Raw genomic sequence first — 57,671 nt, 5'->3', positions numbered from 1 at the left:
GTAGAAAACGGCCTTCTTCTAAATGCCATTCAGCTTCTTCATGTTTTTCCCGAAATCCAGGCAGAGGAGCAATCAATTGCTTTGGTAATCGTCCCATTTCATAAGCTACCATGTATAACATTTCTTCCGCCTCTTCTGAATATTCACCTTCGGGATCATGTCGTAAATATTCGATAAGGTAGTCTTCTGCCTGTTCAAATGCTTCCATATTTATAGCGTTATTTGCCATATAGTAATAACATTCTGCCATAGATGGATCTACATCTTGCAGGACTGCTTGTAAAATTTCGTTTGCTTCTTGGTAATTACCCAACTCAGCTAAAACTCCAGCTACATTGCAGTAATTAGCTGGATTGTCAGGTTCTTTTTCCATGACAACGCGAAAATACTTTAAAGCTTTATCATATTGATGACGCTCTAGTGATTTAATAGCTCGATCAAAAAAGGTGCTTGCATCCATCTCCAATGAGATGACCTTATGATCTGATTTATGTTTAGGAATAGATATTTTTTTCATAGTTTCCTCCCAACCAGTCAGCAGCCAAAAAATGCCTGATGGTTTGGTACCCCACCAGTATAACATATTTGGAATTGTTTGCTTACATGAATTGGGAATCTTTCTCCTCTTCTACCTTTTAACCGGAGTCTGAACGAAATAATGTACTTATCGAACCTCCAGTAATAATTATTTTTATCGCTTCACTTAACAACGGTGCCACAGACAACACTTTAAAAAAATCACCTGAGTTCTCAAATGCAATAGAATCTGTTACTACTACTTCCCTAATACCTGGATGAATCAATTTTTGTACAGCGTTATCCGAAAATAAAGGATGTGTTGCACATATATAAGCTGGATTAGCACCTTTTTCTTGCAGACCTTCCACTACGCTTACAATGGTGCCGCCTGTATCAATCAAATCTTCAATAATGATAGGCGTTCGATTCGTTACTTCACCAATGATATGGGTAACTTTTGCTGCATTGTGATTAGGTCTCTTTTTTAACATAATCGCAAATGGTGCATCGAGCAACGTTGCTAATTTCTCTGCCATTTTTGCCCTTCCAGCATCTGGGGAAACGATAACTGGATTTGAAATTTTACTTTGAAGTATATGATCGCAGATTAAGTGCAAAGCAGACAAATGATCTACAGGAATATTAAAAAACCCTTGAATAGCAGGTGCATGTAAATCTAAAGTGACAACCCGGGATACCCCAACTGTCGACAGGAGATCAACAATCATTTTTGCAGTGATTGGTTCTCTAGGAGCATCCTTTTTTTCTTGTCGTCCATAAGCAAAATAAGGAATTACCGCGCTAATACTTCGTGCTGAAGCACGCCTGGCAGCATCTACCATGATCAAAAGTTCCATCAAATTTTCATTAACGGGGTGACCTAGTGTCTGGATTAAAAATACATCTTGATTGCGAACACTCTCTTCAAAATGTACATATATCTCACCACTTTTAAATCTACTAATTCTAACTTTACCTAGTTCTTTATCGAGACGAGATGCAATATCAGTTGCTAACGACAAATTGGAGGTACCTGAAAAAATTTTAACGTTGTTCATCCTTTTGACCCTCCATTAGCCACGGTTTACTTGTTTTTATTATAGCAGTCCTTTTATGACATTGAAAATTAATCGAATAGTAGAATGTTCGACTATTTTTATAAGGAAAAGTTATTCCTCTCATTGCCGAAAATTTTAGCTTAAATGTAGATTATCGTTTTTTTAAAAGCACTTTACAAAACTAATTGAATTAGTTAAAATACTAATAGTATTAGTTTATATATATAAAGGAGCGGATACAGATGAAAGTAACCAAAAAGGACACAACTTATCAACTTAGTTTTTTTCCTGATGTATTTCCAGTAAACTGCTATTTCATAGAAGAAGAACATGAACTTATCCTTATTGATTGTGCTCTACCCAGTAGTAATAAAGCCATTCTAAAAACAGCAAATGAGATTGGGAAACCGATTACTCGCATTGTATTGACACATGCACATGCAGATCATATTGGAGCGTTGGACAAATTAAAACAAGCACTGCCAGAGGCACGTGTATTCATTTCAAAGCGAGATGCAAAATTATTACGAGGAGACAACAGTCCTGAGGCAGGAGAAGAAAATACTCCTATTAAAGGGGCTATACCTAAACCCCGATCCATTAAGACGGTTCCAGATCAGTTACTTGGTGAATCGGACACCATCGGTCCACTCCAAGTGCTGCTAACCCCAGGCCATACTCCGGGTTCTATCAGTTTATTAGATAATCGAAATAAACATCTGATCGTAGGAGATGCCTTACAAACTCGTGGGGGAGTAGCGGTTTCTGGTGACTTACGCCCTTGGTTTCCCTTTCCCGCAATTGCTACTTGGAGCAAACAAACAGCTTTAAACAGTGCTAGGAAAATAAAAAATACTGAACCGAATCTTATAGCTACAGGACATGGGAAAATGTTAGAAAACCCTAATGACTCATTAGTAGTTGCCATACAACGTGCGGAGAACAAATGGAAGGAGCAAACGTAATGCCACGGGTTGGTTTAGATCAATCAAAGATCCTACATGCTGCGATTGAATTAGCAAATGATCATGGATTAGAACAAGTTACGATTGCAGCATTAGCAAAAAAACTCGGAGTTCGCCCGCCATCTCTATACAATCACTTTAGTAGTCTAATCGAGATACGCACGCACATCGCCAGAGAGGGCATGCAGAAACTCGAAGATACTTTAATCCGCTCTGTTGCTGGAAAATCAGGAGAAGAAGCCATATTATCATTTTCCAAACAATACCTTACTTTTGCAAATGCTAATCCCGGTCTTTATGAAGCGACGATACAACCGATAAATGTCCCTGACAGTGTTGTTGCAGAAAAGAGTAAAAATATGATTGATCTTTTGGTTCAGTTACTCTCTACTCTTTCCTTAGAGGAACAAGCAGCACTGCATTTGGTCAGAGGTCTAAGAAGCATCGTTCACGGCTTTGCCTCCCTCCAACGTGCAGGAGGTTTTCAGATGAATTTTAAAGTAGAAGACAGCCTCTTATACACCATCAAAACATTATGTGATGGGATGAAAGACAAAAAAGCAACCTAATTTTAGGAATAGGTTGCTTTTTGTTATGATCTATTTTAAACGTAATCCGCCATCGACTTCTAAAACAGTACCAGTAACAAAAGTATTATCTATCAAGTAGTGAATAGCCTTCGCAATGTCTTCTGGTTGTCCAACACGATTTACAGTAGAGGCTTGGGCGTAACTTTCAAAGGTAGCTGCACGTTGTTCTTCAGGAATCCAATTCCACCATGGTGTTTCGATGACCCCTGGAGAAACAGCATTTACACGCATTGGCGCAAGTTCCAAGGCTAGACTAGGTACCATTGCTTCTAGTGCTGCATTGATTGCAGCAAGTCCAGATGTTCCTATTGCCGGATTTCTTGATGAAATAGCAGAGATAAATGTAATAGAACCTTTCTCACTTATCGAATCCAAACTTAATTGGGCTGCTGCAACTTGCGGCCAAAATTTAGCTGCAAATCCTTCACGTAAATCATCCAGTGCTAGCTCACGAAAGGCACCTGCACCTTTGGCACCAGATACAGCAATAACCAAATGATCGAAACTTCCTTGGTTATTATAGAAAGTTTTTAATTCATTCGTGGAAGTAGCATCTAATTGTACACCAACTGCTCCGGTGCCTAGCTGCTCAAGGGCTTTTTCTAATTTTGCTTGATCACGACCAGTAACCACAACATCTGCACCAGATTCAACAAGTAGTTGTGCTGTAGCTAAACCTACACCCGAGGTACCACCCATAATGATAACTTTTTGACCTTTTAGTTGACTTCCCATGATGCATTCCACCTTTTTTTGTTGAGTTATTTTGATAATTGAATTATAATACATTACGTAACGTTATGTAAATAGATTTTTGAAAATTAATTTTCTAAAGAGGTGACAACATGTCGAAACCAACGAATCCAAAAGGACGGCCTCGCAGTAAAGAAGCTTGGAGTGCAGTCATGACAGCCACAAAACGACTTCTAGAAGAAACGGGATATGCTAGTTTAACGATGGAAAAAATCGCAAAAGAGGCGGGAGTAGGCAAGCCAACTCTGTATCGATGGTGGTCAGGTATTCCTGCAATCGTAATGGAGGTGATGAAGCTACAATCCGAAAAGGAAATTCAAATTCCTGACACGGGGCAACTTTCCACCGACTTAGAAATCTACTTAGGGAAGACTTGTCAAATCTTATCGCAAGGTGCAGGGAAAACCATGCGCAGTTTAATGGCTGAAGCTCAGTTAAATGATGCTTTCTCTCAGCAATTCCGTGAAGAGTTCATAGATACAAGACGAACTGCACTACTACAGATCATAAAACGCGGGAAACAGCGGGGAGAGGTCGAGGAAAATATTGATTTGGAGTACATCGCTGACCAATGTTATGGACCAATCTGGTATCGTTTACTCAATCAGCATGCACCATTGGATGAAAATTTAATTTCATCTATCATTGCTTCGATCGTGAAATAGCCACATAAATGGTGGCTTTTCTTTTTAGAAGAGGAAACGAAAGAAACTCAAGCAAAAATGATTAAGTTTTTTTCAATAAAACGGATAACAACTCTTATTTTATGATACTTTTTTACTATAACAAAATATTTCCACTTCATTTGCTAGGGAGGATCTTTTTTTGAAACGATTAAGTCAATGGCCGCTACTCCTCATGATTATTATTTATGTTTCCGTTTGGCTGTGAGCTGCATGGTCGCCTGTTGAACCGGTTTGGCTGGCTTTTGGAAAATCTACTTCTTATCCTGTTTCTCGTTGTTTTTATCTTCCTGCATCGGTCCTTTTCTTTTTCCTATTTCGCCTATTTCTGTATCCTGCTCTTTTTAACTCTCCACACGATCGGAACTCATTATTCATACCGAACACCCATCGATCCATGGCTGAAGCAATGGTTTGAATTAGATCGAGCTTACTATGATCGGGTTGTACACTTTTCCTTTGGCTTGCTAATGGTTATTCCTTTAAAAGAATGGTATCAGCAAATGATACATGTATCTCCAAAAATGTATGCATTCATATCCATCATCACTATCTTTTCTGCTGGAGCCTTTTACGAATTGATCGAAATGTGGGTAACGATGATAGTAGATCCAGCATCAGGGACAACCTTTATCGGGCTACAAGGTGATCAGTGGGATACCCAACATGATATGGAATTAGCTCTATATGAAAGTATCCTTATGATTCTTATTGCCACTGTTGTAAAGAAAATAAAAGCAAGGTTTACATTGGTGCAAAATAAAAATTCAAACCATGTCAAAAGCTAGCAAAAAGTGCTAGCTTTTTTCTCGATTCATTCTTAAAAATGTATGATTTACAGAACAAACGCTCATACTATCCAACAATTACTGGAGGGATAATGGTATGAGATTTTCTTTAGAAGAAATGAATATTCTATCTGAAAAGCTGGAAAAAGAAAAAGCGCAGATTTATCAAGAAGCAAATCATGATCAATCATCAAATGACATCCATCATTTGGAAATTATCAATTATCTCCAACAGAGATTAGAAGATCAAGGAACCGCACTTTATGAAGAAGAAAAACAATATTTAGCGAGCTTGATCCAAGATGAAATTGGACATATTCACGGTAATGGAGAAGCAATCTACCAATCTATTCTAGAAAAAATACAGTAAAAAAATCGAGGCTGGATGCGGATCACTCCACATCCAGCCGGCAAGCTCACTCAATTGTCTTTCATGCTTTCCAGCCTCAGGATTTTCCCCAGGGAAGCAACAGCATCCTCATAGCCTGCGTCATCAGCCAGCAATCTTTTGGCTGCTTCCAGACGAGAACGAGCTATAGCTTTCTGCGGAGAATTCATCTCTAGGCATCGTTTCGCATGCATCAACAGTCGGGCAGCTTCTTCGTGAGTAAGCACCACCTCCCACACATTATCGATTTCTCGAATTGCGTTGGTCAAAGGTTCCTGTGCCACACCAAGCTCCCTTGTGAGTTTGCTTACATCTACTATATCATCTCCTTTTCTTTAATTGAATTCCCTAACAAAGCTACTAATAGAGCCTTTTGTACATGCAGTCTGTTCTCCGATTGGTCAAATACTACCGATTGAGGGCCATCTAGTACTTCCGCAGTAACTTCTAGTTCCCGATAAGCTGGCAGACAATGCAGAAATATAGCGTCTTCTTTGGCTTGATCCATCATTGCTTGATTTACTTGGTGTTCGGCAAAATCTTTCAGTCGTTTCGCTTTTTCTTCTTCTTGGCCCATACTCGCCCAAACATCCGTATAAACTGCATCAGCCTGTTGCACAGCAAGCAGTGGATCAGTATAAAATGTTATGGATGCACCAGTTTCTGATGCTAGAGCCTCCGTTTCTTTCCAAACTGCTAGGTTTGGCTCATATCCGATAGGAGTTGAAATCGATAAATGTACTCCTGTAGCCGCAGTACCATGCATCAGAGAATGCAAAACATTGTTGCCATCCCCAACATAAGCCATCTTTAATCCAGTTAAATAGCCTTTTTCCTCTTGAAGTGTCAAAAGATCAGCTATGGCCTGACAAGGATGGTAGTAATCTGTTAGCCCATTGATAACTGGTACAGTAGTCGTTTTCGCTAATATGTCTACTGTCTCGTGGTCAAATGTTCGAATTAATATCCCATCGATATAACGAGACAGTACTTTTGCTGTATCTTCGATCGTCTCCCCTCTGCCTAACTGAATATCTTGACGATTGAGATTCAATACATGACCACCCAGCTGCACCATTCCTACTTCAAATGAAACTCGTGTCCGAGTAGAAGGTTTATCAAAAATCATGGCGAGGGTTTTGCCTGCTAAAGGCTTATAAGCTATTCCGTTCTTTTGGAGTTTTTTCAATTCGTGAGCAAGGTCTAACAAACTGGTAAGCTCATCTGGGGTAAAATCGGTTAGAGTCAGCAAACTCTTTCCTGTACAGGTCTTTAGCGGAGAAGGAATCGATAGGGCAGTCATATAAATCAACCTCCATTTTGAATGATAGTAAGTTGAGTTTGTTCGTAAATGGCATCTTTGATCAGATGTACAGCTCGATTCAATTGTTCATAAGTGACGATGAGTGGTGGTAACAACCGCAATACGTTTTCTCCTGCTGGCAGAGTGACGATTCCTTGTTTTAACAACTGTTTCATAATTGGTGCTACTGGTTTGGCTAATTGTATTCCGATCATGAGACCAAGTCCTCTGATCTCTATAACAGCCTCGGTATCAGATAATTCTTTCTTTAGTAATTCCAAGAAGTACGCACCTTTTCCCTTTCCATCATGGAGTAAGCTGCTATTTTCAATTTCTGTCAATACTGCCTTCGCCACTGTCATTGCGAGTGGGTTTCCACCAAATGTCGTCCCATGTGTTCCCGGACTAAAAACAGGTTTTAACGCTTCTTTTGCCAGCATCGCTCCAATGGGAAATCCATTACCCAAGCCTTTCGCTAACGTGATAACATCTGGATGGATACCATAATGTTGAAAAGCAAACCATTCGCCTGTGCGCCCGATTCCGGTTTGTATTTCATCTACCATCAGCAAAATGTTGTTTTTCTCACACCAGCTTGCAAGCTCCTGTATAAAGGAATAAGAAGCAGGGTAGACTCCCCCTTCCCCTCTGACCATTTCCAATAAAATTGCCGCAGTTTGTGGATTCGTAGCTTGTTTTACTGCATCGATATTTTCAAAAGGCACCGTGATAAATCCAACAGGAAGGGGATCAAAGCCGATTTTCACCTTCTCCTGACCAGTTGCCGTGAGGGTAGCTAAAGTCCGGCCATGAAAGGAACTTTCAAACGAGATAATTTCTGGTTCCAAAACCTTTTTCTCTTCTTTTGCCCATTTCCGTGCCAATTTGATCGCTGCTTCATTTGCCTCTGCTCCACTATTACAAAAAAATGCTGCCCCAAGTCCACTATGTTTACAGAGCAGAGAAGCTACTTCATCTTGCAAAGAAATTGGAAATAAATTGGAAACGTGCCAGAGTTGATGAATTTGTTGGATAAGTGCAGAAGTAAGGGCTGGATGCTGATGACCTAAGTTGGTAACACCAATCCCTGATCCAAAATCTAGATAGGTTTTGCCAGCTTCATCCCACAACATAGCACCTTCTCCTTTGACAAACGAAACATCATGCTTGATATAGTTAGGAAAGAGTGACATGGCTCGATACCTCCTGACGCAAACATGTACCTTCAAATGGATGAATCATGTCAAATGAAAATGCTTTTGAACCATTTGCGATCCATACTTCTTTTACTTTTTGTAATGCTTTGATTCCAGAACGCGCTTTAGGAATCATCCCACCAGAGATGTCACCTGACTGGATATAGTGCTCAATTAAACTCGGTGTTGCTTCCATCAGTAATTTTCGCTCTGGTCCAGTTCCAATAAATATTCCATCCACATCACTTATTAAAATCAAATGACTGGCATTCAACGCTTGAGCTATTGCGCCTGCTGCCTCATCAGCATTGATATTGTAATGTGTCTCATCTCTAGCCACCCCAAGAGAAGCAATAACAGGAACCCATCCTTGTTGTAAAATAGTGTGCAGGACAGCACTGTTTACTTCCGTCACTTCTCCAACATATCCCATATAGGGATCTAGTTGTTCTGCCTGTATTAACTGCAAATCCACACCGCTTAGACCAAGCGATGATAAACCAGTTGCATGGAGTTTACTTACCATTTGTTTATTTACTGTTCCTGCTAGTACCATCTCCGCAATGGTGAGCATCTCATGATCCGTAACCCGATAACCATTTATAAAGGTCGATTCTTTTCCTGTTTTTTGTGCCCAAGCTGAAACTAAGGGTCCACCGCCATGTACGATTACGATGGAGTACCCTTGTTTTTTTAACCCGGAACAAGTGGCAAAAAAATTAGGATGCAAATCTGTTAATACACTTCCTCCAATTTTGATCACAATAACTTGAGACAAAAGTGCCCCTCCCATCTATGTTCGATAACTTGCATTGATCTTCACGTAGTCATAGGTGAGGTCACAACCCCACGCAACCGATTGGTATGCTCCCTGTTGAAGATTGACGTGAATATCCACTTTATCTTGGTTTAATATTTCCGATGTTTTGGTTTCATCAAAGGGGACAGGCAGCCCTTTGTCCACAACTACAACTGTTCCTAATTTCACCTGAACTTGTTCAGGGCGCAATAAAGGCTCCCCATATCCCGCTGCACACAAAATTCGTCCCCAATTTGCATCAGCACCAAAAACTGCTGATTTAACTAGATTGGAACCAACAATTGCTCTCGAAACTTTGCGTGCCATTTCCATGCTAGAAGCTCCTGTTACTTCTACTTCAATCAAACGAGTTGCTCCTTCACCATCTTTGGCGATTTTCTTTGCTAACTCTTGGCACACATAGACGAAACCATCTTGAAAAGAGCTCCAATCAGCATGTTGTGGATGAAGTGATTTATTTCCAGCAAGACCACTTGCCATCACAAATACGCTATCATTTGTACTGCAATCACCATCCACTGTGATCATGTTGAATGTTTTATCCGTTGTTTCCCTCAAGAGAGATTGGAGATGATCGGACTCAATTGCTGCATCTGTCGTAATAAAACCCAGCATGGTAGCCATATTAGGATGAATCATCCCAGATCCTTTTGCTACACCTGCAATCGTTACTTCCTTCCCATCTACTTGTAACTTGACTTGAACTTGTTTGGTGAAGGTATCCGTCGTTAAAATGGCTTCTGCAAAGTCATATCCCCCTGTTTCATTCGCAGTCGGGATGACTTTTTCAAGACCAGATGTCAATTTGTCCGTCGGTAAAAACTGTCCTATAACACCAGTGGAAGCGACTCCTACATAGTGTGCAGGGATTTCTAAAAGCTGTGCCGCTTTAGCGGTGATAGACCATGCATCTTCCATCCCGCGCTCTCCAGTACAAGCATTCGCGATTCCACTGTTAACCACAATTGCTTGCAGCTTTCCTTCTTTGTTGATATTTTCTTGGGAAATTTTGAGTGGAGCAGCTTGAAAAGCGTTTGTCGTATAAACTGCGGCTGCTGTAGCTGGGACGGTACAAATAAGTACCCCTAAATCCCGTTTTCGTTTTCGTATCCCAACATGTATACCTGCTGATACAAAGCCTTTAGGAGAGGTAATACTAGCTTGATCTTTTACTTGAAAAAGAGAAGCTGGGACTGCTAGACTCATCTGGATATCACTCCTCATGTTTGATTTTCTTTTGGTCTATTGATTATGGATAAAGGGGTGAAAACAAGAGGCCAGCCGTCTCTGGAAATCCAAAGCGAATGTTGGCATTTTGGATTGCTTGCCCAGCGGCTCCCTTCATCAAGTTATCGATCACAGATAATAAAATAATGCGTCCTGTCCGCGCATCTACATGAAAACCGATATCACAATAATTACTCCCTTGCACAAATTTCGTTTCCGGCCATTGTTGTCCGCTGATTCGAACAAAAGGAGCTTGCTCATATGCAGAGTGGTAAAGGTTATACAAGTCTTTATTTGTATATTTATTCATATTAGCAGCATAAATACTGACTAGGATTCCTCTACTCATCGGTACTTGCTGAGGAACAAAACTTACTGCTACGTCTGTTTCCGCAAAAAGACTGGCATATTGTTCAATTTCGGGTACATGTTGATGCCTATCTACTTTGTAGGGACGAACATTTTCATTTATCTCACTAAACAACATTCCTTGATGTACACTTCGTCCAGCTCCAGTTACTCCTGATTTGGCATCGATGATAATGGAGGTGGGATCTATTATTTTCGCTTGAAGAAGTGGCACCAATGCCAGCAAAGTAGCTGTTGGATAACATCCCGGATTTGATATAAGAGGGGAATGTCGCAAGTCATCTTGAAACCACTCGCTGAGCCCATATACTGCTTGATTGAGATAATCACTTGGTGCTGCTGGTTTTTGGTACCAACTCTCATATACCTTCGGATCAGCTAAACGAAAATCACCGGAGAGGTCTATCGCACAGATTCCATGCTCTAATAACTCAGGAATCCACCTGCTGCTAACACCCGGTGGAGTAGCAAAAAAAACGACCTCTATCCCTTCACACATGCTGTCTACACACAATTCTTCGAAAATAAGTGGTGATTCCAGATGCGGATAAGCAGAACTTAACCTTTCTCCTGGCTGCGAAGAAGAAAACACTGCACCTATTTCAAAATAAGGATGCTGCTCCAATAAACGAATCAATTCTACCCCGCCATACCCCGAAGCACCTACAACAGCTACTTTCACCAATCATCACCCCTACAATACCGCTATAATGAATTATTATACATTTTAATTTATATTTATTCAATCGTTTTAATAGAACGCCCTATAAAAAATTATTATTGACTGACATCTAGCCTACTTTTGCTTAACAGAATAAACAAATGAATATAAGCATTTGAGGTCCATACAAAAGAAGCTGTTGACCTCTATCAACAAAAAAACGACCCCTATTACAGAATAAGGATCGTTTCTCTATTACTTGCTCGTTCTGCCAATATATCTGCTAGCTAATTCGTCATAGATTTCATTCATAGGGACTCCTTGATTTTGTAAGAGCACCATCAAATGATAAATCAAATCTGCTGCTTCATATCTCAATTCTTCTTTAGATTCATTTTTTGCTGCAATGATGACTTCTGCTGATTCTTCGCCTATTTTTTTCCCAATCTTATCTACGCCTTTTGTAAATAGATAAGTGGTATAGGAACCTTCAGGTAATTTCTCGTGGCGATTAGCTATTAATGTTTCTAAGTCTAACAATACTTGACTTGGTGAGGTCTGCACTTCTTCAGCTCCTTCAAAACAGCTTGTACTACCAGTATGACACGCAGGACCATTTGGTATAACACTCAATAAAATAGCATCTTGATCACAATCATAAGAGATATCCACTACTTTTTGTGTATGACCAGAAGTAGCTCCTTTATGCCATAGTTCTTGACGTGATCTGCTGTATAACCACGTTTCTCTTAACTCTAGCGTCTTTTGATATGCTTCTCTATTCATATAAGCAAGAGTAAGCACTTGTTTGCTTTCTGCGTGTTGGATAATAACAGGTATAAGTCCATCTGTATCCCATTTTATCTGGTTGATATCCATCGCACTTCTTCTCCTCTTTCCCGTAATAATGATTTCACTTCCATAATGCTCACTTCTTCATAATGAAAGATAGAAGCAGCAAGGGCCGCACATGCTTTCGTTTCTGTAAATACCTTCACGAAGTCTTCTGCATCACCTGCTCCACCTGATGCGATGACTGGTACAGTTACAGCACTTGATACAGCCTCAACCAAATCCAGATCAAATCCATTTTTCTGTCCATCTTGGTCCATACTCGTTAATAAGATTTCCCCTGCACCGAGTTCTACTGCACGTCTAGCCCAATCGAGCACTGTCCATTCTGTTAACTCTCTTCCTCCATGGGTATATACCATCCATGTGCGTTCATTTTCTACGAACCTAGCATCAATCGCAACGACAATGCACTGCGAACCAAAACGGCGAGCACCATCCTGGATGAGCTCTGGTTGTAACACCGCCGCAGTGTTAAGCGAAACTTTGTCTGCTCCTGCTCTAAGTATCTTCGTCATATCCTCTACACTGCGAATACCACCACCCACAGTAAAAGGGATTGTTAATTTACTTGCTGCAAGACGCACCACATCAATCATCGTCTTTCTACCTTCATGAGAAGCAGAAATATCTAGAAATACGAGTTCGTCTGCACCAGTTTGGTCATATAGGGATGCCAGTTCAACAGGATCGCCAGCATCTCGTAAGCCAACAAAGGAGACTCCTTTTACCACTCGACCATCTTTTACATCCAAACAAGGAATAATCCGTTTGGTAATCATCGGTTTACCTCCCCTAGCACGTCAGCGAGTTTCACTGCACCTGTATATAATGCTTTTCCTACAATAACTCCTGTAATACCTTGGACTTCTAATGTTTTTAGTTGCTCGATATCTTTTGCTGTTGCTACTCCACCTGATGCGATGACTTGTCCTCCTGATGATTTGGCTATTTGTATTGCGATATCACTATTCACACCAGAGAGTAATCCATCTTTCGCGATATCCGTAACGATAAAAGTAGCAGCTCCATAATCTGACATCTGTTTGGCTAACTCAACCGCTGTAGTTGTCCCTTGATTCAGCCATCCATGTGTGGCAACATATCCATCCCTAGCATCCAACCCAATAGCAATCTGCTCTCCATATTTAGCTAGTGCTTCTTTTACAAATGTTGGATTATCTATAGCAGCTGAACCAATAATTACACGCTTCACGCCTAAAGAGAGGAGATATTCCAAACGTTCTAAATTACGAACACCACCGCCGACTTGAACCAATACACCAGATTCCTTGGCAATCGACGCGATCACTTCACTGTTGGTCAATTCGCCTGAACGCGCTCCATCTAAATCCACCAAGTGAAGCCATGATGCTCCCTCTAAAACCCATTTTTTAGCCATTTCTAGTGGGGAATCATGAAAAATAGTCTCTTGATTATAGTCTCCTTGAATCAGTCGTACACATTTTCCATCACGAATATCAATTGCTGGATAAATTGTAAATCCCATACTATATTCTCCCCTCTGCAAATTGATGGAGGAGCTGCATACCGAGTTGACCGCTTTTTTCAGGATGAAACTGCATACCAATAACATTTTTACGAGCTACAACAGCAGTGATATCTTCGTTATAGTCTGTAGTCGCAATCACATCTTCCGGATTTGTTGCCTTCACATGATAGGAGTGAACAAAATAGACATGTCCTTCTTCGAGGCTGCGAAACAGTGGATGAGGATGACGAAAAGATAACCAATTCCAACCCATATGTGGAATTGGTAAGTCCATATTCATTTTTTCTACATGACCAGATAATAAATTTAATCCACTATAATATCCATGTTCATCACTGCTAGTAAAGAGTAACTGCATTCCTAAGCAAATACCCAGCAAGGGTTTACCTCGTATGGCTTCTTCCATAATAACATTTGTCAATTTACGCTTACTCAACTCTCCCATTGCATCGCCAAATGCCCCAACTCCTGGAAGAATCAGCTTATCTGCTTGCTGTATGATATCAATATCGTCTGTGATTACATATGCATGATCCAATCGTTGTAAGGCTTGACTGAGGCTAAATAGATTCCCCATGCCATAATCAATAATAGCTATCACCCTAATACCCCCTTAGAGGAAGGAACACCTTTGATACTTGGATCAATCCTCGTAGCCTCATGCAAAGCTCGTCCCAACGCCTTAAAGAGTGATTCTATCATGTGGTGCGTATTGCGCCCATAATGAAGGATAACATGCAAATTCATCTTGCTTTCTAATGCTAGTTTCCAAAAAAATTCATGCACGAGCTCGGTATCAAAGTTCCCAACTCGATTACTTGGGAAATCAGCACGGAATTCAAGATGTGACCTGCCAGAAAGATCAATGATCACTTGTCCTAAAGATTCATCCATCGGAACAAAAGCATTGCCGTATCTTCGAATACCTACCCGGTCCCCTAACGCTAGATCGACTGCCCTGCCGATACAAATTCCTGTATCTTCTACAGTATGATGATCATCGATATGATTATCACCGATCGCACGGATAGCTAAATCAAACTGTCCGTGTTTAGCAAATAAATCCAGCATATGTTCTAGAAAAGGCACACCTGTATGTAAATTAGCTTTCCCTTCTCCATCTAAAGAAAGATTTACATCTATCTGTGTTTCTTTGGTGGATCGATCCACATGACCTCTTCTGTTCATTTTCCATCCTCCATCCGAATGCGAATCGAAGCCGCATGTGCTCCTAAACCTTCTTGTTCCGCTAGAGTTATCACTTGCTTGCTATCTCTTTGCAATGCTTCCTTACTATAAGAAATAAGACTCGTTTTTTTCACAAATGTATCTACACTCAGAGCTGAAGAAAATCGAGCTGTGCCACTAGTTGGCAATACATGGCTAGGCCCAGCTATATAATCTCCTACTGTCTCTGGACTCATCGAACCTAAAAACATTGCACCTGCATGCTGTACATGGCTGAGATATTCCCATGGGTTGGTTAACATCAGTTCTAAGTGCTCTGGCGCAACCTGATTAGATAAGGCAAATGCTTCTTTAATATCTGAAGTAAGCACTATCGCGCCATGCTTCTTTAAAGATGCTTCGATAACGGATACTCGTTCCAACTTGGCCGTCTGTTTTGTTACTTCCGCTGCTACTTTTTTTGCAAGCTCCCTTGACGGGGTAAATAACATTGCGGCAGCTTCTGGATCGTGTTCTGCTTGTGCTAACAAATCAGCGGCAACATATGCTGGATTTGCTTGCTCATCAGCGATTATCACCACTTCACTTGGACCTGCAAAACTATCAATATCCACTTGACCATATACCAATTGCTTTGCTGTAGCAACATATTGGTTTCCCGGCCCTACAATTTTATCCACTTTTGGAATTGTCTCTGTTCCATATGCAAGTGCTGCAATTGCCTGTGCTCCGCCTGCTTTGTATATTGTTTCAATCCCTGCAACTTGTGCTGCCGCAAGAGTTGTCGCTGGAATTGCCCCGTTTTTATCAGGAGGTGTGACCATTATGATATCTTCCACACCTGCTACGATAGCAGGAATGGCGTTCATTAATACAGAAGAAGGATATGCTGCCCTTCCCCCAGGTACATAAATCCCTACTCGATCCATCGGCCGAACAAGCTGCCCCAAAATAGAACCATCTTTCTCCATGTTCCACCAAGAAGTATCTCTCTCCTTCTCATGAAACAAACGAATTCGCCCAGCTGCCGTTTGAAGGGCCTCTAAAAAGGCTGCATCCACCTGCTGCATGGCAAGTTGCCTTTCCTCTTCGGTTACGAGCAAAGATTGGAGGTTCGCATCATCGAACTCTTTCGTATAAGCAAATAAGGCTGCATCCTTTTTGATCCGAACTTCGTCGATAATATGTTGAACCCTTGAAAGAATATCTCCTTTCTGCTCCACTAGATTCTCCCTAGGCTGCCATTCACTCACCCGAACAATCTTAATCACCTTTCCCCCTCCGTTCAATATGCTTCTTCAATTGATCATAAAAGCGATTTACACGTTTGTATTTCAACTGATAACTTGCGCGATTGGCGATAAGTCGAGAGGTTACAGAGGTGATAGTTTCAAGTTCAACAAGCCCATTTTCCCGAAGGGTCTGACCTGTCGAGACGATGTCCACAATCCGGTCTGCCAATCCAATCAATGGTGCCAATTCGATAGAACCGTTAAGTTTGACAACTTCGACTTGCTCCCCGATGCTGCGAAAATATTTTTCAGCAATGGACGGATATTTCGTAGCAATCCGACCATTCACTGTCTCTTTATCGGGAAGACCGGCAACAGCTACACGACATGGACTAATCTGTAAATCTAGTAATTCGTAAACATTTCTCGATTCTTCCAATAAAACATCTTTGCCGACAATCCCAAGATCAGCCACACCATACTCCACATAAGTTGCTACATCCATCGGTTTGGCTAAAAAGAAAGCAAGCTGAGCTTCGGGAGCTGTCAAGATCAGCTTGCGTGTTTCTTTTGTCAGATCATCAGGCACAGGAATACCAGCATCTGCAAGTATTGCTAATGCTTCTTCATAAATTCTCCCTTTTGGCATAGCAATCGTTAAAAGCTCCACCTATTCTTCCCTCCATACAATATCTGTCTGTGTATCATCTATCTGAAGTACCACCGTATATCCTAATGACCTCAGTTCTTTGGCTTTATCTATTGCTGCTTTTCGCTTTAGCTTTGGATAGAACAGAGTCGTTTTCTTTGGTTCCAAGCACTCAATGTTACAAGTTTCAATCAAGTTATTCATCCGAAAGGCAAAACCAGTAGCTGGGAGTGACCTGCCAAACTGTTCATAGAGTTGGTCATATCGGCCGCCACTTAAGATAGCAAAGCCAACTCCATCCGCAAATCCTTCTAAATACATGCCTGTATAGTATTCAATATTACCTAGTAAACGTATATCTACAGTCAAATAAGATTCATAGCCATAATCTGCTAAGATATCCCAAATACGAATAAGCTGTTTTGTCGCTTTTACAACACGATTAGAAGGATGAGACAAAAGAGGCTCTAAATACTCTTTGCGATCCAATCCTCTACAGAGCTGCAAAATATCAGCTACAGCTTCTTTATCTTCTAACTGTCGCAATAACGTCTCAAACCCAACATAGTCACGGTTGATCAGAAAATCTGTCAATTGTGTTCTCTGCTCTTCAGATGAACAAATAGATTCTAATAAGCCTGCAAGTAACCCTACATGCCCTGCAACTAAGCGGAAAGAAGAGGTTTGACAAGCCTGCAAAGCCGTTATCGCCAATGCTATTAATTCGGCATCTGCTTTAACTCCTGGTTCCCCTATCAACTCAACACCTGATTGATATAGTTCAGCGCGACGACCAGCCGCATATTCTTGGGTCCGAAATACACTTGCATGATAAAACAAGCGCAAAGGCAGGGATTCATGTTGAAGTAAGGAATTTACCATTCGAGCGATAGGGGCAGTCTGGTCTGGACGTAGGATCAACATCGCTCGTTCTTGGCCAATTAAACGAAACATCTTATCTTCCGAAATTGCACTTGCACGTCCTACTGTTTCCGCATATTCTAACATCGGTGTCATCACTTCTTGATAACCCCAACTGGAAAATACATGAGATAAACGCGACTCTATTTCCCGCTTTTTTCTAGCAAGCTTTGGCGGAACATCTTGAAACCCAATTGGTTTTTCAAATGCTTCTGGACTCATTTCTCACACTCGCTTTAGTATGCTAATGCATTAAAGTATTTGTTAGTTATTGTAACATAATACACCAAGTATGGCTACAACATGCAGAAAAAGATACATCATTATTGTGAAATGATGATCAAGTAATGGATTGAATATAGACTCATCCGCAAAAAATCGAATACTTTTAAAATTAACATTATTTTTTATTTTAGAATAAATTCATAGTGATCACTGTGGACATTTTTTTTATACCCAATTGATTCATAAAGTCTTTTCGCTTGATGATTCGAAACAGCAGTTTCCAAAATCAAACCTTTGGCTCCTGTTTCATTTGCATAATGGATTGCGCTGGCCATTAATTCTCTTGCGATTCCTCTCTTTCTTGCAGAAACAGCTACATATAAGTCGTTTAGAATCCAGAGTTTTTTCATAGAAACAGAGGAAAAAGACGGATACAATTGAACAAATCCTAATGGATAAACCTTACTTCTTTCGTCTTCTAATGCTAAAAAAATAACTGATTGGTGGTTCTCCATTCTTTCTAGAATGAATTTTCTACCACTCGCTAAATCCGATACTTGATTATAAAATACCCGATACTGATCAAATAACTGTGCTACATAATCTAAATCGGATAAATCAGCTCGCTTTATGGTGTATTTATCCATTTTATTATTCCCCTTTCATCTCTTTATAAATAGCGCCATTCCTGCAAATACAATTATTCCTATTAGGATTATAGCAAATATTGCAAGATCATTTTCAAAAGAAATTCTGATACATTTGTCTACGATATTGTTTTGAACTCGTTTACCCATCCACTTTTATATACAATCTTATGATCACGTTTCACATTCATCCAGAAAACATGAAAACATCACATTTTTTCCTTCTCTGGTATTCCGTCCATTAATGGAACATATTAGTATATTCTATATTCAATAAAAATATAGTTAATGGAGGAGTATAATGGAACGTAATATATTTAATCCTCACCCTTGGTATAAAAAAATGTCTGAGAAAAATCCAGTGATCTACGACCAAAATTTCATGCAATTTTTTGGTTCAAAAGGTGGCTGGCATGTCTTTCGTTATGATGATGTACAAACCGTCTTGAGCGATCATGAAACTTTCTCTTCTGAATTTATGCCGCAAGTAGAAGAAAATCCATTAACTAGAGGAATCCAATGCAGTGATCCTCCTTTCCATCACCAACTCCGCATGTTAGTAGCAAAGGTTTTTACCCCACAAGCCGTTGATGAAATGAAACTATGGATTGAACAAATTACGAACGAATTAATCGATAAGATCATTGACCATGAGGAAATGGATGTAATAAGTGATTTAGCAATTCCTCTTCCTATTCAAGTGATAGCAAAAATGATGGGGGTTCCTTATGAGGATCAACCAAAATTTAAAGAATGGTCACTCATGTTATTAAAACAACCTACTGATGAAGAAGGAGGATCGGCGTTCCTCCAATGTCAAAAGGAAATGAGTGAATATTTCTCAAGTTTAATCGAACAACGCAAACAACACCCCAAAGATGACTTAGTAACGAATCTGCTCAAAGCAGAGGTTGACGGTCAAAAACTCTCCACTAAGGACCTACTAGCTTTTTTGATCACTTTGCTGGTCGCAGGCAATGAAACGACCACTAACTTTATCAATAATGCTGTCTTGACCTTTACAGAATTCCCTGAAGTCCAAAAACATCTAAGCTCTCACCCAGAAGATATCCCAAAAGCTTTAGAAGAAGTGTTGAGATACCGGTCACCTGTACAATATGTAAACAGGGTTGCTGCGAAAGATGTCGTTCTAAGAGGGCAGCAGATCAAAAAAGGCGACGACATCAACGTCTGGATCGCAGCAGCAAACCGTGATGAATCCATATTTCCAAACCCAGATCAATTTAACCTTAACCGAACCAATTTGAAACACATCGCTTTTGGACATGGCATTCATTTTTGTCTAGGTGCTCCATTAGCACGACTGGAAACAAATATTGCACTAAAAATGATGTTTGAACGAATGGATCAACTCAAACTAAAGGATAAGAAAGAACCAGTCATGAACCCGAGTGTTATTGTTTACTCGATAAAAGAATTACCTGTGACTTTCCAAAAAAGGAATTAAAAAAAGGAAAATCCCGAGTTCTCGATATTGTTAGGTCGACAACACGGGATTATCCTGTTATTTAGGCTTATTTTTATTCATATCATTGCGTCGCCCCTGTACAAGTAATCAATCCTAAGAAGGATGATCCTGTACAAGGGCGTTTCACACAGGAGGATGCCTTAGGAGGACATCCGACAAGGTCAAGGTTCAATCCAAAGGAAACTAGTTCTTGGAAAATCGGAACCAGCGGTAGCGAGTTCCTTCCTTCCGAATGATCCAGAAATCGGAAACACTCTCCACCCATACGATCTGACCGTCCGTCAAGTCATTAAGGTTGACAGTGTATCCAACCCATTCACCATCTTTCAGCACTTTGGGCTTGATGCATCCTCCGAAAGAGTAACCCCACTCGAAGAACAGCATTCCTTCTGAAGTAATACCCCGAATCTGAATATTTCTCGGATGGTTCCGCGACTGGTTGAACGTGTTTGAAAGGTCTGAAGCCGAGCACAAGCCATTGGCTGTAGGCTCGTTGAAAAGCTTCCTGACCGATTCGCTCGTCTGAAAACCGCCAAGCTTGTCCATTTCACGGAGGAGGTCTTCCATTGTGAACAGATCACTCATCACAAGTCCTTTACTTTCAGCATCATCCTGCATGTAAAAAAGTATATCAAAAAGCAGGTTGACGATAAAAAACAATTTTTAGCACTTCATTTTGCCTAAAGCATCTAGGAAAATCAATACGAGCTGGCTGTATAAATTCATGTAAATAACCTAATTGTCTGGTTTTCATCTTATTTAGCCCCTCATTAATAATCGAATTGATTTTTAGCTATTTTTTTCTGTCTGTCAAAACGTATCTGAAAGAATAAAAAAACCAACTCTCTCGACATTATTTTATAACTATCAAGGAGAAGTTTATGTCCAATACAAATCTCCCTAAACAGAAACTAGCGACTGTATTTCGTAATCGAGTAGTATGGGTGATTCTTGCTGCAACATTATGCAGCCAAACAGGCATCTGGATTCGCTTTTACGCTGTCATGATGTTCATCATGGCAAAAACAAACAACAACCCTTTTGCCATTTCGATGTTGACAGCAGCAGAAGCTGCTTGCCGCCGACGTCGTGATATTCCATTTTCCGCTCTGGTGGTTTAGTATGCCAGCCATCCTCAAGGGCTGGGTGGACCGGGTGTTTGCTTATGGGTTGGCTTATGGTTACAGAGATGAAGGTAATCGCTATCGTTACGGCGATGGCGGTTTGAAAGGAAAGCGGGCAATACTGTCAGTGACCGTTGGGGGCCGAAGATAGACTATTCGCCGCGAGGCATCAACGGGCAACTAGAACAACTGCTGTTCCCTATCACTCACGGCACACTCTTCTTCTCTGGCATGGATGTGCTGTCCACTCATGCGATCTACGGAACCGATCGCATCACAACAGCCGAAGTGGAAGCAGCGAAGATAGCTTGGCGTTCACGTCTTGAGCATCTCTTCGAAGAAGAACCCATCCCCTTCCGGCGTCAAAATGATGGGGATTATCCAGACCGCCACGTACTCGGAAACTATGTCGCTGTGGGACAGACCGGATTATCAGCTCACATTGCAGAATAGCGCAACGCGTCTCCGAAAAAGAAGGATCAGTGGTTAAATGTTTTCTTTTCTACTAGAAATGCCACTCCCATCGAGTGGCTCTTTCTATTAACCATGCAGACAAAAGGACGTTATATGAAGAGTTTTCTTTCCACCGTTTGAGTAATATAGGGTATAGTTGCCTTTACCTAACACTTTTTTGGACAAAACCAAGGTTTTCGTTTTCTTTTCTTTAGTGTATTTCTCACCTTTTCCACCTCCGACCATAAATCCTTTGTAATTTTCTAGAACAGGATTATAATCGCCTGCGGCATCTCCATAGAGAGTTATATCAAGTTTTGGTTGAAAGGAATTAGGAGCATGAAAGACGTAATTTTTTGACAATTTCCATGATTTAATGTTTGCACTCCCTTTGACCAAACATTTTGGTTGTGCGTTCGTTTCTTGAGGAATAGTTATACCCCCAAGCAGTAAAGCACTTGTTACCACTAAAACACCAAGGAATTTTGAGAAAGTATCCATTTTGCATCTTTCCTTTTTTCTGGGATTATTCTTATTATTACAAAAAGATGTATCCTAATTGTTTCCCATTTTGCACAAATAAAAAAGGAAGCTTCAACACAATAATTTAAACCACGCGTCTACATGCACATGGCTTTTTCGATACTCATTCCATCTTTCATTCTACTAACCTAGAAATTTAGAAAGGAGCAAAATTAGTTTTGTTCCAATGGGAGACGAACAGTAAGCTAAGAATCTACTCAACTATTTCTAGCATTTGGAAATTCCCATGCTCAATGAAGTATTCATGCTAACTCCCTGATCTCACTATCAAACTTGAAGCTTATCTAGCTCAGGATATGGGTATCTTTCGCACCCCTCATAATAAAATCATATATTTTTAGAACGAATGTTTTATACTGTTATTTATATGTTACTATTTCAATAACAAGGTAGGATCTAGCCTTGAAAGGTGATTGGACTCGTCAAGATCATCCAATCATCGAACAACATTTCCTTGTAAGAGAAGAGAAGGGATGTATCTCTTGAACGGCAACACTGGATGCGTCAAGGGTGAAAATCAGTGGGATGACTGCCTGCTGGCAGAGCGGGAAGGTGATAACAGCGTCATGCTGTGGACCACGTTCCGCCCGGGCAAGATCGTCATATCCCGCTCGCTCTACGACACCTTCATTGAGGAGCTGCGGGAGCTGGCGAACGACTTCAACTCCGGGACGTTCTACATCGCCGGGTTCATGATCACCTTCGGCGTCCTCGCCCCACGGAAGGAGCAGGACGACCCCTCCACCCGCGTGTGGAACCTCACCCGCGGCGTCACCCTCTCGTACGAAGGCACGGCGCTCTTCGCCAACTCCGCTGAGTGGGACAAGTTCCTCAGGAACTACGTCCACACCTGCGAGCCGACCATCTGATCGGCTCGCCGTAAGCACATCCATATGAAGTAAACGGGCAGACTCGGACCTCCTTGAGAGGTTCCGGGTCTGTCTGAGAAGAGATGATCAAGCTAGACCTGCATTCCATATCTCTGAAACATTAGGAGGGTGTCCAGATCTCTGAGTGAGACCTATGACATTACATCCTAGATGAGTTGCGGAAGTCTCCCTGAGTCAAGATACAGGGAGACCCTAATTTTAAATCCATATACATTTACATACATTCAACGGATAAAATCCCGTATCTCTGTGTTCCAATGGAGAGATCGGGATTTTACAATTTTTCTATCTATCCTATCGCTTTCGTGCGTACTAGAAACGATTCTCTTGTCTCACGATCTTTGATAAGTATAATTACAACTAGATGCGACATACAAACAGAGGACTCCCTATAAAAAACACGACATCAATCCATAAAAAAACATAATTCTTCCATGAAGAGTATGATTTTTTATTCAAAAATTTTTGGTTATGTTTCTTTACTTAGAAGTAGCAAGAAACCAAATATACTAATACCTAAAATACCAAATAAGGTAAAATAGGACAATTCAATTCTTGGATCAAACATTTGAAAAAAGAAGGTAAAACATGGTATTAGGGATGTAATAATGAGTGATATCAACGGATTGGTGTATTTTATGCTCAATTGCAGTAGATACATTGGTAGAATGGTACCTGTTAGAGTGACTAAAAAAATCCATGAAAAGGTCTCCCATTGAATAGTAGCATATGACCCATCTGACCAAACGATTATCCCAGTAATCAGAATAATCAGATAAAGTCGATTTGATAATATCTTTGATGTCTCCCATCCATTGTCACTTAGTTTTTTGGAATAAAAGGTTATGATTACATTCCCCACTCCAGTAAGAAAAGAAAAGAGTAAACCGAGCATAAGAAAAGAAGAAGAGCTTACTGATAATCCAGAATGTCCATTTAAGGAAGCTAACACAAGGAAAACACTACCTAATAAAATGCCAGTACTAGCCATTAATTTAAAGGAACTCATCCGATAATGAGGTGTTGTTACTTTTAAAAATAGTAGAGCAAACACCGGTCCTATACCCCATTCGATAGAACTAACAATGGCAGGTTCGCAATATTTTAGTGCTACATAGAAAAAAATATATATAGCGGCTGTGGTAGCATTCATAATAAAAATATCTAGCCAAGTTTTTTTATTTCCTATTGTTATCCTAGTTATTTTTTTGGAAGAGCGAAATAAAGCAAGTGAATGAAAAACAAGAAACGTAATCATAAAACTGATAAAAACAAAAAGGATTGGACTGGTATTTTGAATAGATATTCCGTAGTAAACTTGGGAAATAGAAGTTAGTATGGAATATCCTATTAATAATGCCAACCCCAAAAGTTTCCTATAATAGCTAGTAGTTACTGCTTTCATATGGTTCTACCTTTCATTTTTCTCATAATGTTTTCAAATGTAAATCTATATTTTACAAGAAGCGACCAATTCTTTCTATTTATTATATTAAATTATACATACTTTCCTGTTGTAAAGAAATATGTAATTTTATAATCTTTCTGTTTACTAAATAGTTATGTTGAATTATTATATTTAAAATTAAATAGTTTTATATTTGATTTAGCCTAATCGATCTTTCTGATGATTAAATGTATTACAATTTATGTGATCCTTTTCTCATTTTTTAATAGTCATACTTTTATAAAATCAAATGTTTAGGTGGTGTAGAAATTGAGTATTTTGATTTTGAATTTTGCTTCTCACGAAAGATTACCTTATGAGAAACTTTTTAAAGATTTAAGAGAGCCGTTGGTTCTTTTTACTAGTAAAGAAACAGCCTCTACTTTTCCAAAAGATGCTTTTGCTCATGTAGAGGTAATAGAAGACTACATAAATAATCCATTCATCTATCATCGAGCAATTCAATTAGATAGGCAATTTTCCTTTGATAAAGTGGTAGCAGCCTTTGAAGCGGATATTTTATTGGCAGCTAAATTGAGAGATTATTTAAATATTACTGGGCAGAACGCTCAAAGTGCAATTCAATATCGAGACAAAGTAATAATGAAAGAGCAAGTATCCGCTTATGGATTAAGGGTACCCAAATATAGAAGAATATTCGATGTAATAGATTTGCATAGATTTATAAATGAAAATGGATTTCCATTTATTATTAAGCCTACAGATGGTTTTGGGTCAATCGGCACTACTATTATTCATTCAGAAGAAGACTTGGATTCCTTTATTCAAACTAATCCAAATCTTTATAATCTGGAAGCTGAGGAATTTATCAATGGAACTCTTCATACAGTAGATGGCATTGTAAAACAGGGGGAAGTTGTATTTATCAGTGTCACAGAAGCAGTTGGTGGCAATTTTGCCAATTTGGATCATAGCGGAGTTACAGGAAGCAGTCAACTTCACCCTAATAATCCACTGGGAAAACGATTAACACAGTATTGCAAAAATGTAATACAAGCTTTAAATACACCTGAAAATACTGCTTTCCATGCTGAAATTTTTCATACAGATGATGATGACATTGTTTTGTGTGAAATAGCAAGCAGACCAGCTGGAGCTCATATTTCTCAGTGTGTAAAGTATTCCTATGATGTGGATATGGCCCAAGTTCATATACAATTACAAGCTGGGGCATCAGCAGAGATTGCAAATGACGGAGAGAATTATGACCCTGACAAATTATCTGCCTGGGTTTATTTTGGTTTAGAGGAGGGAACTATTCTTGCTTTACCAACCAATGAACCACCCGAATGGGTATTTGAGTACAAGCCCTACGGTGAAGTAGGACAAACATTTTCAAAAAATTCCTATGTTCTTACACGTCTTGCACATATGTTGATCGAAGGCAGCTCCGAAAAGGAACTTAAAAAGCGGATTGAATTAGCTTGTAAATGGTTTCTTTCACAGGTTAAATGGGAATTGCAGGGATAGGTTAGAGGCTAAGTTTTGTCTTGTTCCTTTGACAGTAATTGCGAAGGCACAACTCAAACAACGCATGATGGCGTAAAATATTGCCCAGAGTGCGGTGTAAAGATTTCAGCGAAATGAAAGAGACGTAAGCAAAAGAAGAGAGCTCTGCCTCTCTTCTTTTTTTCCAAGAAATGATATCATCATCCTAATTCTTTGTTTGGGAGCGGTGCTATGTATTTATCCTCTGTCAATAGCTTTTTACAAGGTATCAAACCATCCTGCTACGAAAATCGCACGAAGTTAGACGCTGTTCAATTGGACAAACTTAGCGTATATCCATATTACGATGACAACGAGGAATTTACATTATATTTCCGAGACGAAATATTAAAAAAACACTTTCTAACTGACATTTATGGTTAAGAGCGTAAAAGCCCGGAATACATACGCCTATTTGGTGATATTCTCGGCTACCCGCCAAAAGCTACAAAGTTCTTCTCAGATTACCAAGCTAAAAAGAAAATAGATGTTGCCGCAGCATCTTCTTACTTTCAAAGCGTTAAAGTGAATATATTATATTGCGGAATTCAATTTATGAGCCATGTAGAAGATGTAGAGGAAAACGCGTTATGGTTGTGGGAGCAGTACAAGCATGACAGCCCGCTTCGGTTTAAATTAATACAGCCAGACGCAGACTCTATACAAATTGTTATTCCCTTTCGAGATTTCGAAGGTTTAAAACGCGGAGTTAATGAGTGTTTTAAGTTCCATCACATATCGATCATACATACATAAAGACCCTAATGGGTCTTTTTCACTTTTTTAATCCAATTGATTTTGGAGATTTCCATCCGTATCGTTTAGAATCTATCAAAAGTAAGGGGGAATCCTAATATTTTTTTAAAGTAAATCAGCCGGCCCGCCGATATCCGAAGATATCAACGGGCCGGACTCCTTTGGTGCTAGACCTCACCGCCCCCCGCGGACTGCCGCTCGGGCGTCCAGCATGGTCTTGATCTTGCCCATACGGAGGAGAGTCTCCTGCCGCGAGGGCTGAGTCTGCTTGGAGGGTTTGGTGGTGTTGGTCATGGTTGTTCTCCCAAATGGAGGTAGTAGGAAATAGATCCCTATGTACTATCCACTATACCACGATAAAAAAGAAAATCCACACAATAAATATTTACAATTTCAATACTTTAGATGAGGCCATTTGATAACCCCCTATTCTACAAAACGACTTCAAAGTCTCTCACATACACTGCATTTCCAGAGATTTCGATGTCATAATTCCCTTTAAACTCAGAGACATTTACGATAACTCGACCATCTTTCCCCATTTCCTGTCCTTGCTCTACGATAAGGCTTAGAGACTTTTTAAAATCGGTCTCTATATACTTAGCATAAAATGCTCCCATAACACCCGAAGCAGTTCCTGTTACTGCATCCTCTACTGTTCCAGAATAAGGTGAAGAGAAGTGTCGAGCATGCATATGGGCATTAAAATCATAGGTTTCTAAACAAAATGGGTGAATGGATGCTTTTGGCATTTCTTTTAAAATGGCTGGAAATAACTTATTTTCAGGCTTCATTTTTTTGAAGGCATCAAGTTTATGAATTGGAATCAAGAGAGTCCATGTACCTGTACTTCCATATAAGATAGGTAAATTTTGATCTATGTCCTCTTTTGTTAAACCAATTGATTTAGCTAATTCTTCTTTTGAACCGTTAAATTCCTCAAACAGTGGTGAAGCCTGTTTCATCGTTATATATATTTCATTATCCCTGCTTGAATTGATTTTTATTGGTAGAACACCTGCTTTTGTTTCCAATGTAAAATTTGCCTTACCAGCCGACATTCCTTTCTGTTGTAAGGCATACATCGTTGCCATTGTTGCGTGTCCACACAAATTTACTTCGTGACCAGGAGTAAAATAACGGATTCTTAAGTCTGCCTTATCCGATTTAATTGGAAAAGCAGTCTCATTAAAGCCGACTTTAAGGGCGATTTCCTGCATTTCCTCAACGGTTAAACTGTCTCCATCAAAAACAACACCTGCTGGATTTCCTTTGTCAGGTTCCTTGCTAAACGCATCATAATGATAAACCTTTATGGATTTCACTTTTAAATTCCCCCTAATTTTAAAGTGATAACTCTCCTTGTTAACAATCCTTTAATATATTTCTCAAAAATAATATATCTATATTAATATTTTTATAGATTTAATTTCTATAAAAATATGCCATTTCGAAGTGGAATATATCTGAAAAATAATATACTCCTAACAGATACTCTATTATTTTTTGATATATAAAATAGTTTAAACCATAAATGATTTTTCAATCCTCTTTCTTTTATATCATCTAACTTAAACCTTCATCAAATCACCATAATTGTACTTACTGACCGTTTCAACTTAATAAGAAAACCAATTCGATTGGCATATTGCACAAGTTATTTGTTTTTAAATAATTTCCTAATAATCAGAAATATGATACAATACATACGGGACTAGTTCCCAACAAGATTCCACCCTCGAGCAGAAAGAGAAGAGGATGAATCCACCTGGCAAACCCACAATTACGCTTGTGAGGTATGGGCACCCGCCCACAAGCAAGAAGCGAGGAAAGCGGAGGTTCCAAACCGGGGAGACCTGCCCTGATGTCTTCGGGCTTCCTGGAGTGAGCTTCACCGAATTGCGGAAGGCAATCGTCAATGCAACAACGACGACGGCCTGACGACGTCTGTGTAGCGGTCATGGGCACTGGGGTGTCGATCGACGAAATCGAAGGTCTTCGTGAGCTGAACGGAGACTATATCGGCCCTGACGCTGCTGTTGTGATCGTCCCGCTAGAAGTCCTTAAACCTGCAATCGATGACGCCGTAAGGGCATCCGAAATGGAAGCTGGCGTTACCGAAGGTGATTCATAAGGACATCACCTCGCCTCCCCTCGCAATAGAGGGGAGGCGAGCCAGCTATTATCATTATATCTTCAATAAATCAAAGGAAATGGATGTTCCCAACATCTCTACCAAATGAGTATTCACCTTATGCGACATTGGGGACGGTTCTCTTGTCGCACTGTGCCCTAAAAAAATCCTTACTTATCCATAGAATTGGCAGGGCAAGAAAGAATGTTTATTTTTCTTTCACCATTCTGAAAAATAAACATTTCATCTACACTTATCTTTCTTATTGTCGTACAAATTCCCCAATCTATTCTTTCCATATCTGATATTCCTAGTATCTTCTAAAGATTTAACTAGCATTACTTTTCATATAAACGATTATGCGACAAGAGAACCGTCCCCTTGTCGCATAGTGAACCTCTCTTATCTTAGTTCGAAAGTCGTTGCTGATAGATAGAAGACATCAAAATTATACTATTCATTCCTTTGTCAGAATAGTATAATCAAATAAACCGAAATATTTTCTGGAGGTTGAGATAATCGTGTTCGACCCCAAAATTGCAGCGGAAAAGGCTGCTATTGCCTCGGAGTGGGACGTTTTCTTCGAGGACATCGCCGCGGAAAAGGCTGCTATTGCCTCGGAAAAGGCTGCTATTGCCTCGGAAAAGGCTGCTATCGCCTCGGAGTGGGACGTTTTCTTCGAGGACATCGCCGCGGAAAAGGCTGCTATTGCCTCGGAAAATGCTGCTGTTACCGGAGAGCGCGCAGCGGTTACGAAGAAAATGCAGCCTGGTACTCCCCTTGCGCTGAGGGCATGGCTGGTTCGCTGACCACCAGCGGGCGACACATCATTTCCCTCCCATTTCTGTTGAGTCTGGACAAGCGTTAGTCTATGTCCAGGCTCCCGATATATAAGGACAACATATAGATGAGAGTCACCTATTGGATGACTCTTTTGATTTGTACAATTTGTCCCATGATTTCCTTGTTCTAGCAAAACGAACTCTATTATGTATACACTGGCTTGAAATGAAGAAACTGGGCACACTGCTCTACTCCATACTGTAATTCATCAAAATCCCGATAATGAACAACAATTTGTGTTGCGACAAGGGGACGGTTCTTGCGTCGCATATCCCTCTTATGGAAATCAAATAATGATTCATAAAATGGTAAAACCATATCAAAAGAAAAAGAATGAGATAATTAATCTATCTTATTCCATACATGTTTAAGTAAAACTATTTAATTTCAACATTTTCAGGTTATTATCAGATTGGAATGCGACATGAGAACCGTCCCCTTGTCGCACATTTCGGACAGACTTGCGTAAATGATTTTTTCTCTGCTTTTTCATCTTCTTTTTGATCATCATTACTGCCCCAGAACAAACTTACAAAATCATTCATCATCCTTCACCTCTTTTACTTATAAGTAGGTGATTTTTATTATGGATGATGGTGCAAATGGAATATATCTAATATTTCATCAATTACGTCTGTTTCATACTACTATAGGAGAACATTAAGGTAAAGGGAAATTGATGGTTTTGGTAGTAGATCAAAAACCCTGCTCTATACCAAATGAGTGCAGGGTTTTTCCATTATAAAAGTACATCGGATACCATAAACTACTTTCTATCCTTATATTTCTGACTATTGGATAAAATGGTATGCCAATGGTCTCCCGCAGGATCAGCAGCCCCACCACCATACATAATTAGCTAACTCCTCTCTCTGAACGATATAACTTTGTTGCATATTTTAAGAAGTTCGTATTATCTTGTAAAGCATCATAGCAAGTACATAAGCTTGACATACTTTTGTTCGTTAACTCTTCAAACATATATTCCCTTGATATTTGTTCTGCTTCAATACAAAGGGAAACAGCTTGATTATGGTGACTCTGTTGAATATACCACTCCCCTAAGACTAACAAAGATTGTGCTAGTATCCAATTATCTCTAATCTTTCGACAGATTTGTATTGAGCGCTCGACAAGTTGTTTTGCTTTTTTCCATTGGTGTTTTCCTATGAGTAGCTTGGCAAAGTGGACATACGCAAATGGAAAAAGTTCTTCTTTCCCTTGGAGGGTATTTTCTAAATCCATTGCTTTTAGAAAATACCTTTCTGCATTTGGAATATCATTTAAACTCTCATAAATAATGCTCATTTGTGCCCACAGTCTAAATAAATACTCAAAGTCATTATTCGTCTTTGCTAATCGTACCCCTTTTTTAGCATACTCGAGTGCGCGTTCATTCATATGAAGTTTATTTAGAACACTTGCATACATGATATACATACGAATAATTACCGAAGTACGGAATTCCTGTTCAAGTGAAAGACTCGCTCTAATATGTTTTTCCAATTCTTCGATGCAAAGCAGAGATTTTTCTAGTAAGTTTAATCGTTCTAAATAAATACTTTTGTTAAGCAAAAGTAACCCAAAATGAAAATTTTGGTCTTCTTGATCATGGTAAAAATCCAATCCTTTGACTGTTGAATTCAAAGCTTGATGAAACTGGTCTTGTTGATAATAAACAATGCCCAAATTCAAATAACACCTTGGTATTAGGTTATCAACTGCTAATTCCGGTTGCATTTCAGAGATTTGAATTGATTGCAAATAGCAATCTTGTGCCATTTTCCAGTCTTTGTTAGCATAGTAATACTTCGCCTTTAAAAATGAAACAAATGGCTGTAATATTGGAATACTCTCGATTTGTTCTTCTTGATTTAATTTTTTTAAGTCCTCAAAAGCTTTTTTAGGATTTGGAATCAAGATTTCCTCGATATCTTCTAGCTTCTCTTTTAAATCAATAATTTTCTTATCCGCTTCACTTGCCATCCCAAATAATATTCCTTTGCCTAACTTCTCAGCATAGTACTGATACTTTTCCAAGCTAACTGTTGGCATTCCACGCTCAATCAAGCTAATCGTCGTACCACCAAGGGCAATTTCTTCGGACAGCTTTTCAATACTTTTTTTAAGTTTTTTCCGTTCTGCACGTAAAATGCCACCAATTTGAACAAGATCAAGCAACTTCCATCTCTCCTACGGTAGATACATCCCCATCTACTGTTTATTTTCCTAATTATAGGTATAACATTCCGAAAACTAGGAAGTCAACTGTATATTGTTCTGATATTTCGGATTAGTAAAAATAGGTTTACCCGATTAAAATAAAGCCAAGTAAAGATAGATTTACCAGCAGGAAGAGGAGATAGCTATGGATTTACGACTAAAAATCGAAGGAGATAGTAAGGTAGTTCGAGATTTCATTCATTATATTCGCATGGATGACCGCTACACTTTTTATGAATCTGCTAAATATATATTTTCCCCTGAAAGAGATCAAGTCGAGTTTATCTTCGCTGGGAGGGGTATAAATGACACTGGCACACATGAAACAGATCGGGAAAGAGTTGGCTAGATACTTGGTCTATTGTTGTGAGCAAGAGGATTATGTTATCCGTATCATTTACGCTTAGCGACTTCTCGTCTTGCACTGATCGAGGCAATCTACTTCCTCTATCAAAATGGAGAGCCTATCGCCACCCAAAGTAGAGAGCCTATCCAGCTCACTGCTCAGCAAATAGAGGAATTATGTACGTTTATCCACTCAAGTGACATCCGTGACGTAAGAAAGCTTCATACTTCGATGATTTGTGATATCGCGACTTTTGATCTTGAGAAAATCCATCAGATCGAACAGTATATCGAACAACTGCTGGCTGATAGGTGTGAAGGGGAGATCAACCGATGATGGAGACAACCAATATAACCTATGTGACATTAGAAACAGAAAATGGCTCTGTTACCATTGAACTGCTACATGCTTGTAAAACACAAAATGATGATCATACGGTTCAGGTAAAAGGCGTGAGCTATGATATTTTCGCCATTCCTGTAAATCACCGAAATCATTCTAATGACTAATTCTTTCTAACTTCTTTCTATAACTTTGACTTGAAATGCGCCGCCCCCACACAAGTATCGATCCTTGACAAGGATGATTCCTGTATGGGGGCGTGTTTACGCGGGAGGGTGTGCCCTTTTCCTCCTATGGGTTACTGCTACTTGAGCAAGTGGTACCAGTGGAAGAAGTCCCCCGCCTTCTGGAAGACCCAGAGCTGGGAGTCAATTTGCACCCAAGCAACTTGCCCCTCTGTCAGGTCGGTCAGCTTGACGGTGGGTCCACTCCAGCCTTCGGCCATCCGGTTCTCGACCTTCGGCCATTCCCCGAATTCGTAATCGTCTTCGAAGAACAGCGTTCCCTCAGGCAGATTCGACCAGCTGCTCGGCAGGGTTTTTCCCATGTGAAACAGCTTCGTCACATGGGTAACCGAGCCATGTCCCGAGGCCAAACTCTTGGGTGAAAGAAAAGCTAGTAGAACGACGTCCGCGCCAAGGCATCCTGCCATTCTCGCAAAGGCAACCTCGTCATGGAACAGATCACTCATTCCATACCTTTCCGAATGTCCTGTGTAGGACATCCTCCTGCATACGATTGGAACTAGTATGTATTATATCAGACATTTTGTTGACCAAGAAAGATATTTCTAACACAAAGAAAACGATAGAAAAGAACTAAAGAAATATAACAAAAAAAGAACAACGAATTCCCACTTCCATCTGTTTAGGCAATTATTATTAGTTAGGAAAAATATCGTGTCCTCTTCCTCATATTCTATGTTCACAAATAAAATATTGATTTACAATAAGGGTAAGCAAGCAAAAGTCCACATCCAAGCGAAAGTGAAGGCAAACCATGCAGTCGATGTCTCTCAAGGGCTTCCGCATCTTCCTCAGCGACGAGAACGGTGAGGATGTCCTCATCGTCAACCCCCACAACGGCGGGGTGTATGAGCGAGTCGAGGTCGAAGACGGGGTCGTGTTTACCCCTCTGCTGGTGAGCACTTGGAATTACTGGGAGGCAACTCAGGCTACCACCCGCCATCTGGTCAACCCAGCGAATATGGATGACGAGGAGTTCGCGGAGTACCTCTCCAATCCCCTCAGCAACCAGGTCTACGTTCCCGGATCGTCGGAGCACAAGTACTGGAGCTTCTACCGTGTCTTCGACGGTGACGAAGTGAGGGGCATGCCGAATGACGGCTTTCCTCTCTACAGCGGCGAGTTCAGCATCATCGGCGACCGACTCACGCTGAGCGAGGCCTGGTGGGAAGACGGGACCGAGCGACCGCTGGACACCAGGACGTATTCGGAAGCGGTGCAAGTGCGTACTCCGAAAGACGGGGAGGATGACGAGTACGAGTACGGGAAGTTCGCAGCCGCAAACCGCCTGGAGTCCCAGTTGTACTCGATGGAAAATCCCGGCGTGATTCAAGGGATTCATGGCCTGACCCCCTCGTACTGCAAGTCTGGGAAGATCGACGTGATCCCCCTCCCCACCACTTGGACTCCGTACATCGAGAGGGAAGATAGTGTCTGGGAGCGCAAGGGTGTCGGTCGAATCACGGTACTGGTGCTGGAGACCCAGTCTAGGCCCCAGTTCCGCGGTATCCTGTGCAAGGAAGATGGAACCGAGATCCTGCTGACCCGCGTCGAAGATGGAGTCTGGTACTACGGAATCACCCTCGAGTGTGAAGGTGTGGGTCAGTTCAACCTCTGGTCTGACTTGACCGAGGAGACCACGACGGGACGGTGGATCGACGACCGTCATCTCGGTAAGGCGAAGAGGCACCTCGATCGAGTCAACAAGCAGTGGGCCAAGATCATGCATTGCCTGACGGATTCGGCTGCTGCGTGACTCCTTCATAACTGCATACCGGATGTGGGCCTCCCCTGTGCTGCTTCAGCGCAGGGGAACCATTTATAGTAGAACTAGAGGGTATTTCATCCTATGTACTTATTTTCCAAATTTGACTCTTATGTGCTGGAATGGCATATTTTTAATAAATCATTATTTGTAACCATATCTGAAAGACTTTTATTCTTTTGCTTGAATTTTATAGGATTAGTAGTAGAGAGGCAGGGGAAAAGAGAAAGGGCAATAGTTTTCCAAGAAAGGAACATCACATTGACTGATTATCCTGATTTTGGTCTAACTTTTGAAGAAGGCTTTTTATTGGGAATAAAACCTGCCATTTATGCATGGAACGAAGACCTCCTGTATAATCATTATCAATCCTACCCATCTCTTGAAATGAACAAATTTCGTGGAGATAATGAGGGATATCGTTTGTTTTTCCAAACTGAAGCATTACGAGAAAAATTTTTGGAACAATCAAAAAACATTTATCGGTCAAACTCCCCTGAATTTCATCACTTGTTAGGACTTACCCTTGGCTTCCCTCCAAAAGCAGTCGCATTTTATCTTCTACTTCGTTTTGTAAAATCGAAAGAAGCGAAGAAAAACTCCATGCTTCATCATTACTGTGGTCTACACTTTTCCGGTCATATCGATAACTTGATTGAAAACGTCCAATGGATTTGGAATACGTACCCCAAACAGCAGCAAATGGATATGAGCTTACGTTTGCATAAGGATCTTCCAATATACAAGGTGGAATACGGTGATTTAGCGGGATTAGAAAAAGCAGAAATGGAGTTAAGGAAGGAGATAGAATCAATCTGAACACTCCTCTATCCGATTTGATTGTCTATGAAAAGGGAGAATTCATGCCAAAAAGATTAGGGGTGAATGGATGGACATTACAAACTATAAAAAGTCCCAACAAATAGAAATATTTGGTGGGGTTCATTTTGATAAAGTATTATCTAAATTATTGGAAAAAAAGCTAATAGAAAACAAATTTGCAGAAATACACCAAGTCGTACAAAGAGATGAATATTCATACATGGTTATCTTTAATGTTTACAACTGACTGCCATTTGGCGGTTTTTATTTTTTAAGTATGGGATCGGGAGATCTCCACAAAACCCCATTAAATAACATTTCAGTTTAAAAGTTAAACTGCAAACCTTTCATTTCTTAGAATGACAATTGCACCCCTATTAGGAACTATAAACGTTCTCAATTAAAAAACCCCTGTCTCTCCATTATCAGAGAGCAGAGGGATTATCCTTTTAAACATCCTATTTCACTTAATATATTTCCCCAACATTATACTCAGCAGAAGCAGGGCTTTCTTTGAACATGATCACCTCCGCTTTCGGTTTTACACCTTTTTGTGAGCTTTGATAAACTTGTCCAGTATAGCAAGATTTCTGCCCTTTGTTGATTCGTCCATTGCCACCTTCGTCGCAGGAAACAAATTCGATATTATTCTTAAAGCAATTCCAAATTAATAGAATTGCTTTCTGCTGATGAATCTATCTTAGATGGATCTAATTAAAAAACGTGTACTTCTTTGATTGTATCAGGAGCATTCCCTGCTTTGTTATAGTAAAAGTCAATTTGTAATGTATGTTTTCCAGCTTTATAGGTTAAATAAACCCCATCATCGCCTCTTATTTCTCTAACAGGTTTTCCTAATTCCCGTTTTACTTCCTTGTAAGTAATACCATGATACTTTTTATCAAAAGAATTGATTTGATATACATGATTTTTCTCAGCAAAGAAACTGATTTGATGTTTATTATAGTAAAGGTGAACGGCATCTGATCCCTTATCTGGTTTTCCCCATTTTCTTACGATATCTTTCGTTTTGGAACCAAGTGAGAAGTGTCCGCTATTTATTGTTTTACCAGCTGCTGCATTACTCTTAATTTCTCTAATGGTTTGTTGGTGGAAATCATGATGATGGGTATGTTGATGATATTCTACTGTTTTTGGAGCAGCATAAGTAATATTTATCGTAGTGGTTGCAACACCAGTTATTAACAGTCCAGTTGCTAAGCTAAAAGCAATTGCAGTATTTTTCCAATTTTTCATAGGTTTTCACCCTTTCACTGAATATAGTTATATTTTAAAATTCTTTTCAATCAAAATAAATGCTCATTTTTGTCTGCATTGTTTCAAAACAATGTGTAAAATTAGACATGCTAATTAATATACTTTTCTATTTAAATACGATTACCATGAGTGTCCTTTTTGGTACGAGGATAGCTGCAACTTAAATGTTCTTGAACCTCCATTCTTGATGGAAAAATAAATTATCTGAAAATCCAAAATAGACCACATACAATTTTCAACACAAAGTATCCTCTTATTTCTCAGTATTCTATGGTATGCTACTTTAGATATGTTTTGTAGAAAGGACGCTACCAATGGTATATAAATCGCTTCGTAAATTCCTTTTTCGGATGAATGCGGAACAAGCTCATACAATGACGATTCGGGCTTTGCAAGTGATGCAAAGCACACCTAAAATCAGCACATTTATTCAAAAAAGATTTACCATAATAGATAAACGTTTAGAAAGTACAGTATGTGGCCTATCTTTCCCTAATCCTGTAGGCTTAGCGGCTGGATTTGATAAACATGCCAATGTTTATAATGGGCTAGCTGCTTTTGGGTTTGGCTTTGTCGAAGTGGGAACATTGACCCCGAGGCCCCAGGTTGGAAATCCAAAACCAAGACTCTTCCGTTTGGTAGAAGATGAAGCGATTATCAATCGCATGGGCTTTAACAATCATGGGGTAGAAGATGCCAAAAACACGTTTCAAACCCTCCCCAAACCAAATATCCCAATCGGGATCAACTTGGGTAAAAACAAAGATACCCCCAATGACCAAGCAAGCAGTGATTATCGAAGCGGACTGATGAGTCTCTATGATTATGCAGACTACTTCGTTCTTAATGTCAGTTCTCCCAATACAGAAGGCCTTCGTGATCTTCAACACGTGGATGCACTCCAAAAATTACTCACTTCCGTACTATCTACACGAGATGAGTTACTAAAAGAGACAAGCTCTTATCGCCCTGTTCTTTTAAAAATCGCACCAGATCTCAATCTGGAGCAGATGAAGGATATCATCCAAACGGCTATAAAGTCTGGAATCGATGGTATCATTGCTACCAATACCACTATTTCCCGGGAAAACTTGCATTCTTCTCCTTTTACCCAAGAAAGTGGAGGCTTAAGCGGTCGACCACTCACCCAGAAATCAACAGAATTTGTTCGTCATATTTATCATATTACCGAAGGTAAAACTCCAATTATTGGAGTAGGCGGTATATTCTCAGGAGCAGATGCATATGAAAAGATATGTGCAGGAGCAGATTTGATTCAAGTGTACACGGGAATGATTTATGAAGGTCCGGGAATAGCCCGTAAAATCAATACAGAATTACTCGCGATCTTAGAAGAAAAAGGGGTTCATTCCTTAAGTGAAATCGTTGGTTCGAAAACTAGTTGACAACTGACTTGTAAATTCGGTATCGTAATGGAACAGTTATACTTCAGCAAGCAATGATGGAGTGAAGCATGTCTTAATTGGGATGTTTAGAGAGTAGGATTCTCGGCTGGAAAATCCTATCATCCTGGAGACAGATCCCGCCTCCAGAGCTACTCGTGAAAAGCGGGTCGGTGAGAACCGATATGATCTAATAGAGTGGGTTTTATATGTCCTCATATAAAATCAATGAAGGTGGTACCACGAAGCCATTCGTCCTTCTCTGGGATGAATGGCTTTTTTATTTTTATAAAACTACTTCAAAAAAGGAGGGATTTCCAGTTGAAAAGGATTGTCGTAAAAGTAGGTTCTAGCAGCTTGGTTGATGAATTGGGTTCCTTGAGTCGATCTAAAGTGAATCAATTGGTTTCGCAACTGGTATACCTACACCGACAAAAGCTCCAATTGATCCTCGTCACTTCAGGCGCTGTTGCTGCCGGTGTTGGAGCTTTGAGTTGGAATCGAACAACAATGACTATGCCTGAAAAACAAGCGGCAGCAGCAGTTGGGCAATCTGTTTTAATTCAACAGTATCAAGAAAGTTTTGCACACTATCATATTCCTGTAGCTCAATTATTACTGACTCGGTCTGACATCGAAGATCGAAAACGTTTTATTCATATTCGCAATACGATAGAACCTCTTTTGCATCACGGCATTATCCCTATTATTAATGAAAATGACACAGTAACAGTAGAAGAAATTCGCTTTGGAGATAACGACACTCTTGGCGCATTGGTTTCCTTAGTTGCAGCGGCCGACCTCTATATCATGTTATCGGATATCGATGGTCTGTACACTGCAAATCCCCGAATAGACAAAAATGCCAAACTGCTCCATCAGATCGAAGCGATCACGCCTGAACTTTGGCAGATTGCTGGAGGAAATGGCAGTTCAGTCGGTACAGGCGGAATGAAAACCAAACTGCAAGCCGCACAGATTGCTACTCAATCTGGTGTAAATGTACGAATTGCAAATAGTAAAAGACCTCATGTTTTACAACACATCATCGCTGGTGACACAATTGGAACACACTTCATTGCTGATACTCCGTTAAAAAAGAAAAAACCATGGATTGCCTATGGTACAAGAGCGGAAGGAAGTGTAATCGTGGATACTGGTGCATATGTAGCTTTAACAAAAGGAAATTCTAGTTTATTACTTGCAGGCATTCTTTCAACAACAGGTGATTTTGTAGAAGGTTCTGTAGTGGAAATTTGTCACCAAGAAAAAACTATTGGCAAAGGTATTGTTCATCTGTCAAGTCGCGATATAGACCAGCTCATCAGCAAACGCCATGAAGGTGAGCCTCTGCCTCTTCTTCCAGAAGTGATCCATCGGGATCAACTTGTCTTATTATCATCCAAAAGGAGTGTTCCCCTTTGCTCGAAAAGCTAACAACACAAGCAAAAGCAGCATCACGTAAACTTGTCAGCCTAAGTAGTGAGGAAAAAAATAAGGCTATCCGCCATATCGGCCAAGTACTTTGGCAACAACGAGAAACTATTTTAAATGAAAATGAAAAAGATTTAGATGCCAGTAGAAAACAGGGCTTAACTGAAGCTAAATTGGATCGTTTACGTTTAGATGAGACTCGTATACAAGACATGATTACAGGCCTTGAACAAATCGCAGAGTTAGATGACCCTGTGGGTCAAACCATCCAAACCATCGAGCGGCCAAACGGACTCACGATCGAACAAGTTCGTGTTCCCTTTGGTGTTATTGGGATTATTTATGAATCAAGGCCAAATGTGACCGTAGATGCAGCTGGTTTGACGCTAAAAACCGGAAATGCCGTTATATTACGCGGCGGAAAGGAAGCGATTAACACCAACATTGCCTTAGTAAATGCACTTCGAGATGGGCTGAAAGAGACATCACTTCCCGAAGACGCGATTCAAATCATCCAGCAAACCGAAAGACAAACCATCGAGCAATTGATTCGCAGCAAAGGAAAGGTTGACTTAATCATCCCTCGTGGTGGTGCGGGACTTATTCAATATGTTTTGGAACATTCCCTCGTTCCAGTGATCGAAACTGGTGTAGGGAACTGTCATGTCTACGTAGATAAAGAGGCCAATCTGCATATGGCATTAGATATTACTGTCAATGCAAAAGTTCAACGTCCTTCTGTCTGCAACGCGATTGAATCTTTACTTGTGCATGAACAAATCGCAGCTGCTTTTTTACCTGCACTCGTGCCGATACTAAAAGAAAAAGGCGTTACGATTCGCGGCTGTGAACAGACACTTGCTATACTTTCCGATCAAGCAGTCGAAGCGGCGACAGAAGCTGACTTTGATACCGAATTCCTCGATCTTATTTTAGCGATCAAAGTGGTTAAAGATACAACAGATGCGATATCTCACATCGACCGCTTTGGTACCAATCATTCAGAAGCGATTGTTACCGAAAATAAAGAGACTGCAAACCAATTCCTCACAAGCGTAGATGCAGCAGCAGTGTACCACAATGCCTCCACTCGCTTCACCGATGGATTTGAATTTGGTTTTGGAGCCGAAATTGGCATTTCCACACAGAAGCTACATGCGAGAGGGCCGATGGGGTTAAAAGAATTGACCAGTTATAAATATTTGATTCATGGGGATGGACAGGTAAGAGAATAAGACGCATCCCATTGAATGCGCCTATTCTATATTTTCAAATGTTATTTTCCCCGGCCCTGCTAGAATCTTCTCTAGCAGGGCCTTTGTTCTCAGGATGGCTTCATTCGTCCGTAGTTTTCGGCCAGACGCTCCAGATTTTCTTGCGACTGACCATCGTCATAGTATGCGATGGCCGTCTCCTCTGACTCGGTACCAGCATTAACCCTTGCCTGACGTGCTTGATCCTCTGGCGACAGATGTCGCGGGTCAGCATCACGCAGGGCCTTGACAACCTCGGCTGCCGCTTCCTTTCGACCCATGAGAACCTCCATATAGATGGCTAAGCAGCGGATGCTACTCCTCTCTATTTTATCACATAATTTTTCTATCTAATCACCCTCATAGGATTTCCTGCTACAAAAGTATAAGGTGCTACATTCTTGGACACAACGGTACCTGCTCCAATAATTGCCCCATCTCCGATCTCAACCCCTGGAAGGATCGTTGTGTTTGCTCCGATCATCACATTATCACCTATGATCACTTCCCCAATACGGTATTCATTTATTAAGTATTCATGGGTCAAAATCGTTGTATTATATCCGATTATCGTATTTTTTCCGATACTTATTTTCTCTGGATAAAGCAGATCCATCATCACAAAAAAGGCAATCGCTGTATGTTTTCCGATCTTCATCCCTAAACAACTGCGATAAAAGCTATTTTTCAACCGAAAAAAGGGAAGATATCGGACTCCCCAGCATACAAGAGTGTTCCGCAATACCTTCCAAAAAGAAATCGTATGATACATCTGCCAAAGGGAATTGTTCCCTTTGACCGAGGTGCGAGTTATCTTTCTAGTTATTGGTCTTCACCTCAGTTGACACAGCTTTTACTTGTTTGGTGTTTGTTGCCTCTGTTTTTCTGGTACGTCTGTAAACGATGATTCCTACTGCAACAAAAACAGTTAACATACTTACGAGCTGGGCTATGCGTATATTCCCGCCTGTCAACTGCCCTGCCTGGAAAAGAAGCCCCATCGGAGACCAGAAAAAATGAAGTACAGATGCTAACCAGTCAGGACCATTAAACGCTAAACTGTCTGTTCGCAGGCCTTCAATAAAGAAGCGTCCCAATGAATACCAGATCATATAACTGAACAAAATCTCCCCGCGTTTTGGTACCATTACATAGCGTAAAAATAAGAGAACACCAAAGCCAATCAAATTCCAAAGCGATTCATACAAAAACGTCGGATGATAAGTAACTCCGCCAATTGTCATTTGTTGTATGATCCAATTTGGCAAATGAAGGGTGTGTAAAAATTGGGCACTTACTGGACCGCCGTGAGCTTCTTGGTTAATAAAATTCCCCCAGCGTCCAATCGCTTGAGCCAATAAAATACTTGGGGCAACGATATCTGCCAGCTGTAAGAAAGATAGTTTATGTTTGCGTATGTAAAGATAACCGACCGAAAAAGCAGCTATCAATCCACCATGTATCGCAAGTCCACCTTTCCAAACCGCAATAATATCCTCTGGATGTGTAGCATAATACTCCCATTCAAATAGTACATAGTACAATCTTGCCCCGATAATAGCAGAAGGCAGCACCCAAATCATCATATCTAAAAGCTTATCTGTATCTATACCTTGCCTTTTTCCTTCCAAAACGGCAAGATACAGACCGAGCATAGCCGCTGTTCCCATAATTATTCCATACCAATGAATTTGGAATGGCCCTAGCGCAAATGCTACAGGATCAATCACAAGCATATATTCCATCCTTTCAACACTTTACTCCACAAAATCATTGTACAAGAAAAACAAAATAAAAGAAAACGAGCCGATAAAAAACCCGAGTATTCCGATCTTACTTAAAAATAATATTATTTATCAATATAGACAAATTTCATATAACATCTATAGGGTAAAATGTAAAAGGAGGGTGATTATCGTGTTAAATGTAGAAACCTATACAAATATAAATAGTATGGAAACAAAAGGATATGATTGCTTGGAATGTGGGCAAAAGACAAGTGTTTTAGAAAAAAATGGTTATGGAACTTGTCACACACCAGGATGTCTCTACCACAACCCCATTCAATTTGTTTACTATCCCAACTGGCTAGAACCAAAAATCAGCCGTGCTGGTCGTACTATTTGGTTTCTGTAGCACCTTCAACATTATTACTTCTCTTCTAATGAATTTTCCAAACGTGTTACAAACTGTTCTGCTGCATGATACCCGAGTATTTTAGAACGATAATTCATTGCAGCAACCTCAATCAAGACAGCTACATTTCGACCTGGACGAACAGGTATTGTCAATTTTGGCAACTCCGTATCCATTATCCGAATCGTCTCTTCTGACAATCCCAATCGATCATATGGATAATTTTCGCGCCATGTTTCTAATCGAGCTACCAATGAGATATTCTTTTTATTACGCACTGCACCAGCACCAAATAATATCATCACATCCATAATCCCCAAACCGCGAATTTCTAATAAATGTTTGATGATTGGTGGAGCAGTCCCCGATAGTTCTCCTTCTGTAACTTGGGTTATCTCAACAGCATCATCTGCAACAAGCATATGCCCGCGCTTGATTAGTTCTAAAGCCGCTTCACTCTTGCCAATACCGCTTTCACCTGTAATCAAGACACCTATTCCATACACGTCAACTAATACACCATGTAATGTAGATACAGGTGCAAGTCGATTTTCTAAATAGTCGGTTACCTTTCCGGCGAACTTGGTTGTGGGCAATGTGGTTCGTAATACTGGTACTCCTACTTCATTTGCAGCTTCTAACAAATCTGCAGGAGCACGGAAATTCCGTGTGATACATATTGCTGGTACTTCAGGATGACATATCTTTTTCATTCTTTCTTCACGGACATCAGCTGATAAACTTTCTACAAAAGACAGTTCGGTCTTTCCTAAAAGTTGCAACCTATCGACTGGATAGTAGGTAAAAAATCCGGCCAATTCCAAGCCAGGGCGGTATAAATCACTCGTTTGAATCATTCGTTCTAACGAAACGCCTTCACCAATTAGTTCTAAATTAAATTCCGCTTGTAATTCCTCGATCTTTACGCCAATACTCATCCAATTCCGCTCCATTCAGCCACATCTTCAAATATACTTTTCGATCTACATGTGAGAATATGCTAATATGATGACAACTAGAGTTACTAGGTATCTTATCACATTTTCGTCAAACATATCGAATATGGAGAAAACAATCCGAGTAACTTGGTTTTATACCCATAAATAATATACGGATAACATAGTTTTTTCATCCTCTAAAACTCACTACCAATTGTGTCTATTATGTAGCAATGAAGGTTTTATTATAAAAACTGACAAATCTAATTAGTTAAGGTATAATATTCGGGGTTTTTCAACATCTAAAGGAGTGTTTCTTTTGATACGGAAGCTGGCTTGGATCATTATCATCGTAGGAGTATTTATAATGGTGTTCAATGGTTACCAGTGGTGGGATCAGCTGCGAAGAGTAGTTTATGATCCGATCGCATCCAAAAAAGTGGCAGCAAACTGGGATGATCGACACACACAAAAGACATTATCAGAAGGGATAGCCAGCACAAATACAAAACTAAAAGTAAGCGGGCAAATCGGAGAGCTTATCATTCCCCGCATGGGAGCAATTCTCCCAATTGTTCAAGGAACAGATGATGCATCATTAAAAAAAGGGGTAGGACATTATATCGGTTATGGTACTGTAAACCCTGGGGAGACAGGTCATGTAGTCTTATCCGGACATCGTGATACCGTATTTCGAGGAGCAGGTCAGTTAAAATTAGGTGATCGACTCTATGTGAAATTTCAAGGACATATCTATACCTATCAAATTCGCAAAACATGGGTGACAACCCCTGAAGATCGAACTATTATCGTCCCTATACCAAAACCAGTACTGACCCTTACGACTTGTTATCCTTTTGATTATATTGGAAGTGCCCCAGAACGATATATTATCCGGGCTGAGCTGATTGAAGTTAAAAAAGATAGTGGAGCCATTTAAGTGAAAATAGAACACCAAGAAAAATAAGCCATTGCCAAACAGTGGCTTATTTTGGGTTTGTAGGCTGCAAATCAAAGGTTTTCTAGTGAAAAAGACTACGTCCAATTAAGTTAGCAGAAATTGGTTTCTGTCCTATTTCTCGTGCCCAAACAGATAATTGTCCTGCATGATGGATTTCATGAGCAATGACATGACGCATTACCTCACCCCACGTGTACGTTACTATTTTTCCATTTGCTTTTCTATCCTCAAAGAGCTTATTTTCCATGCTGTTCTCCCATGAAAACACAAAACTCTCTACTTCAGAGCGGAATTTTGCATCTAATGCTCGAACTAGATTCAAACTTTGATGTTGTTTAAAATCTTCTTGGAAATCAGGCTTGCCTTGTATGACTTGAATCCAACTCCACTCCACATCAGCAATATGGAACAGTGTATGCAGGATTCCCCCTACTCCACCTGTTCGTATACGAAGTAGTTCCTCCTCTTCAACGGCTTCACACCATTGATACCACTCTTCTCTAACCTGCCAATTGTAACGGAACATATTTAGCAAAGTTATCTCCCTTTACTACACTATGGTGACTAGCTTGGTTCCACATGAATATGAACATCATAAATGTCATGGGTTTGAATCAATTCGTTTTCCACTTCTGTAGAAATATCATGGGCATCTTTAATTGCTAAATTTTCACCAACACATAAAACTACATCAACAACAGCATTATTTCCATAATTTCTTGCCTTTATTTCTTTTACTGATGTAACACCATTTACGTTTAAAATGGTTTCTTTGTATTTCGCTATCAACGTTTCATCATAGCCATCCATCAAATAATGAGTAGCTTCGCGAAAAATATCCCAAGCAGTTTTACATATAAGAATACCAACTATAATTGCTGTCACCGTATCCAGCCATGGGAGATGAAATTGCGACCCAATAATCCCAACAACCGTCCCTATACTCACATAGGCATCAGAAAGATTGTCTTTTGCTGCTGCCATTACAGCTTGGCTGTTCGTCTTAGCAGCGAGCTTTTTATTATAACGATAAACGCAGATCATAATTCCCGCACAAAAGGCGCCGACTCCAGCTGCAACTAAACTCGGAGCTGTTTCTTTCCCTCCTGCAATCGAAGTAACTCCAGTATATAAAACCTGAATCCCAACTGACATCATGATAAATGAAGCGATGAGAGAGGATACTGTTTCTGCTTTCCAATGTCCATATGGATGATCATCATCAGCTGGCTTTTGTGAAAAACGCAGCCCAATGAACACTGCAATCGAAGCAACAATATCTGTAGCATTATTTAATCCATCTGCTCGAAGAGCTTCGGAATTTGCCATATAACCAATACATAATTTTAGAGCGGATAAAAAGAGATAGGCAATAATACTAATGATTGCACCTCTCTCACTCCTTTTTAAATTCTCATATCGCTCCTGATTCAAATCAACATCTCCCTTCCAACACAAATGCTATCCCATTCTAACAGCCAATGATGATGTGGGTCTAGAGAAACGTTTTTTTGTTGCTCATAAAAAGTAAACGAGAGCAAAAAATGTTGCGTTCATACAAAGAGGTCCTGAAGCCTAAAAAACAATGATTTTCAATATCGGATAAGCAATAGAAATCGGCATGTGTGATATGATGTTTAAATATCTTTAACATTATGAGGTGTAGCAAAGTATGTTTAAAATTGGCACATTCTCCAAACTTTCCGATGTATCGATTAAAACACTTCGCTATTATGATCAGCGTGATATTCTAAAACCTAGTATGATCGATGAGGCATCTGGTTATCGATTTTATACATCCTCCCAACTTCTCACTATCCGCAGAATTCAAGCATGGAAAGAACAAGGATTTACTTTAGAAGAAATCAAATTATTATTAAAAAAAGACATTACAGCCGAAACGGTTGTAGGATCATTAAAGCAGAAACAGCAAGAATTAGAAGCAACCATCTTAGAGGCACAGAAACAGTTAGAAGAAATAAAGTTGCGTATCCAACATGCACAACAGAAAATAGCGACAAAGTCTATCCCAATCATCAAACAAGCAGATACGCACTTTGTTGCGGCTATCAGGGAAAGAGCTCCGCGCAGCAATATGTGCTTATTATTAGATGAACTCAAACAGTATGTTCATTCTCATGGAGAAGATGATAATCAACAATTGATAATACAATGGTACGATGAATTTCAAATAGATGACCAAACGGAAATAGAAGTTGCCATTCCCATCTCGAAATCCATCCCTAACTCCAAACGAGTAAAAGTTTATAACTTGGCAAATGATACACGTGTTGTTTCTCTTACTCTAGAATGCAATCCTTATGAAATTTCTTGTGAAGCTTGGCATCAATTGAAAGATTGGATAAAAGCAAACGATCTCGTCATTGATCCTCATCAGCCTACTCGTGAACACTATCTTTCTGGAGACAAAGAAGTATTTGGAACAACCAGAAAAGCAGAATTAAGCATTCCGATTCAATAAAAAACTTTCTTCTTGGATGGAGAAAGTTTTTTATTTTCTCTTGACTCTCCCCTTAGGGGTAGGTTTTACCATAAGGATACAAGACAAACAAGGAGTGAAATCGTGAAACATTTAGATGGAAAAGTAGCATTGATAACAGGAGCGAGTAGAGGAATTGGGAAAGGAATAGCATTGCGCTTAGCAAATGATGGTGCTTTCGTTGCTGTTCATTATGCCAGCAAAAAGACGGTTGCAGATGAGGTAGTAAAAGAAATAGAAGCCAAGGGTGGAAAAGCATTTGCTGTTGGAGCTGATTTAAGCAATGTAGATGGTGTTCATCAACTGGTACAAACATTTAGAGAAAATCTGCAAGTTATAACCGAAACGACTTCATTTGATATTCTCGTGAATAACGCTGGAATAGGAACTTCCCAAAATTTAGAACAAACGAGTGAACAAGACTTCGACCGACTATTTGCCGTAAATGTGAAAGCTCCCTTTTTTTTGATTCAACAACTACTATCTGACTTACGCGATGGCGGACGGATTGTAAATATCTCTTCTGGTGTAACACGAATCGCTATGCCTGATATTATTGCTTATAACATGACCAAAGGTGCTATCAATGTGATGAACTTAAATCTAGCTCAAAAGCTGGGTTCACGTAATATTACCGTCAATGCTGTGCTTCCTGGAATTGTTGATACAGATATTAATGCATCGTGGCTGCATACACCTGAAGGTCAGGCAAATGCAAAGAGCATGTCCGCACTCGGACGTGTTGGTCAACCTTCTGACATAGCGGACATAGTTTCTTTCCTCGCTTCAGACGACGCACGGTGGATTACAGGAGATACAATCGATGCAACTGGTGGTTCCCATTTGTGAACCTCTCACGACTGAAGTCGCAAGCTTCGTCTACGAAGGTTGACAGCTAGGCTATCCTTATTCGTACAGGCGTGTCCACTTCGCCTCTAGCGTATAAGCCCGTAAGGGCTACAACGTTACTTTTTCGCAAGATATTTAATGCTCCATGGATATCCGCGTTGAGCAAACTGCCCGAAGACGTACGATACAAACCACGTTTTACACGTGTCCCACTAAAGGTGTACGTTTTCGGATCGGATTCCTGATAGACTGGCAGTTCATCTCGATCCCAAAAACTCGCTTTGGATGTGTAGCTTTCTTCTTGTTGCACCAATGTCATCCCATATCGCTGACACAAGTATTCCAGTTTCTTTTGGATCCGTCCAAATGGGATATTCACGAAATTTTGGTTATTCCGTTTGCCTAAGTTGCTTCCTCTTTGCAGACTCTCGTTATATCCGATGACCAGTGTCCCAATGCGATTTTTCAAACAGTAGTTGATCATCTTACGACAGGTCTTGTTCAAGTAATCGTTCACCCGACGATTTCGTTTGGCAACCAGAGCAACTTGTTGTTGCGAACATCCTTTCTGCTTTTGTTTGTCTTGGATTCGCTGCAAACGGGCATTTCGTTTGTTATACCATTGGTTGATTGCCTTTAGTTGTTTTCCATCTATAAGAAAACTTTTTCCCTCGGAGGTGACACATGCCGCGAGATTGCTGATCCCCAAATCGATTGCAAGTATATGGTTTTTATCGGTATCCCTTTGAACTGCTTGCTCTTCATACGTGTAATGCACTTCAAAGAACCTTGCCCGGTGTTTGGGAAGAATACGAATCTCTTTGATTTTCTTGTCCGCCAACAAGGGAGGAATGCGAATCACTAGTGGTGGATGTTTCTTCTGATCCAAACGAGAAAAGGGCAGCACAAACTGATTTCCGTTTAAACGAATGAAGCCAACTACTAGCGGATAACATCCATCTTTCGGTAGATATCGTGGCATCTGAATGGCTGGAAAATCATACTTTCCCTGCTTGGCATGTCGGATCCGTGCAAAGAAGGATTTCCAAACCCCATCGACTTCTTTTAGAATTTGTTGTGCCATGTTACTATTCAACCGCTTATAATTATCGCTACCTTTTAAGAGATGATAGTTTTTCTGGTAATTCAGATATTTTTTCTCCTGAAAATAATGCTGGCGAACTTGGTATAGACCTTGGTTGTACAGGTTTTTAGCAGTATGACACAATTCTTTCAAAAGCAAATATTCTTCTTTCGAAAGATGTTTAAGTTGTTGTTTGATGGTGAAATACATGAATTTCTCACCTCTTTACTAGACGAGAGTGAACCCTAATATACAAAATATGGATGGATTTGTCAAAAAAGAAAATCAAAAACCGTGGCGATTCATCCCTCGAATGAATTCACGGGTGTTTTCGCCACAAAAATAAAAGCAGGCCTGCCTATGGCAAAATAGCACCCCACATCTTGGTGGATGAAGTGAACAACCACTCCATCGTTGATTTGGAAAAGAATTTGTACTCCTGACAGCAGAAGAAAATACCTTATGGACAGAAGCAGCAGAGCAGCTTACCAAACAATTTCAAATTCCTATCAAAACGATATCCATTACTGAGTCTTATTTTGATACAAAGGTTGTTGATCTCTTTCTAGATAAGTATGGAATTACGCATACAGGTGCTGTACTAGTAAGACCAGATGGTTTTGTAGGTTGGCGTTCTGTGGAACTGGCTGAGAATCCATTCGAAGAATTGACATCTGTGTGTAGACAGTTAGTTTGTCTTTCATAGCAGCAATGTCCCTCTCCTATTTATATAGAGAGGGACATTGTTTGTATTAATTATCCTTTTTCCTTCGTTGTTCTGCCAGCTGTTCTACCATGTTTATCGCTTGTTCTGAGATGACAAAAACTATCCCTTGTTGCCGCTCGCTGTCATCCCACTACCTCTACCATGGGTTTACTCACTCGCAATGTTATAATGTTAATAAAGATTCACTCTATCTTAAGGAATGACATGCGTTTCAAACATCTACGAGAACTGTGGAAGCAAGGGTGGTTTGGTATTTTTACAAGCCTCTCCCAGATTAGCCTCAACTTTGTCGACGCTTGGTTTGTGGCAAAGATCAACTTGGTGGCAGTTACTGCTGTAGGAATTGCTGGTGCCATCCTGATCTTGGTACAGAACGCGATTCTGAATCCACTGGTTGGTTCCACATCCGTATTTGTCTCGCAAAGTCGCGGAGGCAAAAATCTGCTGGATGAGGATGACACAAAGCTTTTGTCTAATCCATCCAATCAGATTCGACAAGTTGCAACCCAAGGAATTCTCCTCTCTATCCGAGTTGGATTCTGGTGCGGTTTGCTGTTCATCTGTTTTTCTCCGTTACTCGTACAGCTCCTCTATGGGGCAGATTCACAGACCACAACAGAAGCAGTAAGCTACTTGTGGATTCTGGGTGGGTGTTCCGTCATCCCTTGCATGCTGGGAATGATGGGCTCTATCCTTCGTGGCAACAAAGATAGTAAAGCTATCTTCCACGTTGGGGTAACGATGAACCTGATCCATCTTCCACTGGATTATGTATTTATCTTCACCCTCGATCTCGGAGTAAAGGGTGCGGCGTTGGCAACTGTGCTCGCCAATCTCTTCGGACTGGTATTCATGTGGATGTCGGTAATGTCGTCGATCTTTATCAAAAAGACTTGGTCAAACGACTGGATGACCCACAAGATGCTGTTCCAGCAATCCCTTTGCCAAGGAGTGACTGGCACCGTCCGGAAGACGGTAATCACCCATCTCTTTGAGCTGAACTACACATGGTGGAGGGTGCAGAAAAAGATCTTTGCTGACAGGTTTTCTTGGCGTCGCGAGGCGATGCTCCAAAAAAAACTGATCAAGCAATCCCTTTCCACCATGGGTTCCTTTATTACCAGCCAAGTTTCTGCGTTGTATCTCGGTCGGACCATGCTTCATTATGGAACGGATATCTACGCAGCTGGGCGCATCGCGAAACAAATCAAAGAGCTGCTCGATGTGGCATGGATTACGGGTTTTTCCAGCGCGGTATCTCCTCTAGTCGGAGAGTGCTTCGGAAAGAAAAATTACAAAGAAGCCATTCGATACTGCAATTGGGCTGTTGGAGTAGTAGCAGTAGGCTCCGTGATCATGTGGGTAATCCAATTCTTCACAGGCAAATGGATCGTAGGTCTGTTTACCAATGATGCACACGTTATCACGACGAGCAATTGGATGCTCTCCATCCTCGTTATCATGGATGGCTTATGGGCCATTCAGGTTTGTGTATTCTATTCCCTTCGAGGTGTCTCTTACACCAAGGGACAGTTCACCAGTAGTTTGATTGCCAGTCTGTTTCTTATCAATGCGGTCTGGTTCGCAAATCATCATGGATGGGATTACAAATCCATCTACTATATTCAACTGGTCTACTGGATCATGCTTGGCCTTTTTGGGGCAGCACGATTCTATTCCTTCAAGTGGATTCCTACACGAACCCTAAAGCAGGATCAAATTCGCGTTCAGACATGTAATCTACCATGGACATCAGCCTGGCTGCCGATTTGGTTTCCAGTTTGGTTCCCGAATTGGGATCTCCAAGTCACAGGCAAAAATCCTCAATAGACCAAAAAGCACACTCCCATATGCAAGAAGGGAGTGTGCCGCACTTTACAAAGCTTATTTTAAAATTCCTCGTGCAATGGATGATGCCACTGTCAATATCAAACCTCCGAGAATTGCAGGTACAAATCCATCGATAGTAAACCCATCTACAAAGAAACTAAGACCCCAAAATAATGCAATGTTAATAATTAATCCAAATAGACCGAGTGTAACAAGTGATAGAAGCCATTTGATTGGCCATATGAGAATATTGATGACAGCTAACAAAATTGCAATCCAAAATGCCGTGCTCCAAGAATCAACGTGTACTCCAGGTAAGTAGTTAGCAATCAGAAACACAATGATTGCATTTATAATAATTCCTAAGATCCAACGCATCATTCACCTCTCCTCTCAACAAAAGTATATCGAATGTTCATGAGTGGTCTCAAGCGACGAAAAGGATAAAAAGAGACCATAGCAAGATCGCTATGGCGCACTTCAGACTAATTCCCTGCTGTTACAGCTTGTTTCACCCTTTTTTGATCTCTTTTAAGGATTGGAGCTAGGTATTCGCCTGTGTAAGAACCTTTTTTCTTCGCCACTTCTTCAGGTGTACCGGTCGCCACAATGATTCCTCCACCTTTTCCACCTTCAGGACCTAAATCTACGATATAATCAGCTGTTTTGATTACATCTAAGTTATGCTCAATGACAAGAACGGTGTCTCCATTATCCGCAAGTCTTTGCAAAACCGTAAGCAGTCGAGCAATATCATGAACATGAAGTCCTGTCGTCGGTTCGTCTAACACATAACACGTCCGCCCTGTGCTGCGTTTGTGCAGTTCAGAAGCTAGCTTTACTCTTTGGGCTTCTCCACCGGATAACGTGGTTGCAGGCTGGCCTAATTGGACATATCCCAAACCTACATCCAAAAGTGTTTGCAGTTTTCGTTTGATTTTTGGGATGTTGGCAAAAAACTCTACTGCGTCTTCTACTGTCATACTCAGCACATCCGCAACGTTTTTCCCTTTATAGCGAATCTCTAAGGTGTCACGGTTGTATCGTTTACCTTTGCATTCTTCACAAGGTACATAGACATCTGGTAAGAAGTGCATTTCAATCTTGATAATCCCATCCCCACGACAGGCCTCACAACGTCCGCCTTTGACATTGAAACTAAAACGACCTTTGAGATAACCGCGGACTTTCGCCTCTGTTGTCGAAGCAAAAACATCACGAATATCATCAAACACACCCGTATAGGTTGCAGGATTACTTCGAGGAGTACGACCAATTGGAGATTGGTCAATACTGATTACTTTATCGAGATGTTCGATACCGTCGATTTTTTTGTGTTTTCCAGGTACTGTTTTGGCTCGATTTAGCTGCTTCGATAACGATTTTAGTAAAATTTCGTTGATCAGCGTACTCTTCCCAGACCCAGAAACACCTGTGATACAGGTTAGAAGTCCAATCGGAAAAGACGCAGAAACATCTCGTAAATTATTTTCGGATGCTCCAACCACTTTTATCCACTTATCTGTCGCTTCTCGTCTCTTTTCTGGTAGTGGGATAAATTTTCGTCCGCTCAAATAGTTACCTGTAAGAGAATCTGGATTTTCCATGATCTCGTTTGGAGTACCAGCTGCTATTACTTGTCCACCATGAACACCTGCACCTGGACCAATATCCAAAATATAATCAGCACTCATCATCGTATCTTCATCATGTTCTACTACAATCAATGTATTCCCGATATTCCTCATTTTCTCTAACGTAGTGATCAAACGACTATTGTCTCTCTGATGAAGCCCGATACTTGGTTCGTCTAAAATATAGAGAACGCCCATCAAACTAGAGCCGATTTGAGTAGCAAGCCGGATACGTTGTGCTTCTCCCCCTGATAAAGTCCCAGCGGACCGACTTAGGGTGAGATAATCCAACCCGACATTGGACAGAAATCCAAGTCTACTCTCGATTTCTTTTAACACCAATCTTGCTATTTGTCTCTCTTTTTCTGTCAGCTCAAGAGACTCAAAATATGTGAGTGACTCAGCAATCGTCAATTTTGTCACATAATCAATATTTTGACCACCGACCAATACATAGAGCATCTCTTCTTTAACCCTTGCTCCCCTGCAAGTTGGACAAGGTTTCGTACTCATATAACCTTCCAATTGATCACGTACCATGTCAGATGCGGTTTCCCGATGTCGACGAGTTAAATTATTTACTACACCCTCAAACGTCGTATGTGTATCGCGGGAAAAGCCCATATCATTGGTATATTGAAAACGGAATCTCTCTTTGGAACCATATAAAATGATGTTTTGCTGCTCTTCTGAAAGCTTCTCAAATGCCTTTGTTTGACTGATTCCAAAATGTTTACAAACAGCATCTAACAGCTGGTTGTAGTAGTTACTAGACGAACTAGCCCACGGTTCAATTACCCCTTTACTGAGAGACAGTTTTGGGTTTGCAATCACTAATGTCGGATCTATTTCCATTCGGTTTCCGAGCCCGTCGCATGTTGGACATGCACCAAATGGGCTATTAAAAGAAAACATCCGAGGAGTGAGCTCAGGAATACTATAACCGCACTCTGGACAAGCAAGATTTTGACTGAATAACATTTCTTCTCCATCGATGACATCGACGAGAACTTCCCCATCTGACTGACGCAATGCCATTTCCACTGAATCCGTAAGACGGGAAGTGATCCCTTCTTTGATCACAATACGATCGACAATGACTTCGATTGTATGTTTTTTATTTTTCTCTAGTTTTTCTACTTCCGTTACTTCTTGAATTTCTCCATCGATCCGAACCCTTACAAATCCTTGCTTTTGAATATCTGCTAGAATTTTTTCGTGTTCTCCTTTTTTACCTTTCACAATAGGAGCGAGGATTTGTATCCTCGTTTTCTCAGGCAAAGCAAGGATATGATCTACCATTTGTGGGGTAGTTTGAGATGTTATTTCGATTCCGTGATGTGGACAATAAGCGCGTCCGATACGAGCGAACAACAAACGAATATAATCATAAATTTCCGTTACGGTGCCAACAGTAGAACGTGGATTGCGGCTTGTTGTCTTCTGATCGATGGAGATTGCTGGAGACAAGCCTTCAATACTATCTACATCAGGTTTGTCCATTTGGCCTAAAAACTGTCTAGCATATGCAGATAAAGATTCTACATATCTCCTCTGCCCTTCCGCATAGATGGTATCAAATGCAAGGGAAGATTTACCGGAACCACTAAGACCCGTGATTACTACCAATTTATCACGAGGAATGGTAACATCTATATCTTTTAAATTATGGACACGTGCTCCTCGTATCTCAATATTTTCGATCGCCAACCGTCAGTCCCCACTTTCTGCTTTTAACTCTAAAAGAATATCTCGTAATTCCGCAGCACGTTCAAACTGCAAATCTTTGGCCGCTTGTTTCATTTCCTTTTCCATCTTCTCTAAAAGTAATTGCCGTTCTTTCTTTGTCATCTTCTTGCCATTGCGAGTTGTCGTATAGGCTGCCTTCTCTTCTGCAACTTTCGTTGTTGCTTCGATTACTTGACGGACTTTCTTCTGAATCGTCATCGGTGTAATTCCATGTTTCTTATTGTGCGCAATTTGGATGGTACGACGACGTTCCGTCTCTTCGATCGCTTTTTTCATGGAATTGGTTATCTTATCCGCATACATAATAACTTCACCATTTGCGTTACGTGCAGCCCTGCCAATGGTCTGAATTAACGAACGCTCTGCACGTAAGAAACCTTCTTTATCCGCATCGAGAATGGCTACTAAGGAAACCTCAGGAAGATCAAGTCCCTCACGAAGAAGATTAATTCCAACGAGAACATCAAACTCACCCAAACGAAGATCACGCAAAATTTCCATCCGTTCAATTGTCTTGATATCTGCATGTAAGTAACGAACTCGAATCCCTATTTCTTTGAAGTAGTCCGTCAAATCTTCTGCCATTTTCTTAGTCAAGGTCGTAACCAAAACACGTTCGTCCTGATCCACACGTTTATTAATTTGCCCTATCAAGTCGTCTATTTGACCTTTGATAGGACGAATATAAATTTTTGGATCGAGCAGACCGGTCGGCCGGATAATCTGCTCTACCATTTCAGGCGTTTTATCTAACTCATATGGCCCTGGTGTCGCAGATACAAACATGATTTGATTGATCTTACCCTCAAATTCTTCAAATTTGAGCGGTCGGTTATCTCGAGCAGAAGGTAAACGAAAACCGTGTTCTACCAACATATTTTTACGAGCTTGATCCCCATTAAACATTGCCCCAATTTGTGGGATCGAAACATGTGATTCGTCTACGACGATCAAAAAATCATCAGGAAAATAATCGATCAACGTATACGGAGGTTGACCGGGTTCCGTACCGATCAGGTGCCTAGAATAATTTTCAATTCCTGAACAAAATCCGATCTCACGCATCATTTCCATATCATATTGTGTACGTTGTTCTAGGCGTTGGGCTTCTAATAACTTTCCTTCTTGTTTGAAGAAAGCCAACTGCTCTCGAAGTTCGGATTCAATGGTTTTTAAAGCTCTCTCCATCACTGCCCCGCGAGTGACATAGTGAGAAGCTGGGAAAACAGCAATATGTTCCCGATCTCCGATAATTTCTCCAGTCACCACATCGATTTCTCGAATTCGTTCTATTTCATCCCCAAAAAACTCCACCCGAACTGCTTGTTCACTGCGAGAGACAGGAAAAATTTCGACCACATCTCCACGCACGCGAAATGTACCACGCGTAAAGTTTAAATCGTTCCGTTGATATTGAATATCGACTAATTTACGAAGTACTTCATTTCGCTCTTTTTCCATTCCTACACGCAGAGAGAGGACAAGATCACGATACTCAATCGGTGAACCAAGCCCATAAATGCAAGAGACACTGGCAACGATAATCACATCTTTTCGTTCGATTAATGCGCTTGTCGCTGAGTGTCGCAATTTATCTATCTCATCGTTAATGGAAGAATCTTTTTCGATAAAAGTATCGGTTTGAGGAATATATGCTTCTGGTTGATAGTAGTCATAGTAACTAACAAAATATTCAACTGCATTGTGCGGGAACAATTCTTTTAATTCTCCACACAACTGTGCTGCTAATGTTTTATTATGAGCGATCACAAGGGTGGGTTTATTAACTTTTGCAATTGTGGATGCAATGGTAAATGTCTTACCCGTACCAGTAGCCCCTAGCAGGGTCTGTTGTTTTTTTCCTTCTTGTATTCCTGCTGTTAAGGCTTCAATTGCTCTTGGTTGATCCCCGCTTGGCTCAAATTCAGACTCCAACTGAAAAAGCTTCTCCACACTTCTCACCGTCCTATTCTTGCAATTCATCTATATAAATTCATTTATCTTCTATTCACAACATCCAACATTATAACATACTTTCGCTGTCAAGCGAAAACATTCGTTCCGGTAATCAGGATGCAAAATCTAATTTTTTATCGCTTCTATAGGATTTTCAAATATATGAATTCTCCTATTTTTCGACTACAATTGAAGTATGTGCTCCCTAACTTAAAGGAAGGTTATGAAAGAGAAAGAGCACCCGCTAAAATCGATGATCCATTTGGGCTGGCGACCGATGCTACTTGCCTTGCTCACTGCGATTGAAGGATTTGTCGACACTCTTTTCATCACCCGAATCGGGCTGTCGGCAATCGAAGCCGTGACCATCTCCGGAAACGTACTGCTGATCCAACTTGCGATCTACGCAACAATTGGTTCCGTAACGAACTACTACACTTCGACCTCAAAAAACAAAACCG

At 40.4% G+C, this 57,671-nt stretch carries 65 protein-coding genes and 1 other annotated feature (2 of these 66 running past the window's edge); of the genes, 28 read left to right on the top strand and 37 right to left on the bottom strand.

Translation table 11 applies throughout. From position 1 onward, the window contains the following. Together AC5WOE_RS11720 and AC5WOE_RS11715 are read right to left on the bottom strand one after the other, a co-directional pair. On the bottom strand, nt 1–517 hold the 5' portion of the coding sequence (locus tag AC5WOE_RS11720) for a tetratricopeptide repeat protein (RefSeq protein ID WP_496050373.1). The gene continues 1,175 nt to the left of window position 1, outside the view; only the first 517 of its 1,692 coding nucleotides appear in the window; its start codon is at nt 515–517; its stop codon lies beyond the left edge, outside the window. A gap of 118 nt (nt 518–635) precedes the next feature. Further along, on the bottom strand, nt 636–1,577 hold the full coding sequence (locus AC5WOE_RS11715; RefSeq protein ID WP_496050372.1) for a ribose-phosphate diphosphokinase: 942 nt from the start codon (nt 1,575–1,577) through the stop codon (nt 636–638). 242 nt (nt 1,578–1,819) lie between these two features. Between AC5WOE_RS11715 and AC5WOE_RS11710 the strand changes: the two genes are divergently transcribed. Together AC5WOE_RS11710 and AC5WOE_RS11705 are read left to right on the top strand one after the other, a co-directional pair. After that, a complete protein-coding gene (locus tag AC5WOE_RS11710) occupies nt 1,820–2,542 on the top strand; it encodes an MBL fold metallo-hydrolase (protein ID WP_496052657.1) in 723 nt (240 codons plus the stop codon). Beyond that, entirely contained in the window at nt 2,542–3,111 is a 570-nt protein-coding gene (locus AC5WOE_RS11705; protein ID WP_496052656.1) for a TetR/AcrR family transcriptional regulator, read from the top strand. The genes AC5WOE_RS11710 and AC5WOE_RS11705 overlap by 1 nt, the downstream gene beginning before the upstream one ends. Nucleotides 3,112–3,141: 30 nt before the next feature. Here AC5WOE_RS11705 and AC5WOE_RS11700 read toward each other — a convergent pair whose 3' ends face one another. Further along, nucleotides 3,142–3,867: an SDR family oxidoreductase gene (locus AC5WOE_RS11700; protein WP_496050369.1), complete on the bottom strand. Its 726-nt coding sequence runs from the start codon at nt 3,865–3,867 to the stop codon at nt 3,142–3,144. 110 nt (nt 3,868–3,977) lie between these two features. Between AC5WOE_RS11700 and AC5WOE_RS11695 the strand changes: the two genes are divergently transcribed. The 3 genes from AC5WOE_RS11695 (at nt 3,978) to AC5WOE_RS11685 (ending at nt 5,726) form a co-directional block, all read left to right on the top strand. Continuing rightward, nucleotides 3,978–4,550, top strand: coding sequence for a TetR/AcrR family transcriptional regulator (locus AC5WOE_RS11695; RefSeq protein ID WP_496050368.1), 573 nt, complete (start codon nt 3,978–3,980; stop codon nt 4,548–4,550). A 206-nt stretch (nt 4,551–4,756) separates the two neighbouring features. Then, a complete protein-coding gene (locus AC5WOE_RS11690; protein WP_496052655.1) occupies nt 4,757–5,356 on the top strand; it encodes a DUF2238 domain-containing protein in 600 nt (199 codons plus the stop codon). Nucleotides 5,357–5,453: 97 nt separating this feature from the next. Next, a complete protein-coding gene (locus AC5WOE_RS11685) occupies nt 5,454–5,726 on the top strand; it encodes a hypothetical protein (protein WP_496052654.1) in 273 nt (90 codons plus the stop codon). A 50-nt stretch (nt 5,727–5,776) separates the two neighbouring features. Here the strand turns inward: AC5WOE_RS11685 and AC5WOE_RS11680 are convergent, their stop codons facing one another. The 15 genes from AC5WOE_RS11680 to AC5WOE_RS11610 form a co-directional block, all read right to left on the bottom strand. Further along, a complete protein-coding gene (locus AC5WOE_RS11680) occupies nt 5,777–6,028 on the bottom strand; it encodes a hypothetical protein (RefSeq protein WP_496052653.1) in 252 nt (83 codons plus the stop codon). 32 nt (nt 6,029–6,060) lie between these two features. Next, complete coding sequence (gene argF, locus AC5WOE_RS11675) at nt 6,061–7,047, bottom strand: ornithine carbamoyltransferase (RefSeq protein ID WP_496052652.1); 987 nt, start codon at nt 7,045–7,047, stop codon at nt 6,061–6,063. A gap of 5 nt (nt 7,048–7,052) precedes the next feature. Continuing rightward, nucleotides 7,053–8,240, bottom strand: a complete 1,188-nt coding sequence (argD, locus tag AC5WOE_RS11670) for an acetylornithine transaminase (RefSeq protein ID WP_496050363.1) — start codon at nt 8,238–8,240, stop codon at nt 7,053–7,055. Next, nucleotides 8,224–9,021 carry an acetylglutamate kinase gene (gene argB, locus AC5WOE_RS11665; RefSeq protein ID WP_496052651.1) on the bottom strand — a complete coding sequence of 266 codons (798 nt, stop codon included), beginning with the start codon at nt 9,019–9,021 and terminating at the stop codon, nt 8,224–8,226. The genes argD and argB overlap by 17 nt, the downstream gene beginning before the upstream one ends. 15 nt (nt 9,022–9,036) lie before the next feature. Then, complete coding sequence (gene argJ / locus AC5WOE_RS11660) at nt 9,037–10,269, bottom strand: bifunctional ornithine acetyltransferase/N-acetylglutamate synthase (protein WP_496052650.1); 1,233 nt, start codon at nt 10,267–10,269, stop codon at nt 9,037–9,039. A 43-nt stretch (nt 10,270–10,312) separates the two neighbouring features. Continuing rightward, complete coding sequence (gene argC / locus AC5WOE_RS11655) at nt 10,313–11,341, bottom strand: N-acetyl-gamma-glutamyl-phosphate reductase (protein ID WP_496052649.1); 1,029 nt, start codon at nt 11,339–11,341, stop codon at nt 10,313–10,315. Between the two features lie 234 nt (nt 11,342–11,575). Next, the gene (gene hisIE / locus AC5WOE_RS11650; RefSeq protein ID WP_496050359.1) at nt 11,576–12,199 is read right to left on the bottom strand and encodes a bifunctional phosphoribosyl-AMP cyclohydrolase/phosphoribosyl-ATP diphosphatase HisIE; all 624 of its coding nucleotides are present in this window, start codon (nt 12,197–12,199) and stop codon (nt 11,576–11,578) included. Further along, a complete protein-coding gene (gene hisF / locus AC5WOE_RS11645) occupies nt 12,181–12,954 on the bottom strand; it encodes an imidazole glycerol phosphate synthase subunit HisF (protein ID WP_496050358.1) in 774 nt (257 codons plus the stop codon). The genes hisIE and hisF overlap by 19 nt, the downstream gene beginning before the upstream one ends. Then, nucleotides 12,951–13,682 (bottom strand): 1-(5-phosphoribosyl)-5-[(5-phosphoribosylamino)methylideneamino]imidazole-4-carboxamide isomerase, encoded by a 732-nt coding sequence (hisA, locus tag AC5WOE_RS11640; RefSeq protein WP_496052648.1) that lies wholly within the window; start codon nt 13,680–13,682, stop codon nt 12,951–12,953. Before hisA ends, hisF begins: the two co-directional genes overlap by 4 nt. A gap of 1 nt (nt 13,683) precedes the next feature. Beyond that, nucleotides 13,684–14,286, bottom strand: coding sequence for an imidazole glycerol phosphate synthase subunit HisH (gene hisH / locus AC5WOE_RS11635; RefSeq protein ID WP_496050356.1), 603 nt, complete (start codon nt 14,284–14,286; stop codon nt 13,684–13,686). Further along, a complete protein-coding gene (gene hisB, locus AC5WOE_RS11630) occupies nt 14,283–14,873 on the bottom strand; it encodes an imidazoleglycerol-phosphate dehydratase HisB (protein WP_496050355.1) in 591 nt (196 codons plus the stop codon). Before hisB ends, hisH begins: the two co-directional genes overlap by 4 nt. Continuing rightward, nucleotides 14,870–16,141, bottom strand: coding sequence for a histidinol dehydrogenase (gene hisD / locus AC5WOE_RS11625; RefSeq protein ID WP_496052678.1), 1,272 nt, complete (start codon nt 16,139–16,141; stop codon nt 14,870–14,872). The genes hisB and hisD overlap by 4 nt, the downstream gene beginning before the upstream one ends. Next, a complete protein-coding gene (gene hisG / locus AC5WOE_RS11620; protein ID WP_496050434.1) occupies nt 16,137–16,754 on the bottom strand; it encodes an ATP phosphoribosyltransferase in 618 nt (205 codons plus the stop codon). The genes hisD and hisG overlap by 5 nt, the downstream gene beginning before the upstream one ends. Nucleotides 16,755–16,775: 21 nt before the next feature. Further along, nucleotides 16,776–17,897, bottom strand: a complete 1,122-nt coding sequence (gene hisZ, locus AC5WOE_RS11615; protein WP_496052647.1) for an ATP phosphoribosyltransferase regulatory subunit — start codon at nt 17,895–17,897, stop codon at nt 16,776–16,778. Nucleotides 17,898–18,082: 185 nt separating this feature from the next. Beyond that, complete coding sequence (locus AC5WOE_RS11610) at nt 18,083–18,547, bottom strand: GNAT family N-acetyltransferase (protein ID WP_496050353.1); 465 nt, start codon at nt 18,545–18,547, stop codon at nt 18,083–18,085. 301 nt (nt 18,548–18,848) lie between these two features. Between AC5WOE_RS11610 and AC5WOE_RS11605 the strand changes: the two genes are divergently transcribed. Next, nucleotides 18,849–20,015, top strand: coding sequence for a cytochrome P450 (locus AC5WOE_RS11605; RefSeq protein WP_496052646.1), 1,167 nt, complete (start codon nt 18,849–18,851; stop codon nt 20,013–20,015). Nucleotides 20,016–20,219: 204 nt separating this feature from the next. Here the strand turns inward: AC5WOE_RS11605 and AC5WOE_RS11600 are convergent, their stop codons facing one another. Further along, the gene (locus tag AC5WOE_RS11600) at nt 20,220–20,696 is read right to left on the bottom strand and encodes a hypothetical protein (RefSeq protein ID WP_496052645.1); all 477 of its coding nucleotides are present in this window, start codon (nt 20,694–20,696) and stop codon (nt 20,220–20,222) included. A 221-nt stretch (nt 20,697–20,917) separates the two neighbouring features. On the opposite strand from AC5WOE_RS11600, the gene AC5WOE_RS11595 reads away from it, so the two are divergent. From AC5WOE_RS11595 to AC5WOE_RS11585, 3 genes are all read left to right on the top strand, one after another. Then, nucleotides 20,918–21,157, top strand: a complete 240-nt coding sequence (locus tag AC5WOE_RS11595) for a hypothetical protein (protein WP_496050350.1) — start codon at nt 20,918–20,920, stop codon at nt 21,155–21,157. A gap of 1 nt (nt 21,158) precedes the next feature. Then, complete coding sequence (locus AC5WOE_RS11590; RefSeq protein WP_496050349.1) at nt 21,159–21,311, top strand: NAD(P)H-dependent oxidoreductase; 153 nt, start codon at nt 21,159–21,161, stop codon at nt 21,309–21,311. 86 nt (nt 21,312–21,397) lie between these two features. Continuing rightward, nucleotides 21,398–21,613 carry a hypothetical protein gene (locus AC5WOE_RS11585; RefSeq protein ID WP_496052644.1) on the top strand — a complete coding sequence of 72 codons (216 nt, stop codon included), beginning with the start codon at nt 21,398–21,400 and terminating at the stop codon, nt 21,611–21,613. A gap of 87 nt (nt 21,614–21,700) precedes the next feature. Here AC5WOE_RS11585 and AC5WOE_RS11580 read toward each other — a convergent pair whose 3' ends face one another. After that, a complete protein-coding gene (locus AC5WOE_RS11580) occupies nt 21,701–22,114 on the bottom strand; it encodes a hypothetical protein (protein ID WP_496050347.1) in 414 nt (137 codons plus the stop codon). 524 nt (nt 22,115–22,638) lie between these two features. Here AC5WOE_RS11580 and AC5WOE_RS11575 point away from each other — a divergent pair. After that, entirely contained in the window at nt 22,639–23,025 is a 387-nt protein-coding gene (locus AC5WOE_RS11575; RefSeq protein WP_496052643.1) for a hypothetical protein, read from the top strand. A 490-nt stretch (nt 23,026–23,515) separates the two neighbouring features. On the opposite strand, the gene AC5WOE_RS11570 is transcribed toward AC5WOE_RS11575, so the two are convergent. Continuing rightward, nucleotides 23,516–24,409: a DMT family transporter gene (locus AC5WOE_RS11570; RefSeq protein ID WP_496052642.1), complete on the bottom strand. Its 894-nt coding sequence runs from the start codon at nt 24,407–24,409 to the stop codon at nt 23,516–23,518. A gap of 354 nt (nt 24,410–24,763) precedes the next feature. Here AC5WOE_RS11570 and AC5WOE_RS11565 point away from each other — a divergent pair, with 354 nt between their 5' ends. Then, nucleotides 24,764–25,984, top strand: a complete 1,221-nt coding sequence (locus tag AC5WOE_RS11565; protein WP_496052641.1) for an ATP-grasp domain-containing protein — start codon at nt 24,764–24,766, stop codon at nt 25,982–25,984. A gap of 1,205 nt (nt 25,985–27,189) precedes the next feature. Here AC5WOE_RS11565 and AC5WOE_RS11560 read toward each other — a convergent pair. Next, nucleotides 27,190–28,083, bottom strand: coding sequence for a PhzF family phenazine biosynthesis isomerase (locus tag AC5WOE_RS11560; protein WP_496050342.1), 894 nt, complete (start codon nt 28,081–28,083; stop codon nt 27,190–27,192). A 593-nt stretch (nt 28,084–28,676) separates the two neighbouring features. Here AC5WOE_RS11560 and AC5WOE_RS11555 point away from each other — a divergent pair. Continuing rightward, nucleotides 28,677–28,892, top strand: coding sequence for a hypothetical protein (locus tag AC5WOE_RS11555; RefSeq protein WP_496052640.1), 216 nt, complete (start codon nt 28,677–28,679; stop codon nt 28,890–28,892). A 521-nt stretch (nt 28,893–29,413) separates the two neighbouring features. Next, nucleotides 29,414–29,701: a hypothetical protein gene (locus AC5WOE_RS11550; protein WP_496052639.1), complete on the top strand. Its 288-nt coding sequence runs from the start codon at nt 29,414–29,416 to the stop codon at nt 29,699–29,701. Nucleotides 29,702–29,879: 178 nt separating this feature from the next. Here AC5WOE_RS11550 and AC5WOE_RS11545 read toward each other — a convergent pair whose 3' ends face one another. The 3 genes from AC5WOE_RS11545 to AC5WOE_RS11535 form a co-directional block, all read right to left on the bottom strand. After that, entirely contained in the window at nt 29,880–30,005 is a 126-nt protein-coding gene (locus AC5WOE_RS11545; protein ID WP_496050340.1) for a hypothetical protein, read from the bottom strand. A 137-nt stretch (nt 30,006–30,142) separates the two neighbouring features. After that, a complete protein-coding gene (locus AC5WOE_RS11540; RefSeq protein ID WP_496052638.1) occupies nt 30,143–30,280 on the bottom strand; it encodes a hypothetical protein in 138 nt (45 codons plus the stop codon). A gap of 310 nt (nt 30,281–30,590) precedes the next feature. Beyond that, on the bottom strand, nt 30,591–31,916 hold the full coding sequence (locus AC5WOE_RS11535; RefSeq protein ID WP_496052637.1) for a helix-turn-helix domain-containing protein: 1,326 nt from the start codon (nt 31,914–31,916) through the stop codon (nt 30,591–30,593). Nucleotides 31,917–32,103: 187 nt separating this feature from the next. On the opposite strand from AC5WOE_RS11535, the gene AC5WOE_RS11530 reads away from it, so the two are divergent. Together AC5WOE_RS11530 and AC5WOE_RS11525 are read left to right on the top strand one after the other, a co-directional pair. Then, complete coding sequence (locus tag AC5WOE_RS11530; protein WP_496052636.1) at nt 32,104–32,307, top strand: hypothetical protein; 204 nt, start codon at nt 32,104–32,106, stop codon at nt 32,305–32,307. A gap of 329 nt (nt 32,308–32,636) precedes the next feature. Then, nucleotides 32,637–32,813, top strand: a complete 177-nt coding sequence (locus tag AC5WOE_RS11525; protein ID WP_496052635.1) for a hypothetical protein — start codon at nt 32,637–32,639, stop codon at nt 32,811–32,813. A 137-nt stretch (nt 32,814–32,950) separates the two neighbouring features. On the opposite strand, the gene AC5WOE_RS11520 is transcribed toward AC5WOE_RS11525, so the two are convergent. Continuing rightward, complete coding sequence (locus AC5WOE_RS11520; protein WP_496052634.1) at nt 32,951–33,370, bottom strand: hypothetical protein; 420 nt, start codon at nt 33,368–33,370, stop codon at nt 32,951–32,953. Nucleotides 33,371–33,645: 275 nt separating this feature from the next. Here AC5WOE_RS11520 and AC5WOE_RS11515 point away from each other — a divergent pair, with 275 nt between their 5' ends. From AC5WOE_RS11515 to AC5WOE_RS11505, 3 genes are all read left to right on the top strand, one after another. Further along, complete coding sequence (locus tag AC5WOE_RS11515) at nt 33,646–34,647, top strand: hypothetical protein (protein ID WP_496050335.1); 1,002 nt, start codon at nt 33,646–33,648, stop codon at nt 34,645–34,647. 270 nt (nt 34,648–34,917) lie between these two features. Further along, nucleotides 34,918–35,475, top strand: a complete 558-nt coding sequence (locus tag AC5WOE_RS11510) for a hypothetical protein (RefSeq protein WP_496050334.1) — start codon at nt 34,918–34,920, stop codon at nt 35,473–35,475. A gap of 70 nt (nt 35,476–35,545) precedes the next feature. Next, a complete protein-coding gene (locus AC5WOE_RS11505) occupies nt 35,546–35,725 on the top strand; it encodes a hypothetical protein (RefSeq protein ID WP_496050333.1) in 180 nt (59 codons plus the stop codon). A 467-nt stretch (nt 35,726–36,192) separates the two neighbouring features. On the opposite strand, the gene AC5WOE_RS11500 is transcribed toward AC5WOE_RS11505, so the two are convergent. Continuing rightward, nucleotides 36,193–36,735 carry a DUF4309 domain-containing protein gene (locus AC5WOE_RS11500; protein WP_496050332.1) on the bottom strand — a complete coding sequence of 181 codons (543 nt, stop codon included), beginning with the start codon at nt 36,733–36,735 and terminating at the stop codon, nt 36,193–36,195. Between the two features lie 335 nt (nt 36,736–37,070). Between AC5WOE_RS11500 and AC5WOE_RS11495 the strand changes: the two genes are divergently transcribed. The 3 genes from AC5WOE_RS11495 (at nt 37,071) to AC5WOE_RS11485 (ending at nt 40,828) form a co-directional block, all read left to right on the top strand. Further along, nucleotides 37,071–38,162 carry a quinone-dependent dihydroorotate dehydrogenase gene (locus AC5WOE_RS11495; protein ID WP_496050331.1) on the top strand — a complete coding sequence of 364 codons (1,092 nt, stop codon included), beginning with the start codon at nt 37,071–37,073 and terminating at the stop codon, nt 38,160–38,162. Nucleotides 38,163–38,206: 44 nt separating this feature from the next. Further along, nucleotides 38,207–38,422 (top strand) — a binding site (T-box leader). Nucleotides 38,423–38,480: 58 nt separating this feature from the next. Further along, nucleotides 38,481–39,596 carry a glutamate 5-kinase gene (proB, locus tag AC5WOE_RS11490; RefSeq protein ID WP_496050330.1) on the top strand — a complete coding sequence of 372 codons (1,116 nt, stop codon included), beginning with the start codon at nt 38,481–38,483 and terminating at the stop codon, nt 39,594–39,596. Next, on the top strand, nt 39,581–40,828 hold the full coding sequence (locus AC5WOE_RS11485) for a glutamate-5-semialdehyde dehydrogenase (RefSeq protein WP_496050329.1): 1,248 nt from the start codon (nt 39,581–39,583) through the stop codon (nt 40,826–40,828). The genes proB and AC5WOE_RS11485 overlap by 16 nt, the downstream gene beginning before the upstream one ends. An 89-nt stretch (nt 40,829–40,917) precedes the next feature. On the opposite strand, the gene AC5WOE_RS11480 is transcribed toward AC5WOE_RS11485, so the two are convergent. From AC5WOE_RS11480 to lgt, 3 genes are all read right to left on the bottom strand, one after another. Continuing rightward, a complete protein-coding gene (locus AC5WOE_RS11480; RefSeq protein ID WP_496050328.1) occupies nt 40,918–41,127 on the bottom strand; it encodes a hypothetical protein in 210 nt (69 codons plus the stop codon). Between the two features lie 65 nt (nt 41,128–41,192). Further along, entirely contained in the window at nt 41,193–41,618 is a 426-nt protein-coding gene (locus AC5WOE_RS11475; protein ID WP_496050327.1) for an acyltransferase, read from the bottom strand. Nucleotides 41,619–41,664: 46 nt separating this feature from the next. Next, complete coding sequence (gene lgt, locus AC5WOE_RS11470; RefSeq protein ID WP_496050326.1) at nt 41,665–42,582, bottom strand: prolipoprotein diacylglyceryl transferase; 918 nt, start codon at nt 42,580–42,582, stop codon at nt 41,665–41,667. A 181-nt stretch (nt 42,583–42,763) separates the two neighbouring features. Between lgt and AC5WOE_RS11465 the strand changes: the two genes are divergently transcribed. After that, nucleotides 42,764–42,982: a hypothetical protein gene (locus AC5WOE_RS11465; protein WP_496050325.1), complete on the top strand. Its 219-nt coding sequence runs from the start codon at nt 42,764–42,766 to the stop codon at nt 42,980–42,982. A 14-nt stretch (nt 42,983–42,996) separates the two neighbouring features. On the opposite strand, the gene hprK is transcribed toward AC5WOE_RS11465, so the two are convergent. Further along, on the bottom strand, nt 42,997–43,920 hold the full coding sequence (gene hprK / locus AC5WOE_RS11460) for an HPr(Ser) kinase/phosphatase (protein ID WP_496050324.1): 924 nt from the start codon (nt 43,918–43,920) through the stop codon (nt 42,997–42,999). Between the two features lie 319 nt (nt 43,921–44,239). Between hprK and srtD the strand changes: the two genes are divergently transcribed. Continuing rightward, nucleotides 44,240–44,860, top strand: coding sequence for a class D sortase, LPxTATN-specific (gene srtD, locus AC5WOE_RS11455; protein ID WP_496052633.1), 621 nt, complete (start codon nt 44,240–44,242; stop codon nt 44,858–44,860). Nucleotides 44,861–44,942: 82 nt separating this feature from the next. Here srtD and AC5WOE_RS11450 read toward each other — a convergent pair whose 3' ends face one another. Together AC5WOE_RS11450 and AC5WOE_RS11445 are read right to left on the bottom strand one after the other, a co-directional pair. Next, on the bottom strand, nt 44,943–45,416 hold the full coding sequence (locus AC5WOE_RS11450; RefSeq protein ID WP_496052632.1) for a DinB family protein: 474 nt from the start codon (nt 45,414–45,416) through the stop codon (nt 44,943–44,945). A gap of 29 nt (nt 45,417–45,445) precedes the next feature. Continuing rightward, entirely contained in the window at nt 45,446–46,315 is an 870-nt protein-coding gene (locus AC5WOE_RS11445; protein WP_496050321.1) for a cation diffusion facilitator family transporter, read from the bottom strand. A 238-nt stretch (nt 46,316–46,553) separates the two neighbouring features. On the opposite strand from AC5WOE_RS11445, the gene AC5WOE_RS11440 reads away from it, so the two are divergent. Together AC5WOE_RS11440 and AC5WOE_RS11435 are read left to right on the top strand one after the other, a co-directional pair. Continuing rightward, nucleotides 46,554–47,363: a MerR family transcriptional regulator gene (locus AC5WOE_RS11440; protein WP_496052631.1), complete on the top strand. Its 810-nt coding sequence runs from the start codon at nt 46,554–46,556 to the stop codon at nt 47,361–47,363. Between the two features lie 102 nt (nt 47,364–47,465). Beyond that, nucleotides 47,466–48,230, top strand: coding sequence for an SDR family oxidoreductase (locus AC5WOE_RS11435; protein ID WP_496052630.1), 765 nt, complete (start codon nt 47,466–47,468; stop codon nt 48,228–48,230). Nucleotides 48,231–48,276: 46 nt separating this feature from the next. Here the strand turns inward: AC5WOE_RS11435 and AC5WOE_RS11430 are convergent, their stop codons facing one another. After that, complete coding sequence (locus AC5WOE_RS11430) at nt 48,277–49,524, bottom strand: RNA-guided endonuclease InsQ/TnpB family protein (protein WP_496052629.1); 1,248 nt, start codon at nt 49,522–49,524, stop codon at nt 48,277–48,279. 229 nt (nt 49,525–49,753) lie between these two features. On the opposite strand from AC5WOE_RS11430, the gene AC5WOE_RS11425 reads away from it, so the two are divergent. Together AC5WOE_RS11425 and AC5WOE_RS11420 are read left to right on the top strand one after the other, a co-directional pair. Next, nucleotides 49,754–50,020, top strand: coding sequence for an aromatic-ring hydroxylase C-terminal domain-containing protein (locus AC5WOE_RS11425; protein ID WP_496052677.1), 267 nt, complete (start codon nt 49,754–49,756; stop codon nt 50,018–50,020). 225 nt (nt 50,021–50,245) lie between these two features. Next, on the top strand, nt 50,246–51,871 hold the full coding sequence (locus tag AC5WOE_RS11420; protein ID WP_496050317.1) for an MATE family efflux transporter: 1,626 nt from the start codon (nt 50,246–50,248) through the stop codon (nt 51,869–51,871). 54 nt (nt 51,872–51,925) lie between these two features. Here the strand turns inward: AC5WOE_RS11420 and AC5WOE_RS11415 are convergent, their stop codons facing one another. The 3 genes from AC5WOE_RS11415 to uvrB form a co-directional block, all read right to left on the bottom strand. Continuing rightward, entirely contained in the window at nt 51,926–52,249 is a 324-nt protein-coding gene (locus AC5WOE_RS11415; RefSeq protein ID WP_496052628.1) for a phage holin family protein, read from the bottom strand. 107 nt (nt 52,250–52,356) lie between these two features. Continuing rightward, nucleotides 52,357–55,215 (bottom strand): excinuclease ABC subunit UvrA, encoded by a 2,859-nt coding sequence (uvrA, locus tag AC5WOE_RS11410; RefSeq protein ID WP_496050315.1) that lies wholly within the window; start codon nt 55,213–55,215, stop codon nt 52,357–52,359. Nucleotides 55,216–55,218: 3 nt separating this feature from the next. Next, nucleotides 55,219–57,207 (bottom strand): excinuclease ABC subunit UvrB, encoded by a 1,989-nt coding sequence (uvrB, locus tag AC5WOE_RS11405; RefSeq protein WP_496052627.1) that lies wholly within the window; start codon nt 57,205–57,207, stop codon nt 55,219–55,221. Between the two features lie 226 nt (nt 57,208–57,433). Here uvrB and AC5WOE_RS11400 point away from each other — a divergent pair, with 226 nt between their 5' ends. Further along, a protein-coding gene (locus AC5WOE_RS11400) for an MATE family efflux transporter (protein ID WP_496052626.1) crosses the window boundary here: on the top strand, nt 57,434–57,671 show its start. 1,643 nt of this gene lie beyond the right edge of the window; 238 of the gene's 1,881 nt are visible here — the first part of the coding sequence; the start codon lies at nt 57,434–57,436; the stop codon falls past the right edge of the window.

It is taken from the genome of Shimazuella sp. NTD248 (assembly GCF_059510395.1).
Note: the sequence above shows the minus strand (reverse complement) of the source record. Positions and strands in the feature narration are given on the sequence as shown.

Bases quoted from the DNA above. Each gene is read 5' to 3' on its own strand.
- AC5WOE_RS11715 (WP_496050372.1), bottom strand. From the start codon at position 1,577: ATGAACAACGTTAAAATTTTTTCAGGTACCTCCAATTTGTCGTTAGCA.
- AC5WOE_RS11710 (WP_496052657.1), top strand. From the start codon at position 1,820: ATGAAAGTAACCAAAAAGGACACAACTTATCAACTTAGTTTTTTTCCT.
- AC5WOE_RS11705 (WP_496052656.1), top strand. From the start codon at position 2,542: ATGCCACGGGTTGGTTTAGATCAATCAAAGATCCTACATGCTGCGATT.
- AC5WOE_RS11700 (WP_496050369.1), bottom strand. From the start codon at position 3,867: ATGGGAAGTCAACTAAAAGGTCAAAAAGTTATCATTATGGGTGGTACC.
- AC5WOE_RS11695 (WP_496050368.1), top strand. From the start codon at position 3,978: ATGTCGAAACCAACGAATCCAAAAGGACGGCCTCGCAGTAAAGAAGCT.
- AC5WOE_RS11690 (WP_496052655.1), top strand. From the start codon at position 4,757: ATGTTTCCGTTTGGCTGTGAGCTGCATGGTCGCCTGTTGAACCGGTTT.
- AC5WOE_RS11685 (WP_496052654.1), top strand. From the start codon at position 5,454: ATGAGATTTTCTTTAGAAGAAATGAATATTCTATCTGAAAAGCTGGAA.
- argF (WP_496052652.1), bottom strand. From the start codon at position 7,047: ATGACTGCCCTATCGATTCCTTCTCCGCTAAAGACCTGTACAGGAAAG.
- argD (WP_496050363.1), bottom strand. From the start codon at position 8,240: ATGTCACTCTTTCCTAACTATATCAAGCATGATGTTTCGTTTGTCAAA.
- argJ (WP_496052650.1), bottom strand. From the start codon at position 10,269: ATGAGTCTAGCAGTCCCAGCTTCTCTTTTTCAAGTAAAAGATCAAGCT.
- hisIE (WP_496050359.1), bottom strand. From the start codon at position 12,199: ATGGATATCAACCAGATAAAATGGGATACAGATGGACTTATACCTGTT.
- hisF (WP_496050358.1), bottom strand. From the start codon at position 12,954: ATGATTACCAAACGGATTATTCCTTGTTTGGATGTAAAAGATGGTCGA.
- hisA (WP_496052648.1), bottom strand. From the start codon at position 13,682: ATGGGATTTACAATTTATCCAGCAATTGATATTCGTGATGGAAAATGT.
- hisB (WP_496050355.1), bottom strand. From the start codon at position 14,873: ATGAACAGAAGAGGTCATGTGGATCGATCCACCAAAGAAACACAGATA.
- hisG (WP_496050434.1), bottom strand. From the start codon at position 16,754: ATGCCAAAAGGGAGAATTTATGAAGAAGCATTAGCAATACTTGCAGAT.
- hisZ (WP_496052647.1), bottom strand. From the start codon at position 17,897: ATGAGTCCAGAAGCATTTGAAAAACCAATTGGGTTTCAAGATGTTCCG.
- AC5WOE_RS11610 (WP_496050353.1), bottom strand. From the start codon at position 18,547: ATGGATAAATACACCATAAAGCGAGCTGATTTATCCGATTTAGATTAT.
- AC5WOE_RS11605 (WP_496052646.1), top strand. From the start codon at position 18,849: ATGGAACGTAATATATTTAATCCTCACCCTTGGTATAAAAAAATGTCT.
- AC5WOE_RS11595 (WP_496050350.1), top strand. From the start codon at position 20,918: ATGTCCAATACAAATCTCCCTAAACAGAAACTAGCGACTGTATTTCGT.
- AC5WOE_RS11590 (WP_496050349.1), top strand. From the start codon at position 21,159: ATGCCAGCCATCCTCAAGGGCTGGGTGGACCGGGTGTTTGCTTATGGG.
- AC5WOE_RS11580 (WP_496050347.1), bottom strand. From the start codon at position 22,114: ATGGATACTTTCTCAAAATTCCTTGGTGTTTTAGTGGTAACAAGTGCT.
- AC5WOE_RS11555 (WP_496052640.1), top strand. From the start codon at position 28,677: ATGCAACAACGACGACGGCCTGACGACGTCTGTGTAGCGGTCATGGGC.
- AC5WOE_RS11545 (WP_496050340.1), bottom strand. From the start codon at position 30,005: ATGCGACGCAAGAACCGTCCCCTTGTCGCAACACAAATTGTTGTTCAT.
- AC5WOE_RS11540 (WP_496052638.1), bottom strand. From the start codon at position 30,280: ATGAATGATTTTGTAAGTTTGTTCTGGGGCAGTAATGATGATCAAAAA.
- AC5WOE_RS11530 (WP_496052636.1), top strand. From the start codon at position 32,104: ATGGATTTACGACTAAAAATCGAAGGAGATAGTAAGGTAGTTCGAGAT.
- AC5WOE_RS11525 (WP_496052635.1), top strand. From the start codon at position 32,637: ATGATGGAGACAACCAATATAACCTATGTGACATTAGAAACAGAAAAT.
- AC5WOE_RS11520 (WP_496052634.1), bottom strand. From the start codon at position 33,370: ATGTCCTACACAGGACATTCGGAAAGGTATGGAATGAGTGATCTGTTC.
- AC5WOE_RS11515 (WP_496050335.1), top strand. From the start codon at position 33,646: ATGCAGTCGATGTCTCTCAAGGGCTTCCGCATCTTCCTCAGCGACGAG.
- AC5WOE_RS11505 (WP_496050333.1), top strand. From the start codon at position 35,546: ATGGACATTACAAACTATAAAAAGTCCCAACAAATAGAAATATTTGGT.
- AC5WOE_RS11500 (WP_496050332.1), bottom strand. From the start codon at position 36,735: ATGAAAAATTGGAAAAATACTGCAATTGCTTTTAGCTTAGCAACTGGA.
- AC5WOE_RS11495 (WP_496050331.1), top strand. From the start codon at position 37,071: ATGGTATATAAATCGCTTCGTAAATTCCTTTTTCGGATGAATGCGGAA.
- AC5WOE_RS11480 (WP_496050328.1), bottom strand. From the start codon at position 41,127: ATGGGTCGAAAGGAAGCGGCAGCCGAGGTTGTCAAGGCCCTGCGTGAT.
- AC5WOE_RS11475 (WP_496050327.1), bottom strand. From the start codon at position 41,618: ATGTATCATACGATTTCTTTTTGGAAGGTATTGCGGAACACTCTTGTA.
- lgt (WP_496050326.1), bottom strand. From the start codon at position 42,582: ATGCTTGTGATTGATCCTGTAGCATTTGCGCTAGGGCCATTCCAAATT.
- hprK (WP_496050324.1), bottom strand. From the start codon at position 43,920: ATGAGTATTGGCGTAAAGATCGAGGAATTACAAGCGGAATTTAATTTA.
- AC5WOE_RS11440 (WP_496052631.1), top strand. From the start codon at position 46,554: ATGTTTAAAATTGGCACATTCTCCAAACTTTCCGATGTATCGATTAAA.
- AC5WOE_RS11430 (WP_496052629.1), bottom strand. From the start codon at position 49,524: ATGTATTTCACCATCAAACAACAACTTAAACATCTTTCGAAAGAAGAA.
- AC5WOE_RS11420 (WP_496050317.1), top strand. From the start codon at position 50,246: ATGCGTTTCAAACATCTACGAGAACTGTGGAAGCAAGGGTGGTTTGGT.
- AC5WOE_RS11415 (WP_496052628.1), bottom strand. From the start codon at position 52,249: ATGCGTTGGATCTTAGGAATTATTATAAATGCAATCATTGTGTTTCTG.